Consider the following 57304-nt stretch of genomic DNA (forward strand, 5'->3'; position numbering starts at 1 on the left):
ATCGCAGCTTGTCCAGCATCTCCGCCCGCGCCACGTCACCGAACAGAATGGGATAGCCCAGCCGCCGCGCCTCTGCGACGACGTCCGGATCAGACTCGACCACGATGAAGCGCTGCTTATGGGTCTTGAGCAGGTCGCACACCATGCGCCCCACCCGACCGAAACCGATGACCACAGCGGCGGCCTCCGTCTGATCCTGCTCGGCTTCTACCCGTTCTTCGCCAATCGCCATTTCCAGCCGCCGGGCAATATCATGGCCGATGCGCGCCAGCAGCGGCGTGATGGTCAGGCCGATGGCGGTCACGATCTGCCAGAAGGCGGCCGTCGAAGGTAGGATCAATTGCGCCGCCGCCGCCGCCGACAGCACGATCAGCGTGGTTTCCGACGGGCTGGACATCAGCACGCCGACTTCCAGCGCTACACCCTTGCGCACGCCCGACAGATAAAGGAGGCCGGATGTCACCAGCGTCTTGGCCACCACCACGCCCATGACTGCCAGCAGCAGGCTGGGCCAGTTGGCCAGGATGACGCGAATGTCCAGGCTCATGCCCACGGTGATCAGGAACACGCCCAGCGCCAGCCCCTTGAACGGGGCGGTCATCACCTCGACCTCGCCATGATAATCCGTTTCGGCGATCAGCAGGCCGGCCAGCAGCGCGCCCACGATCGGTGAAAGACCCGCGATCGATGTGGCAAGGCTGGAGACGATCACGACCAGCAGACTTGCTGCGAGGAACACTTCAGGGCTTTTGGTTCGTGCCGCCTGACTGAACATCTGGGGCAGGGCCAGGCGCCCCAGCACCAGCATCACGGCAATGGTGATGCCGCCCTTCATCAACGTGTTGGCCAGTTCGTTCCAGGCGCCTTCCGGGCTGGCCGCGACCGATGGCGCCAGCGCGCCGAGCATGAAGATGATCGGGACGAGGGCAAGATCCTCGAACAGCAGCATGGAAAAGGCGGATCGCCCGACTGCGCTCTGTGTCCCCACCATCGGCAGCACGACCGCCGTGGAAGACAGGGCAAGGGCAAGGCCAAGGCCAATGGCGCCGGCCGTCGGCTGGCCCAGCAGATAGAGGCCCAGCGCGATCAGCAACCCGCTGCCGATCAGTTCCGCCGCACCTACGCCGAATACCTGGGCTCGCATCGTCCACAATCGTCGGAAACTCAGTTCCAGTCCGATCGAGAAGAGCAATAATATGACGCCCAGTTCCGCGAATGGTTCTATCGCTTCGCGATTGGATATCGTCACATGATAAAGCCAGGGATATTGGCCGACCAGCGCGCCAAGCCCCGCCGGGCCAACGGCCAGACCCACCAGAATGAAACCGATCACAGGACTGATGCGGAAACGGGCAAATCCCGGGATCACCAACCCGGCAGCGCCGAGGATGACGAGGGAGTCGCTGAAGCTTTGTGTATTGATTGTGCCGGCCATGCCCCATCATTGCGGCTGCGGGCGCAAATGGCCAGAGTTTGTCGTAAAAAATCCTCTATTCGTCGGCTTTATCTGTTCTCGCTGGCCTTCAGTCGCTGCAACAGTGAGCGATTGCGGAAGATCAGGTTGGCGATCGTGGCGCCGACACATTCATATTCCGCGTCGAACGCCGGAACCAATGGCAGGATGCCGGGGCTATACGGCGTTTCCAGGCCGGCTTCGACGATTATCCAGTTTGGGCGGTAGGGGGATGTTGTGATGAGGTGGTTGAGCACCTTGATATCTTCCCCTTCGATATCGATCGACAACAGGTCGAAGCGCAGCGGAATATCCTCCCGCGCCAATATCGCCGGCAGAGGTTCGACCTTTACGCTGATCTGACCAGCCGTTGGTCCGAATTTCGCCGAATGGGCCTGGGTCAGGGACGATACGCCATTGTTGGTACCGATGTGGAGCGTGGCTTCCCCTTCATGATTGGAAACCGCCACATTGACGATCTTATAGTTTAGTGGACCGAATTCATGCCTGATCCGGTCGATCAACCGGTCGTTCGCCTCGATCAGCAGGCCGCGCCAGCCGAACCAGCGCATCAGATCATAGCTGTTTGAATCATGGACACCAAGCACGCCAACGTCCACGACAATGCGGTTGGTGCAGACCATGTCCATCATGGCGCGGACCAACGTCGGGATTTCGCCAAATTGCGACATGTCCATGAAGAACTGGTCATGCCGTTCGGGATGATGATGGGTCAGTAACCGCCCGCGCTTGTGGAAGAATTCTTCCGAACCTAGTATCGAATTGAAAGCGTCGCCGATGGAGAGGCGGCCTTTGGTCAGGGCATTGATATGTTGTGCGCGGCCTACCGGATCGGGCGTGCGCAACAGCAACGTGCGATATAGCGCATCTACCAGATCGGGTATCAGGTTTCGATTATATCGGAAGGATCGGATCGCGCGACCGATCCGCCTCACTGCTTTCTCCACCCCATTTCCCCTTGCCACGCGATGCCTTGCGACCCGAAATACAGGTGGCCTGTGGTACAGTGTGGGTCAAGCATTGCGCCGCACGCGGCCTGCAACGGCGTTGCGGAAATGTCCAGTCGGCTGTCAGGGTGGTGCGGACGGCGGGACTTGAACCCGCAATTCCAGGGGAAGGCGGATTTTAAGTCCGCTGCGTCTACCGATTTCGCCACGTCCGCTTATATGCTCAAGGCTCGCCACCCCTGAAGGCTGGCGAGCGAGAGGTCAAGCGACAGATGGCGTTATCAGGCCTCGCCCTTAACGTTCAGCCGCTCGCGCATTTCCTTGCCCGGCTTGAAATAGGGCACGCGCTTGGCATCCACCGGCACTTGTTCGCCAGTTCGGGGATTGCGGCCCGTGCGGGCATCGCGCGATCGGGTGGTGAAGGCGCCAAAGCCGCGCAGTTCGACTCGCCCCCCCGATGATAATCGGTCGACAATCTCCTTGAAGAAAAGATCGACGATCTTCTCCACTTCCTGGAGGTTGAGACCGGGGTTTTCCTCGGCCAGTTTCTGGATCAATTCCGAACGGATCATTGGATCTCCAGCGCCCCTCTGCTGTGCCCCACATGCACAATAGAGATTCGGCAAGCCTTTGACAATCGGGCAACAAGAAGATCGTTTCACTTTCATAAGGACAGGGGCGAGAGACAAAGAAAAAGCCCGCCGAACCTTGGTTCGGCGGGCTTCTTTTTCATGCCGGATGGCAGAAAAGGCGATTAGCCTTCGCTCTTGGCCTTGAGCGCTTCGCCCAGGATGTCGCCCAGCGACGCGCCGCTGTCGGACGAGCCATACTGCGCAACAGCCTGCTTCTCTTCGGCGATCTGCATCGCCTTGACCGAGAAGGTCGGCTTCTTGGCGCGGTCGAAACCGGTCACCATGGCGTCGAACTTCTGGCCGAGCTGGAAGCGTTCCGAACGCTGTTCGTCGCGGTCGCGGCCCAGGTCGCTGCGCTTGATGAAGCCGGTGGCGCCATCTTCGCCAGCCTGGACTTCCAGGCCGCCGTCGCGAACTTCCAGAACGGTCACGGTGACGATCGCGTTCTTGTTCAGGCCAGCCGCCGCAGCAGTGGTGCCGCCAGCGGCCGGGCCGCCACGCTCAAGCTGCTTCATGCCGAGGCTGATGCGTTCCTTCTCGACGTCGATGTCGAGAACGACGGCCTGAACAGCTTCACCCTTGCGGTGCAGCGCCAGCGCGTCTTCGCCCGAAATGCCCCATGCGATGTCCGACATGTGGACCATGCCGTCCACGTCGCCGTCGAGGCCAATGAACAGACCGAATTCGGTCGCGTTCTTGACTTCGCCTTCGACGGTCGAACCGATCGGGTGACGTTCGGCGAACGAATCCCACGGGTTCGACTGGGCCTGCTTGAGGCCGAGCGAGATGCGGCGCTTTTCGGGATCGACTTCCAGAACCAGAACTTCGACTTCCTGGCTGGTCGAAACGATCTTGCCGGGGTGGACGTTCTTCTTGGTCCAGGACATTTCCGAAACGTGGACCAGACCTTCGATGCCGGCTTCCAGCTCAACGAACGCACCATATTCGGTGATGTTCGTGACGCGGCCCGACAGCTTGGCGCCGACCGGGTACTTGGCGCTGGCGCCTTCCCACGGATCGCTTTCCAGCTGCTTCATGCCGAGGCTGATGCGCTGCGTGTCGCGGTTGATGCGGATGATCTGGACACGGACGGTGTCGCCGATGTTGATCATCTCGTTGGGGTGGTTGATGCGCTTGTACGACAGGTCGGTGACGTGCAGCAGGCCATCGATGCCGCCCAGGTCAACGAACGCACCATAATCGGTGATGTTCTTGACGACGCCTTCGATGATCTGACCTTCGGCCAGCGTCTGGATGAGGCCCGAACGCTGTTCTGCGCGGGTTTCTTCCAGAATGGCGCGACGCGACACGACGATGTTGCCGCGGCGGCGATCCATCTTCAGGATCTGGAAAGGCTGCGGAATGTCCATCAGCGGGGTGACGTCGCGAACCGGGCGAATGTCGACCTGCGAACCGGGCAGGAACGCCACGGCGCCGTCGAGATCGACGGTGAAGCCACCCTTGACGCGGCCGAAGATGACGCCTTCGACGCGGGCGCTCTCGGTGAACTCGCTTTCCAGCTTGTCCCAGGCGGCTTCGCGGCGGGCGCGGTCACGCGACAGCATGGCTTCGCCATGGGCGTTTTCGACGCGATCGACATAGACTTCGACTTCGTCGCCGACCTTCAGGTCAGCCTTCTGGCCCGGCGCAGCGAATTCGCGCAGCGGCACGCGGCCTTCCGACTTCAGACCTACGTCGATGACGGCCAGGTCGTTTTCGATGGCGGTAACGGTGCCCTTGACGACGCGGCCTTCAAAGCCGCCGTCTTCACCACCGAGAGAATCATTGAGAAGCGCGGCGAAATCGTCGCGCGAGGGGAATGCCACAGAGGCCATAAAAGGTCCTTCGTTCATCATTGCTGGCCAATCGGTTGTGTCCGATGGTCTTTGGCCAAACCACGCGCAGGACCGAATATCCGGCGCGTATCCAATGGGTTGCCGGTTCAGGGACGCGCAGGCTGGATAAGCGAAAAGGGCGCCCGGAATATCCGCGCGCCTTATCGGGTCATCCCTCAGGGGTGACCTTCAAGCTGGGCGTCCACAAGCGCGATCGCCCGCTGGACGGCCGCGTCTATAGTCAAATCGCTGGTATCTAGCAAGTCCGCGCCTTCGGCCTGCTTCAGGGGGGCATGGTCGCGGCTCATGTCGCGCGTGTCGCGGGCCTGAATGTCGGCGACCAGACTGTCCATGTCAGGATGGCCGCCATGGTTGAGGGCGTCCTGAAAGCGGCGCTCGGCGCGCACCTTGACACTGGCTGTCACGAATATCTTGGCATCCGCGTCGGGCGCGATGACCGTGCCGATATCGCGCCCGTCCAGGATCGCGCCGCCCGGCTGGGTGGCGAAATCGCGCTGCCGCTGGATCAGCGCGTCGCGCACATTCTGATGCACCGACACGCGCGAGGCGAGGCTGCCGACGGCTTCGCTGCGCAGCGCCGGATCGCTCAGGATCGCATCGGCAAAACTGCAGGCGGAGAGGGCGTCCGCCTCATGGTCCGGATCGCCACCGGCCTTCAGCACGGACAGGCCGACTGCGCGATAGAGCAGGCCGGTATCCAGCACGGGCAGATCATAATGGCGCCCCAGCGCCTTGGCGATGGTGCCCTTGCCCGATGCTGCGGGGCCGTCGACGGCGATGATCATGATGGCTTTCTCTTCAATGTTTTTACCAGGCCCAGCAGCGCGATCAGCGTCCAGACGATTTCCAGCGTCATCGACGCCAGGTTGAAATATACGGTCAGCGACCAGATCAGCAACAGCGATCCGACCAGGTTCAGCAGGTTGAACAGCAGGAAATTCATCTGCTTGGCGATGTTGCTGTAAGCGTAGGCCACCACCATGATGGCGCTGCCGATCAGGCCGATGATATTGGCCCAGTCCCAGTCGAAGGCGTCAGCGGTCATGTGACCGCGCCGAGCGTCTGCAACAGCGGAACGAAGGTCGGGAAGCTGGTCGCCACCGGGCGCATATCGTCGATGGTGACGCCGTCCTTCGACACCAGCCCCGCCACGGCAAAGCTCATGGCGATACGGTGGTCAAGTTTCGTCGCGATCGGTCCGCCACCGGCCAGCGGCGCGCCGCCGCTGCCATCGATGATGATGCCGTCTTCCAGTTCCTCGACCTGCACGCCAATCGCACGCAGCCCGTCCGCCATTGTGGCGATGCGGTCCGATTCCTTGACGCGCAATTCCTCAAGGCCACGGAAGACGCTGCGCCCTTCCGCCAGTGCGGCGGCGATGAAGGTGACGGGATATTCGTCGATCATGCTCGGCGCGCGCGCGGGATCGGGCTCCACGCCCTTGAGCGCGGAGGCGGTGACGATCAGGTCGCCGACCGGCTCGCCGCCGACTTCGCGCGCGTTCACGACCTCGATCGATCCGCCCATCTCGCGCAGCAGGTCGATCAGGCCGGCGCGCGTCGTGTTGAGGCCGACATTGGCGATCGATATTTTGGAGCCTGGCACCAGCAGCGCAGCCACCATCGGGAAGGCCGCGGAGGAGGGGTCGCCCGGCACGACGATATTTTGTGGCTTCAGTTCGGCTTCGCCTGCCAGCGTGACGATGCGGGTGCCATCGGCCTGCACTTCGACCTTCAGGTCTGCGCCGAAGCCCTTGAGCATCCGCTCGCTATGGTCGCGGGTCGGGATTGGTTCGACGACGCGGGTGATGCCCGGTGTGTTGAGGCCTGCGAGCAGGATTGCCGACTTCACCTGTGCCGAAGCGACGGGCAGGGTGTAATCCAGCGGCACGGCCGGGCAGGCGCCCTTCATGGTCAGCGGCAGGCGATCGCCGGGGCTGGTCGTGAAGCTGGCGCCAATGCGCGACAGCGGTTCGGTTACGCGCGCCATCGGTCGCTTGCTCAAGGAAGCGTCGCCCACGAAAGTCGCGGTCAGGTCATGGCTGGCCAGCAGGCCCATCAACAGCCGCGTCGACGTACCGCTATTGCCCATGTCGAGCGCCGTTTCGGGCTGGAGCAGCCCGCCGACGCCCACGCCATGGATATGCCATACGCCGTCTGCATCGCGCTGAATGTCTGCGCCCATGGCGCGCATCGCAGCGGCCGTGGCCAGCACATCCTCGCCCTCCAGCAGACCCTCGACCCGGCTTTCGCCCACCGCAAGGGCGGACAGCATCAGCGACCGGTGGGAAATGCTCTTGTCGCCCGGCACGGTGACGCTGCCCGAAAGCGCAGGCGCGGCGGTGAAGGTCTTGGGGGCGGGAATATCGCTATGCTGGGTCACGGGCTATCCGTTGTCATGGAACCGAAAAAATGCGCCCGGCTTTTGACAGCGCGATCCTGCTATGGCAAGGCGCCGCACGTTTCGCGGGCAACATGCGTTGTGCCGTGTGATTTCTGTTTGAGCATCGAAGAAGGAACAGGCCGGACATGGTGAAGGCTGAATGGGGCACGAAGCGGACCTGCCCGAAATGCGCGACTCGCTTCTACGACCTGGGCAAGGATGATCCGGTCACCTGCATCAATTGCAACAGTGCCTGGGAACCGGAACCGGTGCTGAAATCGAAGCAGCCGCTGCCTTATGAGGAAGCGGCGCCCAAGAAGGTGATCGAAACCGCCGATGGCGAGCTGGAAACGGCTGATGACGATCTGGACATCGACGTCGATGACGACGGTGATTCGCCGGATAATGACGTCGATCTGGGTGGTGATGACGACCTGGGCGTCGATGCCGCCGGTGACGACGACAACGACGACAATTAAGTGAAATTTATGCTTGCCAACGGGGTCACCTGACCCTAGAGGCAGCGACCTCCGAAGCGCCGGACCCAAGCGGCGCTTCACTGGTACGGGGCCTTAGCTCAGCTGGGAGAGCGCCTGCATGGCATGCAGGAGGTCAGCGGTTCGATCCCGCTAGGCTCCACCAAATTTCGCCTCTGGCGGAATGCACATATGACCGACGGCATTGCCGGACATGGTCTGATCCATTGGGATGCAGCCTATGCTGCAAATGATGGGGCCTTAGCTCAGCTGGGAGAGCGCCTGCATGGCATGCAGGAGGTCAGCGGTTCGATCCCGCTAGGCTCCACCAATTTTGCCGATAAGCGAATGTCCGGGGGACATTCGTTGGCAAAATTCCCCGAGCAAAGCGAGGGTGGCACAGCATCGATCGCTGATGCCAATCAGTCCGAACATTTCAGAAAAACGCGCAGCCGCTGGGCTGATTCCGCCGTGCATCCCGCACCGCTTTTCCCTCCGCCCGCATAAAGGGGCTGGCGTCCCCTTTGCACGCCTGCCACGCACGGTAATAATCGGCGCGCGACGTCGAATGGAGAGGGTATTTCCGTTCGAACAAGGGGGCGGTCTTCGGACTGACAGGAGCCATCGTGATAGATCCTGCTTCGCTGACCGTCACGAAACTGTTCCCGACGCCGCTCGTCAGTGTCGTCCATCCCGATGCCGAGCGACTCAGTCCAGCTTTGAAAGCTGCCATCCTCGCTCGCGAATCCAGCCATCCCGGTGTCAGCCACAGTAATGAAGGCGGCTGGCAGTCCAGCGACGACCTTCTCGGCTGGACCGGCGAAGCGGGGCAGGCGTTGATCGATTTCGCGACTGAGCTTGCCAACATGCTGTCCGCCGTCTGGCATCCCCAGCGGGGCCTGCTGGAGGCCGATCTGAGCTGGGCCTTCAATGCATGGGCCAATGTCAACCGAACGGGGCATGGCAACGCCCAGCACGCCCATCCGGGGGCCTATTGGTCGGCCGTCTACTGGGTGGACGATGGCATGGCCGGTCAGGAGGATGATCTGGGCGGAGAACTGGAATTTGCCGATCCGCGCGGCCCGGTGGCGACGATGCTGTCGTCGGAACTCAAGATGAAGATCGAAGGCTGTCTTGACGCGGGCCTAGCCCATCGCATCAGGCCGCGCACGGGAACATTGGTCATGTTCCCGTCCTGGCTGCTGCATTCGGTGCGTCGATTCACCGGGGTGGGTCCGCGAATCTCGATCGCGATCAATTTCGTCCCGCCGGGGCGGTAAAGATACCTGCCCGTCAGGCCAGCGACACGAAACTGTCCATCACCCGCTTGCGCCCGGCCGTCTCGAAATCGATCTCCAGCTTGTTGCCTTCTATCTCTGCGACGGTGCCGTAACCGAATTTCTGATGGAACACGCGCTGGCCGATACTCATGTCGCTGCGTCCCTTATTGCCCAGCGATACCGCCGATGTCCGCGCTTCGACGATTCGCACCGGTTCGCGGCTGAACTGGCCCGACGATTGCGCCCGTTGCCAGCCCGGTCCCCGGCCTGATCCGCGCGCGACATTGGCGAAGGGATCGTCTCGCTCGGACCAGTTGGCCCGCCACAGCGACGCGCCGCCGCTCATGCTGCTTTCCTCCTCGACATGTTCGGGCGGCAATTCGCCCACGAAGCGCGACGGGATGCTGCTGGTCCACTGGCCATAGATGCGGCGATTGGCGGCATGCAGGATGGTGCAGCGCCTGCGCGCCCGCGTGATCGCCACATAAGCGAGCCGCCGTTCCTCCTCCAGGCTGTTCTGCCCGCCTTCGTCCAGTGCGCGTTGCGAAGGGAAGACGCCTTCTTCCCAGCCGACAAGGAAGGTCGTGTCGAACTCCAGCCCCTTGGCGGCGTGGATGGTCATGATCGTGACCTTGCGCTCGTCCGCCTGCGCCTCATTGTCCATGACGAGGCTGACATGCTCCAGAAACGCGCCCAGCGTCTCATATTCCTCCATCGCACGGGCGAGTTCGGACAGATTCTCCAGCCGCCCGGCGCTCTCTGTGGTGCGCTCGGCCTGCAACATCGCGGTATAGCCGCTTTCGTCCAATATCTGCCGTGCCAGTTCGGCATGGGGCAGTTGGGCCGCCCGGTCGCGCCAGCGCGCCAGATCGCCGACGAAACTGCCTAGCGACCGGCGCGCCTGCGGCGTCAGTTCGTCGGTGTCGAGGATGCGCGCCGCCGCCAGTGCCAGCGGAATGCCTTCCGCGCGGGCCAGCCGGTGCAACTTCTCCACCGCCTTGTCGCCCAGGCCGCGCTTGGGCACGTTGACGATCCGTTCGAACGCCAGATCGTCCGCCGGCTGGTTCACCAGCCGCAGATAGGCCAGTGCATCGCGGATTTCGGCGCGCTCATAGAAGCGGAAACCACCGACGATGCGATAGGGCAGGCCTATCTGGATGAAGCGGTCTTCGAACTCGCGGGTCTGGTGCTGGGCGCGGACGAGGATCGCCACTTCGTCCAGCGATCCGCCGCTCCGTTCGATCCCCTCAATCTCCTCGCCGACGCGCCGGGCCTCCTCCGGCCCGTCCCACACGCCGACGACCTTCACCTTCTCGCCGACGTCGATATCGGTCCACAATGTCTTGCCCAGCCGATTGCCATTTTCGGCGATCACGCCCGATGCCGCGCCCAAAATATGCGGCGTGGAGCGATAATTCTGCTCCAGCCGGATGATCGTGGCGCCCGGGAAATCCTTCTCGAAGCGCAGGATGTTCGCCACCTCCGCGCCGCGCCAGCTATAGATGGACTGGTCGTCATCGCCCACGCAGCAGATATTCTTGCGCGTCTGGGCCAGCAGCCGCAGCCACAGATATTGGCTGGAGTTGGTGTCCTGATATTCGTCCACCATGATATAGCGGAATTTCTGCTGATATTGCTCCAGCACGTCGCGATGCTTCTTCAGGATCGTCAGCACATGCAGCAGCAGGTCGCCAAAATCGCAGGCATTCACATCGCGCAGCCGCGCCTGATAGGCGGCATAGAGCTTCTGTCCCTTGCCATGGGCATAGCCTTTGCTTTCTCCCGCGCCGACATCCTCGGGCGTCCAGCCCTTATTCTTCCACTGGTCGATCAGTCCGCCCAGTTGCCGCGCGGGCCAGCGCTTTTCATCGATCCCCTCGGCCTGGATCAACTGCTTCATCAGCCGCAACTGGTCGTCGGTGTCCAGAATGGTGAAATTGGATTGCAGCCCCACCAGTTCGGCATGGCGGCGCAGCATCTTGGCCGCGATGGCGTGGAAGGTGCCCAGCCACGGCATCCCCTCGACCGCGTCGCCGATCATGCTGCCGACACGCGCGCGCATTTCCCGCGCCGCCTTGTTGGTGAAGGTCACGGCCAATATTTCCGAGGGCCAGGCGCGGCGCGTGCCGATCAAATGGGCGAGTCGCGCGGTCAGCGCCGCCGTCTTGCCCGTGCCCGCGCCGGCCAGCACCAGCACCGGTCCTTCGGTCGTCAGCACGGCCTCCCGCTGCGGTTCGTTCAGGCCCTTGAGGTAGGGCGGATCATTGGGGGAGGGGGCTGGCAGGGTCATCGGGGTCAACTAGGGATGGCAGGCAAGGGGAGCAAGGGGCGAGCGTTGGCCCGGCCCCTTGCGGCGACCGGCTTTCTATGAGAACAAAAGGCGAATCATGCAAGGGAGATGCGCCATGGTGACAGGCAAATGCCAATGCGGGGCGATCCGCTACGAAGCGGAGGGAGAGCCGGCTTATAGCGCGCTGTGCCATTGCGCTGATTGCCGCGCGAGTGCCGGCGCACCGATGGTCGGCTGGGCGCTGTTTCCGGAAGACAAGGTGACGATCAGCGGCGATCCTGTGCGTTACCAGTCGTCGGAAAATGCCACCCGCCATTTTTGCGGTACCTGTGGGACGGGGCTGTTCTACACCAATCCGGTCATTTTTCCCGGTGCGATCGATATTCAGACGGCGACTTTGGACGATTCCGCCGCTCTGCCGCCACAGGCGCAGATCCAGATGGCCGAAGCCGCACCATGGATGGCGCATTTGCAGAATCTGCCGAGCTTCGAACGCTATCCCGAGGGACCGTGATATCCGGTCTGGCGCGGCTGCGGCACGTCTGGTCGCCAGCGTAAGGAACGACGGGATGATGCTTCCGGTTTTCTCCTGAGCCCGAGCGGGCAAACGGGGCGAGAACATAGGAAGGAAATCCCGATGAAGAATGTCATGCTGGCCGGTGCCGCCATGCTGGGTATCACCGCCATGTCCGGTATCGCGATCGCGCAGGAGGTGCCGACCAGTCAGGCGCCTGCCGACGCGGCAACCCCGCCACCGCCTGCCGACCCAGCCGTTGCCGATCCCAATGCTGGCCAGCCGACCGGCGCTGTGCCCGCCGAAACGGGGATGGTGCCCGCCCCAGCCAACGTTCCGGAAGATCCGAGCGCGCCGGTCGGTTCCTCCGCCAATCCGGTGACGGTGGGCGGCAACATGACCCCGCCGCCGACCGAGGCAAAAGACTATCCGCGCTGCTCGCGCACCGTGCAGGATAGTTGTGTCAATCCGGGCGAGGCGGGGAAGGCCCGCAAGCCGCGCTGACACTACCCATCGGCGCGGGCAGAGCGGCGATCAGCGCCGCCAGCCCGCGCCGGTCGCGCGCTGCATCAGCCAGGCTGTAGCGGTCGAGAACCGCAAGAAAGGCGCCCGTCGCCTCGGCCAATATCCCTGACAGGCCGCACGCCGACCGGATTGCGCAGGATGCGCAGTCCGCCATTTTCATATCAGGTTCGCTATAGCGCACTACCGCGCCGATACCGATCTCCGTGGGCGGGCGTGCCAGAGTGAAGCCGCCGCCTCGACCTCGTTGCGTGGCGACGAAATCGCCAAGCGCCAGATGGTGAACCACCTTCATCAGATGATTGCGCGACAGGTCATAACCCTCGGCAATTTCCGCGATCGTCGCGCGCTCTGACGGTGCCGCGGCCAGATGGATCAATATGCGTAGCGCATAGTCGGTGTGGCGGGTCAATTGCATCGACATAGACGATAGAGGTGGAGCGGGCAGCTTTCAAACATATATTCTGTTTACATGTTATAAGATGCAAATTAAATGCATCTTATCGACTCCGCTGAAAGGTCAAACAAGTGTCTCACTCGCTGTCTCAGGAAACCGTCGCCATCGTGAAATCCACCGGCCCCGCTTTGCGTCGGCACGGTGTGGAGATCACCACGGCCATGTATGCCCGCCTGTTTCAGGATACGGAGGTGAAGGCGATGTTCGATGCTGCGGCGCAGGACAGCGGGGAACAGCCCCGGCGGCTGGCGGCGGCGATCCTGGGCTATGCCGAGAATATCGACAAGCTGGAGGCGCTGGGCGGCGCGATCGCCCGCATGGTTGCGCGCCATGTCGATACGGGTGTGAAACCCGAACATTATCCCAAGGTCGCCGCCGCCCTGCTGCCCGCCATCCGCGACGTGCTGGGCGAGGAGGTCGCGACCGACGCCGTACTGGCCGCCTGGGCCGAAGCCTATCAGTTCCTGGCGGACATTCTTATCGCGGAAGAGGCGAAGGCTTACGCCGTAGCGGCCTGATCAAACATCCGTTCGGTTCGCACTTGTCCAGAACCGAGCGGGAAATCACAGTGTCCCCGCCCGCACGCTGATCGGCCAGCTTATGGGGCGGGTCTGTTCGGGGTCGCCCCACAGGTCGATCAGGTCGGCGGCGAAATCCGTCAGCTTCCGTTCCTGCCCGGCCTCCCGCGCGCGGCGGACGGCGGACCATGTGCCGACATAGCCGAGCAATTGATGGGTGTTCCAGTTCCGACGGATCGCCATCGTGGGCACCGCCAGCGGCGGGAAAGGAAAGGCTATGTCTGCATAGCCATTTTCGACCATATGGCGCTCGGCGGGCCAGAAGGGGCCTACGTCCAGATCATGGAAGCGGGCCAGCCGATCATTGATCGGTCCCGGATCGAGCCGCGCCACGCCATAGCTGACCAGTGCGATCATTGCCCCCGGCGCGGCGATCCGCCGCGTCTCCGCATAAAAGGCAGGCAGGTCGAACCAGTGCGCCGCCTGCGCCGCCGTGATCAGGCTGGCCGCGCCATCCTCGACAGCCAGCGCTTCGGCTGGCGCGCAGCGATAAGTGATCCGCGCATCCGGTGCGGCATGGGCGATCTGGTCCGCACTGGGATCAAGGCCGATTACCGCTTCGAAATGCGCCGCCAGCAACCCTGTGAACTGGCCGTTGCCGCAACCGACATCGACCGCCAGCCGACGGTTGGGCGCCAGTTCCGCCAGCGCCTGCGCCAGGACATCGGGATAGTCGGGGCGATAGCGGGCATAGTTGGCGCCGCCCTGATCGAACCAGTTGGTCGCCCCGCCCATCGTCAATCTTCCGCCCGCAGCAGGGTGATCCGTGCTTTGCCGACATCGCGTACCGCGTCGACGGTAAAGCCCTTCACCACCACATCCTCGCGCCGGTCTGTCTCGATGCTGACCCAAGTCGCACTGTTGGTCCATCCCAGCCGCGCCAGCTTGTCGAGCGCCACCTGGCCCGCACCCGTTTCATAGGGCGGGTCCATGAAGATCAGGTCGAGCGGCTTGGGTGCCGGCCCAAGCGACAGGACGCTGCTGGCACGGATATCGGGGCGAATGCCCAGCCGGTCGCCATTGGCCCGGATCACGTCCAGCGCCGCCTTGTCCTGTTCCACGAACAGGCAGGACGCTGCGCCGCGTGACAGCGATTCAAAGCCCAGTGCGCCTGACCCGGCGAAGAAATCGCCCACGGCCAGCCCTTCGAACGATCCGATCCGGCTGGTCAGCATGGAAAACAGCGTTTCGCGCGTGCGGTCTGCGGTCGGGCGGGTCGCATCGCCCTTGGGCGCGGTCAGCGGGCGTCCGCGCCATTGGCCTGAAATGATCCTCATTGCGGGGCCGCCTTCAGGCTGGCGCGGAAGTAATCCAGATCATGCTGGCGCACTTCCTCGACCGCGCCGACCGGCAGTTCGCCCAGATGGAAGGGGCCGTAACTGGTGCGGATCAGGCGGTTCACCTTCAGGTCCAGATGCTCCAGAACCCGGCGCACTTCGCGGTTCTTGCCTTCGGTCAGGGTCATTTCGATCCACTGGTTGCGGCCGGTGCGCCGTTCCAGATTGGCCTCGATCGGGCCATAGCGGATACCGTCAATTTCCACCCCGTCGAACAGGTCTTCCAGTTGTTGCTGACTCACCTCGCCAAAGGCGCGGGCGCGATAGGTGCGCGGCACGCCGGACGATGGCAATTCCATCTGCCGCTTGAAGCCGCCATCGCTGGTCATCAGCAGCAGCCCTTCGGTATTCATGTCCAGACGGCCGATCGGCATCAGACGGGGCAGGTCGGCGGGCAGGCGATCATAGATGGTCGGCCGCCCGGCCGGATCACGCTCGGTGGTCAGATAGCCGGTGGGCTTGTGGAACAGGAACAGGCGCGTGGGTTCCGGTGCGGCGACAGCAATGCCATCGACCGTCACGCCACGCAGCGACGTCAGCAGGGTCGCGGGCGTATCCAGCGCCACGCCGTCCTTCGCCACCCGGCCTTCCTCGATCATCCGCTCGATTTCGCGGCGGGAAGCTACACCTGCACGGGCCAGCAGTTTGGCGATGCGCTGCGGTTCACCCGTGCCTTCCGCCGCGGCATGGGCGGGATGCGGGTTGGCCGGACCTGCGGGGGCGGGCTTCTTTCCACCCGGCTTGCGGGGCGGATAGCTTTTCGGAGCTTCTGCCTGTCCCCGATCGAAGCGAGGCCGTTCGGCGCGATCGCCTTCGGCGCGGCCCCTTGGTGCGCCGAAGCGCGATCCTTCCGGCCGAGCCCTTTCCGGTCGGCCGCGATCGAAGCGGGGCCGTTCTGCCCGTTCGTCTTCGCCCCGGTTGCCGCGTGCGTCTTTGGGGGCGCCAAAGCGCGATCCTTCTGTGCGTGCCCGATCGGACCGACCACGGTCGAAACGTGGACGGTCTGAACGCTCGCCGTCGCTGCGATTGCCGCGCGCGTCTTTCGGTGCGCCGAAACGCGATCCTTCCGTCCGCGCCCGATCGGGGCGGCCACGGTCAGTGCGGGGGCGTTCCGCTCGCTCACCTTCACCCCGGCTGCTGCGTGCATCCTTCGGCGCGCCAAAGCGCGGTCCGTCAGACCTGGTCCGGTCACGGGGGCGCTCGCTACGTTCGCCTTCATTGCGGCCGAAGCGTGATTTGCCATCCCCATCCCGGCCTCCACCGGGGCGCTTGCCGCCGGGACCAGCGGGGCCGGTCGGACGTCTTGGGCCGCCAGGTCCTGCCCGACGGGGCGGTCCGGATTTTTTCGGCGGTTGCACGGGCAGTTCCTTTATTAACGCACTGGTCCTTCCCATATCGACGGAAAGCCAGCAACAGGCTGAAATGTGCCGCTTGGGCGCTTGGGTGAGTGGGACAGCCATTGTCCTCTGGCAACCCGATGCACGAGCATGGCGTTTCTAAAAGTGCATGGCGGACTCAGGGCGGACTTGGCAAATGTTTTTCGGTTTCGTGAAAGAAGGCGGCGTCCATAATGCCCGGCGCAAAACCGTCCGCACCATATTGGTGGTGGAGGATGAGGCGCTGGTCGCGTTCGACAATGAACATGCGCTGGTCCATGCCGGCTATCGGGTCGCGGCCACCGTGGACGACCATGATCATGCGGTGCGGGTAATCGATGCCGGCGGGGTCGATCTGGTGATTGCCGACGTCACGTTGCATGGCGACAGAAGCGGTATCGACGTCGCCCGCCATGCCACGGCGCAGGGATTGCCGGTCCTCTTCGTGACCGGTAGCTGCCCTGTGGACGCCCGTGCTTTGGCGATCGGCTGCCTTGCCAAGCCCTATGCCCCGCGCGATCTGGTCGCGGCGATCAATGTGGTCGACGCTGTCCTGCGCGGCGTGCGCCGTCCGAAGCTGCCGCCCGGCCTCAGCCTGTTCGATATCGCGGCCTGATCGCCGCAAAGGGCGCTTGCCTGTCTGAAATCAGGCCATATGCTGGCGCCTGAATAGACGGTGCCGGGGGATTTAAGTGACGAATATTGACGAAGGCCGCAAAAGCTGGGGCGCGGTCATGCGCCCCTATGTCCGGCCGATGCCATTCGTTTCATTGCTTATAGGTATTTCCAGCGGTTTTCCGTTGATGTTGCTGCTTGGGACCATGGGATATTGGCTGTCAAAGGTCGGTATCCAGAAATCGACTATCGGCTTCGCCATTGGCTTGACCACCCCCTACACGCTTAAATGGCTGTGGGCCCCTCTGGTGGACAAGTTGCCCTTGCCGTTGCTGACTCGGCTTTTCGGTCAGCGTCGTGCTTGGTTGTTCTTCGTACAGGGCCTGCTGTTTTGCGCCATCTGGATGCTGGGAAGCAGCGATCCCGCCAATCATCTGGGCTATTTCGCCTTTTGTGCGATCCTTGTTTCCTTCCTTGGCGCGACACAAGATATCGTCATCGACGCCTATCGCATCGAAATATTGAGCGATGAGGAAATGCCTTACGGTACGGCGACCAATCAGTTTGGCTACCGCTTGGGCGCTTTCTTTTCTGGCGTTGGCACAATATTCCTTTACTCGCCTGAGACCGGTCTCGGCCTTGGGTGGGCCATGGCTTATGGCTTGACCGGATTTTTGGTGTTGCCCGGCGCGATTGGCGCGTTGATCGCCGGCCCTGGCATATATGTCGATCGGCATTCAGAAATGGCCGGTAAGAGCATTGGGGCATGGCTCAAGGAGACCGTGCTAAATCCGTTCATCGAATTTCTGGGACGGCGGGGGTCGGTCCTGATCCTTTTGTTCGTATTACTCTACAAGATCGGCGATGCGATGGGGCAGGGAATGCTCAATCCCATGATCGTCGATTTGGGTTTCACCGATGCCGAATTCATTGCGATCAATAAGGTCGTCGGATTCTGGGGGTTGATCGTGGGAACAGCGCTCGCCGCCCCGTTCATCGCCTGGCTGGGTATGGGGCGTGCACTGTTCTGGTCCGGCCTTATGATGATGCTTAGTAATCTGACTTTTGTTGGCGTTGCGATGCATGGGCATTCCAACTTGTGGCTTACCATTGCGGTTGCGACTGAACAGGTGACAAGTGGCATAGGATTGACCGTGTTCGTGACTTACCTGTCCGGCTTGTCGAGTCTTGCCTACACAGCCACGCAATTCGCGCTTCTGTCATCTTTTGCTGCTGTAGGACGAACTTGGCTCGCCGCGCCAGCGGGCATCATTGCCGACCAAGCTGGATGGGTAGGATTTTGGTTGATGACCATCGTTGCTGCTGTGCCGGGCATGATATTGTTGTGGATCATTTGGTACAAAGGCTTCGTGATCGACAGCGTCCGTCAATCCAGCACGCAAGACGATTGAGCAGGGACGCGTTATGATCTACTTCATCGCCTCGATCTGTCTTCAGATCGTCTGCGCCCTGCATGTCATCCGGTCGGGCCGAAACCAGATCTGGCTGCTGTTTATCTTCCTCTTCTCGCTGCTGGGCTGCTTTGCCTATGTGATGCTGGAGGTGTTGCCGCAGCATTGGAACAACCGCCATGTCCGCACTGCGCGGTCGCAGGTGGTGGGGAAGGTCGATCCCGAACGCGCCGTGCGCGAAGCAGAACGGGCACTGGATATGGCCGATACCGCAGCCAATCATATCGCGCTGGGTGACGCGCAGGCAGCGCGCCATCGCTATGCCGAGGCGGAAGCTGCCTATCGCAAGGCATTGTCGCTTGGGCCGGGCAATGACTGGGGGACGCAGGTCAAGCTGGCCGCCGTGTTGTTCGAACGGGGCGTCAGCGCCGAAGCGCTCCGCCTGCTGGACGCCGCGCCCGAACTGTCCCGCGGTAGCGAGTGGGATCGCAGGGCGCTGTTGCGAGCCCGCATCCTCGCCGACCTCAACCGCAGCGCGGAAGCACGAACCTTGTTCGAGGATGTGGTCGAGCGGGTCGCGGGAGAAGAAGCCCGCTGTCACTATGCGGCTTTCCTGCTCCAACAGGGCGATAGCCGCCGTGCGCAGGCGATATTGGAAGAGGTGGAGCGCCGCGCGAAGCGGATGGACCGGACTCAGCGGGCTTCGCAGGCGGACATGTATCGCTGGGCCGGCGAGCAACTGGCCGAACTGCGCAAGACCTGATCCGGGCGGGGCGGATGCAGCTATCCGCCCTGCACCCCAATTACGGCTTCAGCCAGCCGCGTAGATATCCAGTGGCCGACCAAGGTCATTATGCGCCTGCGCCACCGCCTGAAGGCAGGTCAGCGCGCCGAGCGCATGATCATTGCCCAGCAATTCACTGACCCGGTCATAGGCGGCATTGGGATCACGCAGGGCTTCCCCCGTCGCCTGCATCATCAGTGCCTCGTCAGCGGTCATCCGGGCGCAGCAGCAGGGCGCGACCAGTATCTTGCGGCTCGACGCGCGCGCCAGTTCCAGCATCATCGCGCGCATCAGCACCAGCGGCCGGCGATAGCTGCGGCCGAAAGCGCCCAGCATCGCATTGGCAGCATGGGCGTCATTGACGCCTGCCGTCGCCATTCGCCGCATCACGAACAGGAAGAGACGGTTGCCATAGCCACCGGGAATGGGACGGGGCAGGTCGAGGGGGGAAGTCTCTCCATAAGCCATAGAATCGCGCCTTCTGCGTTAGTCGGTGCACGCATAGTACGCTATTGCAAGTCATTCGCAACTGTTATTCAGTCGGGCAATTGCTCGTTCAGTCGCAAAATTTCGCCCGCCAGATAGAGCGATCCGCCGATCAGCAATTTGGGCGGCACGTTGCCCGCCACTGCTGCAACGGCGTCGATCGCTTCGGCCGGACTTGCGTGGGCGGTGCAGCCGATGCCCCATTGCGCCGCGACGGCGGCAAAGCGTTCGGCCGGATGGTGATCATGGCCGGGCACGGGCAGCGCATGGATATGGGCGATCTTGCCGACGAAGGGCGCGAGGAAAGCGTCCACTTCCTTGTTCGCCAGCATGCCGATGATGAGGTGCAGTTTCTGCCCTTCCAGACGGTCGGCATTGAAATAGGCGCCGATCGCTTCGCCCGCACCGGCATTATGGCCACCATCGAGCCAGGCGGTGGTGCCTTCGGGTAGCGGGGCGAGCAGCGGCCCCTGTTCCAGTCGCTGGAGCCGGGCGGGCCAATGCGCCCAGAGCGGCGCGGCCTTCAGCGCGGCTTCGGGCAGCGGCACAGCATGTTGATGGCGCAGCATGGCGAAGGCGAGCGCGGCATTCTGTACTTGATGCGCCCCGGCCAGACGCGGCAGCGGCGTATCCAGCCGACCCAGATCGTCCCGATAATGGAGCCGGTCGCGATAGACGGCGGCGTCCCAGCCTTCGCCCTGACCGAACCACAGGGTTCCGGCGCGGTCGGCCGCCTCCTGCATGATCGGATGAAGCGCTTCGGGGTAACGCTGCGTCACCAGCGCGGCGCCAGCTTTGGCGATGCCCGCCTTCTCAGCGGCGATCTTGTCCAGCGTGTCGCCCAAAAAGGCCTGATGGTCGATGCCCAGTTGCGCGATGCCGCACACCGCCGGATCGGTGATCACATTGGTCGCGTCGAGACGTCCGCCCAGCCCGACTTCGATGATGCAGGCGTCGGCCGGATGTTCGGCAAAGGCGAGGAAGGCAGCGGCGGTCGTGACTTCAAAGAAACTGGCGTTTACGCCTTCGGCAATATCCAGTACCCGTTCCAGATAGCGCGCCAGTTGATCATCGCTGATCAACTGGCCGGCAATGCGGATACGCTCGTTGAAGCGGACCAGATGGGGCGAGGTGAAGACATGGACGCTCTTGCCGTCCGCTTCCATCGCGGCGCGCAGGAAGGCGCAGGTCGACCCCTTGCCATTGGTGCCGGCGACATGGAACACCGGCGGCAGGCTGCGATGCGGATCGCCCAGCCGCTCCAGCAACCGGGTGATGCGTTCCAGCCCCAGTATGTCCGCGCCGGGGGAGAGCGACCAGAGGCGGTCCAGTTGCGCCTGCACCTGCGGATCGTCCGAAACGGCGTGGTCGGCCATGGCGCCTCAATTCCCCTGCTATGGTCGTATAACGTCATTGCGAGCGAAGCGAAGCAATCCACATGGTGCTAGATGGATTGCTTCGCTTCGTTCGCAATGACGAAGTCTATAGTTTAGGCAGTCGCGCGCGGCGTCAGATAGCCGATTACGCGGGCCAGCGTATCGCGCAATTCGCTGCGATGGACCACCATGTCGAGCATGCCATGATCGAGCAGATACTCGGCGCGCTGGAAGCCTTCGGGCAGCTTTTCGCGGATCGTGCTTTCGATCACGCGCTGGCCGGCGAAGCCGATCAGGGCATTGGGCTCGGAAATCTGGATATCGCCCAGCATCGCATAGCTCGCCGTGACGCCGCCGGTGGTGGGGTCGGTCAGCACGACGATATAGGGCAGGCCCGCCGCATGCAGCTTCTGGATCGCCACGGTCGAACGCGGCATCTGCATCAGCGAGAGGATGCCTTCCTGCATGCGGGCGCCACCAGCGGCGGTGAAGATGACATAGGGGCATTTATGGGCGATCGCGTCATTGACGCCCTGAATGAAGGCCGCGCCCACGCCCATGCCCATGGAACCGCCCATGAAGGCGAAATTCTGTACGCCCATGACGAGCGGCACATCGTCGATCGCGCCGCGCGCGTTGATCAGCGCATCCTGATCGCCGGTCGAGGCGCGGGCGGCCTTGATACGGTCCGGGTAACGCTTGGAGTCGCGGAATTTGAGCGGGTCTTCGGGCACATGCGGGGTCGGCAGCAGGATGAAGCCGGCGTCGAGAATCTGTTCGAAACGGGCATCCGGGCCGATGCGGCCATGATGGTCGCAGCGCGGGCAGACGGAGAGATTTTCCTCCCATTCCTTGATGAAGACCATTTCCTTGCACGACGGGCACTGGTGCCAGAGCGTTTCGGCGGTGGTTTCCTTCTTGGTGAAGGGCAGGGCGTTACGAACGCGGTTGATCCAGCTCATGCTGCGGTCTCCCGGATGGAAGTGGTGAGGGCGCCGCTGAGCGACGCAACGAAGTCTTGAACGAAGGGCGCGGCGGCATCGCCATGGCTGCCGATGATATCGACAATGGCAGAGCCGACGACCACGCCGTCCGCGACCCGACCGATGGCGGCCGCCTGTTCGGGCGTGCGCACGCCGAAGCCGACCGCGATCGGCAGGTCGGTGGCGGCCTTCAGCTTGCCGACGGCGATTTCGATATTGGCCTGCGCCGCCTGCTGCTTGCCGGTGATACCTGCGACGGCGACATGGTAGAGGAAACCGCTGGCGCCGTTCAGGACTGCGGGCAGGCGCGCCGCGTCCGTGGTCGGGGTGGCGAGGCGGACGAGGTGCACGCCGGCCGCGCGCAGGGCGGGGCCGAGTTCGGCATCTTCCTCCGGCGGGATATCGACGCAGATTACCCCATCGACGCCGGCGGTCTGGCACTGATCGGCGAACCAGTCGGAACCGCGCACCAGCATCGGATTGGCATAGCCCATCAGGATCAGCGGCGTTTCGGGGTGACGGGCGCGGAAATCGGTGGCGAGGGCGAAGACGTCCTTCGTCTTCGTGCCCGAACCGAGGCTGCGAAGGTTCGCCAGTTCGATCGCAGGGCCATCGGCCATCGGATCGGTGAAGGGCATGCCGAGTTCGATGATATCCGCGCCGCCCGCGACCAGCGCATCGAGGATGGCTGGGGTCGAGGCGACGTCCGGATCGCCGGCGGTCACGAAGGTGATGAGGGCGGCGCGGCCCTGTGCCTTGCAGGCGGCGAAGCGGGTGGCGAGACGATCCATGCTCACATCTCCACTCCCAGCGCGTCGGCGACGGTGAAGATATCCTTGTCCCCCCGGCCCGACAGATTGACGACGATGATCTTGTCCGCGTCCAGCGTCGGCGCGACCTGCTCGGCTGCGGCGACGGCATGGGCGGATTCCAGCGCGGGGATGATGCCTTCGAGGCGCGAGAGAGTCTGGAAGCTGGTCAACGCCTCGTCATCCTTGATCGGCATATACTTCACCCGGCCGATTTCGTGCAGCCAGCTATGTTCCGGGCCGATGCCGGGATAGTCCAGGCCCGCCGAAATGCTGTGCGCTTCGGTGATCTGGCCATCCTCATCCTGAAGCAGATAGGTGCGGTTGCCGTGCAGGATGCCGGACTTGCCGCCCGCCAACGATGCGGCATGCTTCTTGTCGAGGCCCTCGCCGGCCGCTTCCACGCCGATCATCGCGACCTCGGGGTCGTCGAGGAAGGGATGGAACATGCCGATGGCGTTGGAGCCGCCGCCGACGGGGGCGATCAGCATGTCGGGCAGGCGGCCTTCAGCCTCCATGATCTGCGCGCGGATTTCCTTGCCGATGATCGACTGGAAGTCGCGCACCAGTTCGGGATAGGGGTGCGGGCCGGCGGCTGTGCCGATGATGTAGAAGGTGTCATGTACGTTCGACACCCAGTAGCGCAGGGCGTCGTTCATCGAATCCTTGAGCGTCGAGGAGCCGGAATGGACCGGGATCACCTCTGCGCCGAGCAGCTTCATGCGGAAGACGTTCGGCTTCTGCCGCTCGACATCCTTGGCGCCCATGAAGATCTTGCATTCCATGCCGAACAGGGCGGCGACGGTCGCGGTGGCGACGCCATGCTGGCCAGCGCCGGTTTCGGCGATGACCTTCTTCTTGCCCATGCGGCGGGCGAGCAGAGCCTGGCCGATGCAATTGTTGATCTTGTGCGCGCCGGTGTGGTTGAGCTCCTCGCGCTTCAGGTAGATCTTGGCACCCTTGCCGGGCTCCGCCTTGGCGCGCAGAGCTTCGGTCAGCCGTTCCGCATAATAAAGCGGGTTGGGGCGGCCGACATAGGAGCGCAGCAATTCGGCGAACTCGGCGTCGAAGGCGGGATCAGCCTTGGCGGCCTTGTACACCTTCTCCAGCTCCAGGATCAGCGGCATCAGCGTTTCGGCGACATAGCGGCCGCCAAAGGCGCCGAAATGGCCGTTGGCGTCGGGCTGGCTGCGAAGGCTGTTGGGCAGGGTTACGGTATCGATCATGACTATCTTTCCAAGGACAATATGGGGCGTTCGCTTTCAGTTCAGGAAGCGATCAGCGCCATCGTCCTTCGATGCGCAGGGCAGGGGCGTTCAGCGTCAACATGGCTGAACCGCTTTGCAGAAGGCCATGATCTTGTCCACACTCTTGATGCCCGGCGCGCTTTCGACGCCCGACGAAACGTCGATCAGCGGTGCGCCGGTAATGCGCAGCGCCTCCACCACATTATCGATGCCAAGGCCGCCCGAGAGGCCCCAGGGTGCGGGGATGGCAAGGCCGCGCAGCAGCGTCCAGTCGAAGCGCAGGCCCATGCCGCCGGGCAGCGCCGCGCCGTCAGGCGTCTTGGCATCGAACAGCAGCCGGTCGACGGCACTGGCATAGACGTTGGCAGCGTCGATATCGGCGCGGGTCTTGACCGAAATCGCCTTCCACACCGGCAGGCCGAAGCGCTGGCGGATGGCGGCGACCCGCTCCGGGCTTTCCTTGCCATGGAGTTGCAGGGTCGTGATCGCGCCGGTGCCGGTCAGGCGGGCCAGTTGATCGTCATCGGCATCGACCACCACCGCGACCCGATCGACATGGTCGGGGATGGCGGACGCCAGCGCCGCAATCTGGTCCGGTTCGACATGGCGGGGGCTTTTGGGGAAATGGACGAAGCCGACATGGCTGGCGCCCGCTTGCACGGCTGCGCCTAGGGTATCGGGCGTGGACAGGCCGCAAATCTTGATCGCGAGTCGGGACATGGGGGCGCTTTACCGGCGATAGGGACGGAAGTCACATGCCTCTGGATGGCAGGTGGCCCGGCTGTGCCAGATCCATGTCATGCAGCGCCAGCCACTGGTCGGCATGGGTAACGCAGGCCTTGCCCAGAAAATCGTCCAGCGCCGCGATGATGTCCGCATCGCTCATCGTCGCCGGGTCGAGCGGCGGGCGCCAGTGGAGTTCGAAATGTGGGCCGCTTGTGCGGATGAGGTAGAAGGGCAGGAAGGTCGCCCCGACCTTGCGCGCGAGCCGCAGCGCGATCGACAGGTTGCCCGACGGCTCCAGCGGGCGGCCGAAGGTCGGGAACCAGACCTGCCGGTCGCGCCGTTCGTCGGCAAGGATATAGAGGGTGGCGCGATCCTTCTGGGTCAGATGCTTGAGTACGCCGCGCGCCGCGCCTTCGCCACCGATCGCTTCGCCCATATAACTGGAGCGGGCTTTCTTGAGCTGGGCCGCCGTTTTCGGATCGTCCGGCGCTTCATAGACGCCAAGGCCGGGGCGATCGGTCGACCATTTGATATGGGCGGCGAGCAAGTCCCAATTGCCCAGATGCGCGGTGAAGGCGATCATCGGGCCGGGGCCGTCGAGGACCGCCTGATAGGCCGCCTTGTCGATCACGGTTACATGGGCGTCGTTCACCAACCGGTCGATATTGGCGAGTTCCGCCATGGTGCGACCGATATTGACCCAGCGCCGGGTCAGGATCGCTTCTTGCTCCGCTTGCGACAGGTCGGTGCGCAACAGGGCCAGATTGGCGCGGGCGCGGGCATCACGCAGCTTCATGCGGGGGCGGGCGATGCGCGCAGATAGCCAGCCGCCCAGCCAGCTTGCGACGGGCGCAGGCAGCCAGCGCATCAGGAAGAAGAGAAAGGGGTTGGAGAGCATCGCCCAAGCGTCATACAGCAGCGGGTGAGGCGGTAAAGGGGCGCAGGTGACGGCGATGCTATGGATCTGGATCGGCCTTCAGGCGCTGACCGTGCTGGGCGTGGCCCATTATTGGCGGCATGTGCCGCGCGACCGGAAGATCGAGACACCGGACGGCGCGGTGGTGATCCTGAGCGTGCGGGATGACTGGGATGGCGGACCGGAGCTGATCGCTCGACTGAAGACGCAGAGTGCGCCGTTTCGCCTGTTGATCGCGACGTCGGGGGCTTGTCCGGCGGCGGAGGCGCTGGCGGCGCGGGAAGGCGACTGGGTGCAGATCGTCGCGGCCGGTGTGGCGCTGGATGAGGGGCAGAAGGTTCATAAATTGCGGGCGGCGCTGCGGGCGTTGCGGCCGGATGACCAATGGCTGGTCTTTATCGATGCGGACATAGCGCCGCCCGAGCGGCTGGTCGGGCGGCTGTTGTTTCCGCTGGTGCGCGGGAAGGCGGATATCGTCACTGGCTATCGGCTGTTGTTGCCAGAGGGCGGCCCGATGGCGGCGCTGGTTGGGGCGGTGGAGATGCAACTGGCGACGCTGCCGCGCTCCGCCAGCGCGACCATGCCCTGGGGTGGGGCAATGGCGCTGACGCGAGAGGTGGCGGATCGGCTGGATCTGGATGCGGTGCTGGCGGGGCGCCTGTCCGACGATATGAGCATTGGCCTTGCGGGATGGCGTGCGAAGCTGCGGTTGCGGCCGGTGCGCGACCTGCTGGTGGCCAGTCCGCTGGAAGGCAAGACGAGTGATCTGCTGGGCTTTGGCGTGCGGCAATATCGGCATATTGCGACCAACAGCTTTGGCATGTGGGGGCTGGCGACCGGGGTGGTTGCGATTCAGTCGGTGGCGTGGGGCTGGGCGCTGCTGGCGGGTGGATGGTTGGCGGTGGCTGTCGGCTATGGTGCGGCCTGGGGGCGGGCTTTTGTGCGCGGGCGCATCATTGCCGGCGTGCTGGAGCCGGAGCAGGCGGGGAAGGCGCGGCGATCGCTGGTCTGGGATATGGTGGCGCCCTTTGCCGTGACCTGGGCGCATCTGGTGGTGCAACTGCTGGCGGCGATCTCTAACCGGATCGTCTGGGGCGGATGGGTCTATCGGGTCAAAGGCGGCCGGGTGTTGGACATGGAACGCAGCGCTTAACTTCGCACATTTCCCGCAAGTTTTGACATATTGGTGCGGGTGTTGGAAATTTAATGTCTTATTTAGAGGCGGGCGATGGGCCGGTGCGCTCCTCGGCTGCGATCGAAGCAAAGGGTGGCATGAAGGGACGGGATAGGACAGAGAAGGTGGAACCGGTCGCTTTGGGTGGGAAGCGGGCTCGCGGCTTTAGGATAAGGGCGGATGGTGTAACGACAGGCACTTATCCTTGTCGTGATTGGCGGACCAAACTCAAATCCAAATCAGGGAACCCTAAAATCCGTTTCCTAATTTCGGTGCGCATATCCATCCAAGCAGTGACCAACGCCATGTGCGAAGTAACATCTACCTTTGATTGAAGAAATTTGAATACGATTCCCTGAATTTCCGATAGCTCACCAATCTCTATGTCGCGACCCTTTCGCTCTATCTCCAGCCATTCATTAAATGTGCTTTCGTTAGCATTTTTAAACTCGACAACCATATCGTGGATTTCGTCAGAAGAGTGCGATCTTGGATATGTTAGTCTCATTGCAATATCCGTTAACGCGGCGCTGATGGTTAGAATATTGGTATAGCGACATTATTAGTTAATGGTTATCGCGCCAATGAAGGTCGGCTTTCGAGCAAGGCAATCGACCATGGGAATGGCAAAAAATGGTCGAGGCTGTGTAAAAACATCTCGTCACAAACGAAATGAGCACCATCTGAATGCAGTTGGTTGCGTTGCTGCACGAAAAGAATCCGGTGCAGGCAATCACTGAATTAATCGTGCGCCGTTCGGCCGCGCGTTCGCGTTTTTACACAGCCTCGGGCGTTAGCCGTCATGCCAGCGGAAGCTGGCATCTGAGGCGGCGGCGCGATACGGTCGAACGTGGCGCTCGTTCAAGCCTATCTCGCCACCACCTGAGACCCCAGCCTTCGCTGGGGTGACGGCTATTGAGGGGAGCGAAATTAACCCCGCGTGGCAATGTTGGCCGTCATTGCCTCGTTCGTTATGCCGGGCCTGACCCGGCATCCCGCTTTTCTGTGCAAATGCGAGAGAAGAAGCGGGACCCCGGATCAGGTCCGGGGTGACGAAGGTGGGAGATGTCCCGTCGCCTTTAAAAGCCCGCCGGGAACTGGTGCGCGCCATCGTCGCCAATGCGCAGGACGACCTTGCCGGCGACCGCGCTCATGGGCAGGTCGCCGTAAAGGTGGGGGAAGAGCGCGCCGCCGCGCGAGACTTCCCATTTGATCGCGTCGCCGAAGGGGGCGAGGTCGATCATCAGCATGACGAGGCGATCCTGACCCGCGAAATGCTTGGTGACCGTTTCGGCCGCCTGATCGCGGGTGGACATGTGAATATAGCCATCGGTCAGGTCGATCGGCGCGCCCTTGAACAGGCCGTCGGTCTTGAACTGGACATATTGATCGGCCGTCAGCACCTTATAGGCGAAGAGGTCGCTCACGCTTCGGTCGCTTCCGATGCATCGGGGGTTTCGCCCTCTTCGCTTTCCTCGATCTTCGCGGCGCTGACGACATGTTCATTGTCGGCGACGTTGAAGAGGCGGACACCAGCCGAGTTGCGGCCGATGACGCGCAGGCTGTCGAGGCCCATGCGGATCAGCTTCGCCTGATCGGTGACGAGCATCAACTGATCGCCCTGCGTGGCGGAGAAGCTGGCGACGACGCGGCCGTTGCGGGCGATATTGTCGATATTGGTGATGCCCTGACCACCGCGCCCGGTGCGGCGATAGTCATAGGCCGAGGACAGCTTGCCATAGCCATTGGTGCAGACGGTCAGGATGAACTGTTCCGCCGCCGCAAATTCGGCTGCGCGTTCGGCGGGCAGGGTGGATTCGGCTTCATTGCCCTTCCAAGCAGCGGCACGCAGATAGGCTTCGCGTTCGTCCGGGGTCGCATCGAAGCCCTTGAGGATGGAGAGCGAGATGACCTGATCGTCATCCTTGAGCGTCATGCCGCGCACGCCGGTGGCGGTGCGGCTCTGGAATTCGCGCACGTCGGTTGCGGCGAAGCGGATCGCCTTGCCCTGACGGGTGGCGAGCAGCACATCATCTTCCTCGGTCAGCAGGGCGACGCCGATCAGGCGATCCTCGCTGCCTTCGTCGAAGCGCATGGCGAGCTTGCCGTTGCTGGGGACATTGGCGAAGGCGTCCATGCTGTTGCGGCGCACGGTGCCGGTCGCCGTGGCGAACATGACGTGCAGATCCTTCCAGCTATCCTCATCTTCGGGCAGCGGCAGGACGGTCTGGATGGTTTCACCCGGACCCAGCGGCAGCAGGTTGACCATCGGACGACCACGGGTGGCCGGACCACCTTCGGGCAGGCGCCACACCTTCATGCGGTACACCTTGCCGGCGGTCGAGAAGAAGAGGACCGGCGTATGGGTCGACGTCACGAACAGTTCTGTGACGGCATCCTCATCCTTGGTCGCCATGCCCGAACGGCCCTTGCCGCCGCGCGCCTGCGCGCGGAAGCTCTCCAGCGGCGTGCGCTTGATATAGCCCTGCACCGTGACGGTGACGACCATCTCTTCGCGTTCGATCAGGTCTTCGTCATCGATGCCATCGGCGGCGGCGGCGATTTCCGACAGGCGCGGGGTGGCGAATTCGCGTTCGATCGCTTCAAACTCTTCGCGCATCACGGCGTAGAGTTTCACCCGGTCGCCCAGGATGGCGAGATATTCGGCGATCGCTTCGGCCAGTTCGGCCAGTTCCTTGCCGATTTCGTCGCGGCCCAGCGCCGTCAGGCGATGCAGGCGCAGATCGAGAATGGCGCGGACCTGAATGTCCGACAGCTTGTAGATGTCGCCGCTGATTTCCGTCTCGATCGCTTCGACCAGACGTAGATAGGGGGCGACCTCACCGATCGGCCATTCGCGCGCGAGCAGCTTTTCGCGGGCTTCGGCAGGGCTGGACGAACCGCGGATGATCTTGACCATCTCGTCCAGATTGCTGACCGCGACGACGAGGCCCAGCAAGATATGCGCACGATCGCGCGCCTTGTTCAGTTCGAACTTGGTGCGGCGGGTGATGACCTCTTCGCGGAACTTGACGAAGGCTTCGATGATGTCGCGCAGGCCCAGCAGTTCGGGGCGGCCGCCACGAATGGCCAGCATATTGGCCGGGAAGCTCGACTGGGCGGGGGTGTTGCGCCACAACTGGTTGAGGACGACTTCGGGCGTGGCGTCGCGCTTCAGGTCCATGACGATGCGCACGCCTTCACGGCTCGATTCGTCGCGAATGTCGCTGATGCCTTCGATCCGCTTGTCCTTGGCGGCTTCCGCGATCTTTTCGACCAGGCCGTTCTTGCCGACCTGATAGGGGATGGCGGTCAGGACGATGGACTGGCGATCGCCACGGCCTTCCTCGACCACATGGCGCGAACGCATCATGATCGAGCCACGGCCGGTGTGATAGGCGCTGCGCGCGCCCGACTGGCCCAGAATCAGCGGGGCGGTCGGGAAATCGGGGCCGGGGACGATCTGGATCAGTTCGTCCGTCGTGATGCCGGGATTGTCGATATAGGCAAGGCAGGCGCGCAGTACTTCGCCGAGGTTATGCGGCGGGATGTTGGTCGCCATGCCGACCGCGATGCCGCCCGCGCCGTTGACCAGCAAATTGGGGAAGCGGGCAGGCAGAACCTGCGGTTCGCTTTCCGAGGCGTCATAGTTGGGCGTGAAATCGACGGTATCTTTGTCGAGATCGTCCAGCAGCGCGGTCGCCACCTTGGCAAGGCGCGCTTCGGTGTACCGCATGGCCGCTGGCGGATCGGGGTCCATCGAGCCGAAATTGCCCTGACCATCGATCAGCGGCACGCGCATCGACCAGTCCTGGGTCATGCGGGCCAACGCATCGTAGATCGAGCTGTCGCCATGGGGGTGATATTTACCCATCACTTCACCGACCAGGCGGGCGGATTTGCGATAGGAGCGGTTATAGACGAAGCCCGATTCCTGGGCGGAGAAGAGAATGCGGCGATGGACTGGCTTCAACCCGTCACGCACGTCCGGCAGGGCGCGGGCGACGATGACCGACATGGCGTAATCGAGATAGCTGGTCTTCATCTCCTCGACGATGGAGATGGGGCTGATATCCGAAGGGTCGGCGAGGGCAGTCTCGTCGGTCAATGCGATTCTCTTTTTGGATGGATGCGTACGTTGCTGATGCACTAGCCCAGCGAAACAAATCTGTCACCCCTCGCGCGCGCTCGCGCGCCCGCGTGTGCAGCCAAGAGGGTATATGGTGGCCCGGGGAACGAAGGGGCCGCATAACGGTTGCAAATCCCATCGATTTAGGCTTGTTCAATGCCCATTCACGCGCCGCCCCCTAATCGGCGCTTAACCCCCGAAAGGTCGCCTGAATCCCTATTCAGGCGCGCAAAGGAGATGAGGATCATGCGTTTTGTTACCCCGGTGGCGCTCGCGCTGGCTTTGGCGCTGACGAGCGGTGCCGTTTCGGCGCCTGCCTTTGCCGCGAAGAAGGAAGAGAAGAAGGCTGGTCCTCAGCTCAAGGTTTCGCCTGACGTGATCAAGGCGCTTCAGACGGCGCAGAAGGCGGCCGAAGCGCAGGATTTCGCCGGTGCCAAGGCGGCTCTGGCCGAAGCCGACAGCAAGGCGACGTCGAACGACGACAAATATCAGATCGGCGCGATCAAGCTGAACACCTCGATCGCGAGCAAGGATGCCGCGCTTCAGGGTGAAGCGCTGAACCAGATGCTGGACAGCGGCCTGACGCCGCCCGAACAGGCTGCCCAGTTCAACTCGATCGCCGCCAATTCGGCGCTGGAAGCGAAGAATTTCGACGTGGCGATCCAGCGTGGCCAGGCGGCTGTTGCGGCCGGTGCCAAGGCGGAATCGGTGCAGCCGACGATCGCGCAGGCCTATTTTGGCAAGGCGGGCACCACCAACACCTCGGTCGAGCCGGCACGCGGCTTCACCCTGCAGGGCCTGACCGCGCTGAAGGCCGCCGCCGACAGCATGAAGGCATCGGGCCAGCAGGTGCCGGCGCAATGGTATCAGATCGGCGTTGGCCGCGCGGAAGCCGCCAAGCTGCCCGACGTGACCGAATGGGCGAAGATGGCCTATCAGGCTGACCCCAGCGGCCAGAATCTGCGCACGCTCGTCCGTCTGTTCCAGCGCGCCAACCCGAACATCACCAATCGCGAAAATCTGGACGTTCTGCGCCTGCTCGGTGCCTCGGACGGTCTGGTGATCGCCGCCGACTTCACCGAATATGCCGAAATGGCGTCGAAGACCGGCATCTATGGCGAAGTGAAGTCGGTGATCGACAAGGGCCGTTCGAAGGGTGTGTTGAACGCCAGCGGCGGCGCCGATCTCTATTCGACTGCTGTGCCCAAGATTGCGGGCGACAAGGCATCGCTCGGTTCGGCCGAAGCCGACGCGCAGAAGGCGGCCAATGGCAAGATCGCTGCGGCGACCGCCGACGCCTATCTGGGCTATGGCGACTATGCCAAGGCGGTTTCGATGTTCGAACTGGCCAAGCAGAAGGGCGGCGTGGACGCCGACGAAGTCAACACCCGTCTGGGCATCGCCAAGACGCTGGCGGGCGACACGGCCGGTGCCAAGGGCGCTTTCGAGGCGGTGCAGGGCGGATCGCGCAAGCCGATCGCGGGCCTGTGGCTGGCCTATCTGGGCACCAAGGGCGCCTGAGGTCGAGAGGGGCGTCGCCTTCGGGTGATGCCCCCGACCATTTGAAATGATCCATTCGAGAATGAAAAATTCGGGGGAGGCCGGGGCGGCCATGCGTAGATATTCCATCCTTTCCTCCCTCGCGATCGCAGCGGTCCTGCTGACGACGCCGGCCATCGCGAAAAAGAAGAAGATCGTCGTGGCCGGGCCGCCGATCATCATGTCCGACGTCTTCCGCGCCAATGCGCAGGCGGCGGATGCGGCGATCAAGGCGCGCGATGCCGCGGCGGCGGGCACGCAGGTTTCTGCGCTGATGCCGACGACCGATTTCGAGGCTTATGTCGCTGCGGGGTTGCGCTTTGAAGTGGCGACATTGCGCCGCGATGTGCAGGCGCAGCGAATTGCGCTGACCGACATGTTCAAGACCAGCGCGCTGCCGCGTGGCGATGCGCCGCGTTTGCGCTACATCGCTGGCTATCTGTCCTATGTCGTCGGCAATTATGACGATGCGATCGCCCAGCTCGATTACGCCAAGGCGCTGGGATATGACGAGGTCGACGCCACCATGTTGCGCGCGGATATCGCGCTGCGCCGGAACAAGCCCAAGGAAGCCCGGCCCTTTGTGACTGCCGCGATCGCGGCGCAGAAGGCGGCGGGCAAGCCGGTTCCGCTCGCCTGGACCGATCGGGCTATCTCGATGGCCTATCAGGCGGGCGACTGGCCAGAGGTGGTGCAACTCTATCGCGAGCGGCTGGACCTGGAGGATGATAAGGCGGATTGGCGCGCGGCGCTGGTCAATTATCAGGCGAAGAAGGATATCGACCCGCAACTGCGCCTCGACCTCTATCGCCTTCAGGCGGCCAATGGCGCCATGGCGAGCGAGCGCGATTATCAGGCCTATGCCCAGATGGCGGAAAAAGCCGGCTATTATGCGGAAACCCGCACCATCATCGAGGCGGGCCGGGCGGCGGGCAAGCTGACCCCGTCACAGGCAGTCACCAGCCAGTTGCTGAAGTCCGTCGCGCCCAAGGCTACGAAGGAAATCGCCAGCTTGCCCGTGCAGGCGAAGAAGGCGGCGGCGGCGAGCAACGGCAAGGATGCCCTGGCGCTGGCCGACAGCTATTTCTCGCTCAGCCAATATCCGCAGGCGGTGGAGCAGTATCACGCCGCGCTGACCAAGGGCGGCGTGGATGCCGACCGCGTCAATGCGCGGCTGGGCGTGGCGCTGGCGCGGTCAGGCGATCTGGCTGGCGCTCAGACAGCGCTGGCGCAGGTTAGCGGAGACTGGGCGCCGGTGGCCCAGTTCTGGTCCGCATGGGTGGAGCATAGGAACCGCAAGGCGGCCTGAGCCGGATTTTCGACGCAGGCCTGTGCCTGCGTCTCAGACCGGGAGCGGGACGCCCGGCACATTCTTCGATGTGCGGATCGTCAGCGACGTCTTGACGCTGACGACATTGGGCGCGGGCGTCAGCTTCGACGTCAGAAATTGCTGGAAGCTCTGCAAATCCTTGGCCACGACCTTCAGGATGAAGTCGATTTCGCCGTTCAGCATATGGCATTCGCGCACTTCGGGCAGTTCCGCGACATGATCCTGGAAGGCCTTAAGATCGGCTTCGGCCTGACTCTTCAGGCTGACCATCGCGAACACGGTGATGGTATAGCCCAGCATCGCGGGGGCGACCACGGCATGATAGGATGTGATGGCGCCGGCTTCTTCCAGTGCGCGCACGCGCCGCAGGCAGGGCGGTGCGGTCAGGCCCACCTTCCGCGCCAGCTCCACATTGGTCATCCTGCCATCCTGCTGCAATTCGCCCAAAATTTGCAGGTCGATGTCGTCGATATTGGGGCCGGCCATTATTCTGCTTATTTCCTGTCCTGTTAGTGCGCCCCATCATAATAATGTTTCAGAGCATTGCAATTGTCCCACTATGCGACGATCATATTCGTTCGCAGGATCAGCCCCTTTCCCTTTTTCCGCCAAGCGCCTATCCAGCATGAAAGCCGTATTGGCGGGCTGGGACGATGGCCTGCCCGTCGGCGCGATTTTGGGGATTTTTCGTGCGTTTCAACGATCTCATGCAGACGGTTCTGGCGGCTGATGATCGCAGCGGGCTGGGCAGCGTGACATTGTGGCGCCAGTGCGTCGACCTGTTGGCGCAGGGCGACGTGGCGGGGCGTTCGGCGATGCCCGAGGCGCAGAAGGCGGCCCTGATCGATCGCATCATCAGCTTTCAGCCCAAGCTGAGCGAAACGCAGCGAATCGCGACCGTGGTCGAACTGGGCCGGCGGTTGCGTTCACCCAGTCTGGTGCGGTTGTTCGCCAATGATAGGCCCGCGATTGCGGCGGCGGCGATGGCGCGGGCGCAATTGCCGGATGCGCATTGGGTCGAACTGTTGCCGCAGTTGACCCCCACGGCGCGGGGCGTGCTGCGTGGGCGGCGCGATATAGGCGCAACGACGCGGCAGGCGCTGGAGGCATTCGGCGCGCATGATCTGGTCCTGACGACCGAGCGGCAGGACATGATCGGGCAAAGCGACATGCTGCTGACCGCCGACATGGAGACGGAGGCGCCGGAGGAGCGGCCGAGCGCGACGGTCACGCCGCTACGGGCACCGCCGGGCGATGAAGGGCAGATCCGCAATCTGGTCGACCGGATCGCTCAGTTCACCAGCACCCGCAAGGCGCCCGAGGCGTCCCCTTCGCAGCCGGATGAGGCCGAGGAAGCCGTTGCCGCGCCGCGCGATTTCGCGTTCGAGACGGATGCGGAGGGCATCATCCTGTGGATCGACCAGGGGCCGCGCGCGGCGCTGATCGGGCTTTCATTGGGCGATATCGCGCTGGAAGGCGGCAGCGGGCCGGATGGCCATGTCGCGGGCGCCTTTGCCCGGCGCAGCGGGTTCCAGAATGGCCGCTTCACTATCGTCGGCGGCGCCATGGCGGGGGAGTGGCGGCTGACGGCGACGCCCTTCTTCGACAATCGCTCCGGCCGCTTTCAGGGCTATCGCGGGCAGGCGCGCCGCCCCTATCTGCATGAGGTCGCGAGCGAACCGCAGCCTTCGGCGATGGCGATCGCAGGGTTGTCGGCCGATTCCCTGCGGCAACTGGTGCATGAATTGCGCACGCCGCTGAACGCCATATTGGGCTTTGCCGAGATTATCGAACAGGAATTGTTCGGCCCGGCGGGTGTCGAATATCGCGAAATGGCGGGCAAGATCGCGGTGGACGCGCATCATCTGCTGGCGGCGTTCGACGATCTGGATCTGGCCGCGCGGGTTTCGCGCGGGGATGGCACCAGCGCGTCGCAACTGATCGACCCAGCCTTGCTGGTGACTCAGGTCGCGTCGCGTTTTCGCGAACAGGCACGGGCGGGGATCGATATCGCAATGGCGCCCGGCCTGCCGCAGGTGCGGATCGACCCGGTACAGGGCGAACGTATGGTGCAGCATCTGTTGCGCACGCTGCTGTCGGTGGCGCCCGCGACCGAGGCGCTGGTCGGCGCCTGCTGGTTCCAGCCCGACGCCGGGGCCGGGCAGGTGGTGCTGGCCATCGATCGGCCGGCGGCGCTGGCGGGGCTGGAAGAATCGCAATTGCTGGACCCCGGCTATAGCGGGGAGGGCGACTGGGCCGACGGGCCGTTGCTGGGGCTTGGCTTCTCGCTTCGGCTGATCCGGGGACTGGCGGCGACCTGTGGCGGCAGCCTGACGGTCGAGCCGGGGCGGCTGAAGCTGGCCATTCCGGCGGTCGCGGCTTTGGCGGGGGTGGCGGATCAGGCGTGATCCTGCAAGAAACCCTATCGCAACCATTATGCGATAGCGCTGCCTTATGACCGCTTCTTTCCATGACGGCTCCCTGCTCCAGCCTCCGCTGGCGCAGGACATGATCGCCCTAAACCCCGCCTTTGGCACCCGCTTCATGCTGTTCGTCGATACCGAGGAAGAGTTTGACTGGAATGCGCCCTTCAGCCGGATCGGCCATGGCGTGACCGCGCTGGACGGCATGGCGCGGGGGCAGGCCTATTTCGCGGCTGCCGGGGTGAAGCCCGTCTATGTCACCGATTATCCGGTGGTCGAGAGTGATAGCGCCGCAGCAATGATGGGGCAGTGGCTGAGCGATGGCGCGGCCGATATCGGTGCGCATCTCCATCCCTGGGTCAATCCGCCCCATGTCGAGGATGTGAACGCACCCAACAGCTATGTGGGCTTCCTGCCCGAAGAGGTGGAGCGGGCGAAGCTGGAAGCATTATGCGCGCGGATCGAGGCGCGATTTGGTCAGCGGCCTGTTGCCTATCGCGCCGGTCGCTATGGTGTCGGCCCGAACAGCGCGCGCCTGCTGGAGGTGGCAGGCTTTCGCCTCGACAGTTCGGTGCGCAGCCGGTTCGATTATAGTCATCAGCATGGGCCGGATTTTTCCGGATTGCCGCAAAATCCCTATTGGGCCGGGCCGACACGGTCGCTGGTCGAACTGCCGCTGTCTACGGCCTTTACCGGCCTGTTGCGGGGTGGTGGCGAGCGACTATATCGCGCGGCGCAGACCATGGGGCCGCTGGCGGGCGCCTTGTCGCGGGCACGCATGCTGAGCCGCGTGCCGCTGACGCCCGAAGGCGTTCCCGCGCAGGAGGCGATCGCCGCGATCGACGCGCTGATCGAGGAAGGCGTGCGGGTGCTCAATTTCAGTTTCCATTCGCCGACGCTGGCGCCGGGCCACACGCCCTATGTCCGCAACGAGCGCGACCGCGCGGACTTTTATGGCTGGTGGGACCGGGTATTGAATCATCTGGCTTTACGCGGCGTGGCGGCGGCTAGCCTGAATGAATTGCTGGCCGCCGTTCCGATGCGCGTGGAGGCTTGCCAAGCGGCCTGATGCTGCCTATTCGGCGGCTTCCAACAGGTGGGGCCTGTAGCTCAATTGGTTAGAGCTGTCCGCTCATAACGGATAGGTTGCGGGTTCAAGTCCTGCCGGGCCCACCAAATATTCTTTTCAAGACGGATCTGATGCGCTAATAACTCCTTGGAAAACAAGGGTTTGTTAGGTATTTAGCTGATCAGGACAGGTCGTAGCAGACCAAGATAGTTCAGCGAATCTGCGGGCATATTTGCGGGCATGGCGGGCCGATTTGAGGGCATAATCTCATGTCGCTTACCATCATCGAAATTAAGAATGCCAAGCCCCGAACGAGCGATTATCGGCTCGCTGATTCTCAGGGGCTTTTTCTTTACGTCACCAGCGCCGGCGGGAAAATCTGGCGCTACAGATATCGGGTAGGTCCCAAAGAGAAGACCCTTACTCTGGGACAATATCCTGAATTGGGTCTCGTTGCTGCGCGCGATGCGCATCACGAGGCGCGAAAGCTGGTGGCCGAAGGCAAGGATCCGGCGCTCGAAAAGCAGATAGCCAAGATATCGAGGCAAGAGGCTGCCAAAGTGACCTTCCGGAAAGTTGCGGAGGAGTGGCTGGCGGACCAGGAGCCCATTTGGTCGATCTCGAATGCCAAGCGTGTGCGGAACCGGTTTGAGCGCGACCTCTATCCATTGTTTGGTCATCATCCGATCGGCCAGATCGAAAGCACGTCGATTCTTCGAGCGCTCCGCAAAATCGAGGGCAGAGGTTCTGTCGAAACGGCCAAGCGCGTCCGCGGCTATGTAAGGGGCGTCTTCCGGCGCGCAAAGGCGGAGCGGCTTGTCGATCCTGCTATCCTGCTCGAAATCGATGAAATCAGGGACGCGCTCAAGCCGACGCGTCGCGGATCGAAGCAGCCGGCGTTGACCGAAGTGCCTGAGCTGCTCGAATTTCAGAAGGTCGTGGATCGCTCAACGTCCAGTCTGATCGTCAAGCTTGCCTCCCGGCTCTTGGCGCTCACTCTGGTCCGGGTGGGTGTACTTCGAACGGCTCTCTGGAGCGAGTTCGAGGGTATCGACTGGGAAAATCCGGATGCGGTGCCAAACGCACCGATCTGGCGAGTTCCCGCGAGCCGGATGAAGCTCGACGTCGAGGACAAAGGCAACTCGGCGTTTGGCCATGACGTCCCCCTTTCACACCAAGCAGTCGAAACGCTTCGCGCGCTCCGGCCATTGACTGGTGGGTTCGACCTGCTTTTCCCGAGCACGAAATCTTGGCGCGAACCTATTTCTGACGCTGCCTTGAGCACAATGTACAAGCGGATGGGGGGAGGGCGCTACAAGAACGTGATGGTGCCCCATGGATGGCGCTCATCATTCTCAACCATCATGAATGAGCGCGCCGCCGAACTTGAGCGCGACGGGGATCGGATGGTTATCGATATGGTACTGGCTCATGTCCCGCAGGGAGTTTCCGCCTCGGAATGGGCGTACAACCGATCGCGTTACCGCAAACCTCGGGGTACGCTCATTCAGATTTGGGCTGACCTCATCACCAGAGGGCTCGATCCGGCACATGAAGTGGTCAGCCGGTATCTGAACGGTAGGCTGAAGGATCAGCAATGAATTCGTCGATATCGCTTTCGTACCAGGCGACAGAGCGCAATCCGATACGGCGACGGCGAGGGAAGCGACCGGCTGTTTCTAACCTATAGATAGCTGAGACGGACATCCCGGTTCTTGCGGTGACATCAGGTTTCCGCAAGAGCCGGTCTGTCCGGCGATCCTTCGGGTAGATGCGATCTGCATCCACAGCGCTCGCCGCGCCTACCGAATATTGAGATATGTCAGACTTCATGGCCAACCCTCGTTCAGAAGGTCTGCCCGCCAAGACTGACTATGCCCCAATCACGGTAGAACGGCAATGACATTTGGTCGGCTGAGCGACGGGTCAAAAAGGACGGAAGTGCGCCGCCACAGCAGTGCCCTGCCCAGTGGCGTTTCCTTTGGAGGCAAAGGTCGACAAAATTGCCGATCGAGGATTGTTAGTGACGCCAAAGAAAAGCGGCGTGGTCTGCCAACCTTGAGAATTTCAACCCTCATTCGTACAGAATGGACAGCGCTGACGAACAGGGGGATTAAGTTGTTAGAGGCGGTAAGTAAGCGCGACCGTCCCAAAGGGCTGAGTGGCGCGGCGAACCAAGGGGCTTTCGCTTACTTTGTTGAGCAAGGTGGTCACACCGCTGGTTGCGCTCAATGCGATCCGATCGGTCAATCGATAGGTCGCTGTGAGCGTGCCCGAAATGTCCTTGAACCCCGCCCCCGTAGAGAAAGGGGAAAGCCCCGAAGCAGATGCTTCGACTTTGTCTACGCCAAAATACTGGTCGTTATGCGCCCGATCTGCCCACGTCGCTCCGACGGTCGGCGTGAGGGAAAATTTCGAAGAGATGAGGATTGTATAGGAGACGCTGGCATCGGCGATGATCCCGCCTGTGCCGCCCGATATGACTTTTGTTACGCCCAAGGTGCCAGTCAGACCACTGGAGCGCAGATTGATATGTGCTCGAGCACCCAGACCACCCGAAAGTTTCGAAATTCCCGTCGGAATGTCGCGACGCCGATACCCCTGGACAAAGACGGCACTCACACCTGCCGATATCACCCCGGTGCCAATTGGCTCGATCCCAATGCCATTACGTAGGTTCGCGAAGAACCACCCCTTCTTTATATCGATCGCGGGCAACGGCAGCACCCTGTAGTCGTCAGACCCTTGATAGGTTGGCGTCACCGCAACTCCTGCCCCAAGTACGACATGATCCTGCGCCTGTGCGGGTGCGCCGAACCAGATCACTCCAATAACGCAGAGCGGTGGAGCACTTACCTTTACACGTTTTTTCATCGAGCCGGTCGCTCCATCGAATGAAATGTCAGCGGCCTCGATCTTGGGTGCGTGCCCTCAATCCCGCATCGCACATATCGCCGATGTCATGCTTCAACGTCAATAAGAAACATTTTGTATCTTAAATCATCTTTGTGCGATGCATTGCTCAGGGCAGGGGCACGGTTAAAGGCATGAAAATCTGATCGATTATTGCCGATATGGTCTGATCCGAAATCGGCTGCGCGGTCACGACGATCTCGTGCATCACAAGGCTGGGTAGCACGCGCATGACGCGAGCGTTCAGGCGCTGGGGATCTATCTCTCCGCGCGCTACGCCACGTGCTATGACATCACCGATCGGGTTCTCGCTGAAACGCGCATCAGTGAAATTTACCTCTTCTAAAGCCATATCCTCGTGCATTTCGAACACAAGCTTCATGAGACTGGGAGGTGCCCGATCAGCAAATTTGCGCATTGCGCACTGGAGTTCATCTCTCAGGTTGCCAAGGTCGGGTACAATTATGGGATTGCGCTTCAGGTGCCGAACGATGGCGGACGAAGCGAGACTCGCGCGCGTTGACCAACGTCGATAAAGGACCGGACGGCTCGTCCCGGCCATGCGCGCGACGGTTTCGAAGGTAAACCTGGCATAGCCGTTGGTAGACAAGTCTGACCATGCCGCATCCAGTATGGCTTCTTCTAGTGCAAGCCCGCGACGCCTTCGGTTTGGTTTGTTACCCTCGTCACTGGTCAAAGTGTTCTTGTTCCTGTTGGTCTATGGCGGTCACGCGATGCCGACGGTGGCCCAGAAAAGACCTCTAGACTAATAGGATGAAAAGCCAACTGAAAGGCGGGATATTGCGTGGCGCAGCACATAGCTGGTCAGGTCACGACAAGGGCAAGGAGCTGAGGGGGAGGACAGGCAGGCGATCGAGATGATTGCGACGTCGTCAATGCTTTGGCTGAGCGTCGATGCCTTTCAATTACCCACAAATGTTGCGGCTGACGTTAGCACCGATTTTGATGTCCATCAGGCGAGACCATCCTCTCCAGATGACGATGTTGCCAGGCGGCGGATCATGGGCTCGCGCAAGATAGCCTCCGAGCCGGGCGATTTGGGTTAGATAGTCGGAAAGGGTTCTGCCTGGCGGTTCATTCTTTCGGGAAGCTGCGAGGCGGTCGATCAGGGTAATTTCGACATCGGTCAGGATCAGCCGAGGCGATGCGTCAGGAGCAGCGCGATTGATCATGGTCATCCAAAACAGGCGCCATGACAGAATGCAGAATATGGCGATCAGATTGGCGAGGCGTTCGGCGGTCCGCAGCCGCGCATCTTCGGCTCGGCAGCCAGATTTGAGTATCTTGTGGAAGAGTTCGATCTTCCAACGCTGAGCATACCAGTCGAGCTTTTCGATGGCTTCGTCAGGCGTCGTTACCGGCAGATCGGTGATGAGCCGCCAGTCGATTGGGGGGCGCCCTTCAGGCGTTCCACTCTCACGGGCATGCAAGATGGTCAGGCTGAGGGAAGGATAGCGCTTTTGCTTTCCGATCGGCGGCAAAACTTGGATGCGCCTATAGCGCAGTTCGATGTCGGCATGATCGTCTTTGCCAATGGTGATCCGATGCGTGCCTTGCACGGTGGTTTCGCTCATTTCGTCGGCGATCGTATGGCCACCGTCGCCAGCCAGACGATCGACACAGGTGCGGACCAAAAAATGCGTGCCGAGCATCTGTGTTTCGCAGAAAAACTCGTAAATGTCGTTCTCCCGATCGCCAATATGAACCAGTCGCTCTGGATCGCCCAGCAGGGTGGTCGATTGACGCATATTCTCGAGCCAGCGGTAGCTCTCCTTCTCCTCGATCGGTACGCGCGTGGGATTGATCCGCCGCTTCAACGCGTTGGCACCCTTGAACTTGGTACGGGTCCAGAATTTCGCCGCTGTCAGACCCAGTGGCAATCCCTCAGTCGTGATCGCAAGGCTGGAGTGCATGAGCAGGCCGCAGACCGTATGAAGCCGAAGCCGACCATTCTCATCACGCCGGCTCGGCGCAAGCCCGATGGCGCCAATCGTTTCAGGATTGCGCCTTTGATAGGAGAATTCGGTGGTGTCCTGTAAAACTAGGATGAACCCCTCAAGCGCCGTCGCTCGTGCCCGTGTCGCCTGGAAATGCCCGGCAAGTATGTCTCCCTCGTTTACCGAGCCATTAGACAAAAAACGGTAGGCCGCCTTGGTATTGGCCCAGTCTTGGCACGCCATCGGTATCGGTGCGCCAATCGCTCCTGACATCTGCTTAAGCATCGTTCGAAGCCGTTCGCCCAATCGCTTATCACGAAAGGCGGCGGGATCGACTTCCCCGTCAGCCCATCCTGCCGCATCGAAAACGGATGTCTCCACGTTGCACCCCGCCAACCGCTTCAGGTGCCAGGGAATGAATCATGCTTGATTCCAGGCGAGCAATGCTCATGCGGCCAACGGAATCACGCTCGCGACCACTTGTGGGTAATTGAAAGCGTCGATGCAGGATTACTAAACATGGACATCGTCAGTGGCGACGATGATTATGTTCAAGTTCAGCGGATTTCTGTAACTTGGAGTGAGCTCCAAACGTAGCCGGGCACGCCCGGATTGAGTTCTATGTGGTAAGGTCGCACGGCCGCGCCCGGCAAGAAAGGTCGCAAACCTGCTCGACTCGCGGTCGAGCGCGGCCACATGCCCATGACAATTGCGAAACCCGACCAATGCGTCACCGATATGTTATCGACTGAAGCCTGCAAACGAGGAGAAATAGAGCGCGTCGAACCGATCGAGCCGGGTTCTGATCTCCGGCGTTGTCTCTCCATAGACGTACAACTTCTCTATGCGGACGAGCGAGAGAAACTCCTCTGCGAACGGTGCGAACGTTGTATCGCTATGGGGTACGATACCGGCAGGACGGTAACGCTCGATGATGTGGACTGCTGTGCGATCTCTATTGACCACATATTCATATGTCAGCGTATCTGATTCTTTACTCGTAGCGTCGACGATTTTGGAAATAAGGGTCTCAAACGCGGGAAAATCGGTCGGCTCGATCGCCAGATGGTAGATCGTGTAAACTTCGTTCTTCATCTGAATTTTCTCTATTCGGATAGTGACTGTCGCAGTGGCTGATATATTTTCGTGCTACTGGCCGGCGGCTGACATTGTGTGCGTGATCTTGAGATTGCGAAAATGGGCTATCGTTCCGGATTCGAGCCATATTCCAACGCCGCCACATTGCCTGGCGCCCAGTTTGAGATCTTGAACCACCAACGCAGGCGTAGGCTTGTTGTCGAGATAGAGGATCGCTTGGAGCCCGCTGACCACGAGTTTCATCCTGATCCATCTTCCGGTCGCGATATCGGCGTAGGTCTCGTATTTTTCCGGGGTTTCTCGGCGCAGACGATCGAATAGATGATCCGGATAGGCCGCATATTGCACAGAATGATTGCGGCGAACCTGATCGTCCGAGACACTATTGGTCGGCCGAAGATAAATATTTTCAAATCGGCCTGCCGCATCGATCCTGAAAGCCAGGCCGATGAAACCACGCGCATAGCCAGGGGCATCTGTGGCCAGGTCGCTCGCAACGTCGACCTCGATCGTCCCGTCCTGGAAGTCCAGCGGAAGCCATGCCATGAAGTTGCGGTCGCTCAGTTGTTCCTTCGCGGGATCCTGGTACGCGCTCGACGGCATGCGCATCTCGAACGCCGTGCTACCAAGATGGCGGACCCCTGATAAAGAAACGCCCGACAGCCTGTAGTCAGCGACGTTGCCACCATCGTGTGCTAGAACCAGGGGAGCGGAGAAGCATAAGCCCATCGCCGCACAACGTCCTAGAGTGTACCGCGATAGACCTTTCATTTCGCGTCCTTAAGAAAGGCTTCTAGGTCTGCAGCGAACTTTACGGGATTCTTGAACATCAAGAAGTGATCCCCTTGTTCTGCTTTGCTGTAGATGTGCAGTTGGGAACCCGGAATGACCGATTGCGCCCATTGTTGACTCGGCACATTCGCGCTCCATTCCCCGGTGAAGATCGCTGTCGGACGGTCAATTTTGGTCCGCACGACGTCTCTCCAGTCATTTCCGGCATGGTCGTACATGATCAGCCCGAGCGATTTGGGATCATCCTTTATGACAGCACGCGCGAAGCTCTCCGAGTTGGCGAAATATGGGGAATCCATCAGCATCAGTCGCGCAAGCAAGCTTGGATCTTTCGGATCGGGATTGGCTGGGGGGGCTGCTCCCAATGCTGCAAGCAACGGTTCGGGCGAGGGGGCTATGGAGCCGGCCTCTTTGCGCTCCCGGGCCGACCAGTCGGCGTGGGATACAATGGAAATCGGTTCGTCGACCAAAGCAAGTTTGCGGATGCTCGAGGTACCAAACAGATCTATATATCCCCACAGGACCGAGGCGCCCATCGACCAGCCGCAAAAATCGGCTTGAGTAATGCCGAGATGGTCGACCAGTTGTTTAAGGTCCATCGAATAGCGCGAAATGCGCGTGCCATAATCGATGCGTTGCGAGAGACCCTGATTGCGAGGGTCCAGCACGATCACCCGATGGCGCTTTGCCAGGAGATACATAAGGTTTACATATTCGGCGCCATTCGCAGACCAGCCGGGAATGAAGATCAGCGGCGGTCCGTTGCCCGCTTCCCAATAGCTGAGCGTCACGCCGTCATTGGTGACGAAGCGATTGATCGTCAGCCCCTTGAAATCGGACAGGCGGGCAGGAAGGCCATCTATCTTGTTGGGAAAGGTGAAGTCGCGGCCCAGTACTGTGACAGCCGGGTCCGCAAGAACGTGCGCCGGCGTTGCAGCCAGCGCACCAGCGAAGAGGCAAAGGGCGAGGCGAACGCCGGCGCGCATGATCAGGCTTCTCCGCCGCTGTCGGGACTGCCGAAAAGCTTGCCGGCACCGGCCCAGTCACTTGCTTTTATGTCTTCGAAAATGACGTAGATATATTTCGGATCGGTATCTGTGTTGCGGACGATGCTTTCCGTGATCTCCGCTGCGACCTTTTCCTTTTGGCCGTGATCTTTACCTTCGAACCAACTGACGCGCACGACTGGCATGGTTTTCTCCTGCATTATTAAAAAAGGCAATTGGAGCCGACAGCTCCGCCGCTTACCCGATATAATTGTAGTTCGAGCGGCATTAAATATGATAGATTTCGCTTCTAAGTAGAAATGAGAGAAACAATGCTGGATCGAGATCCTTTTTCTGGCGTCACCGTTTTTGTGACGGCAGCACGAGCGGGCAGCTTCACGCTCGCCGCAGAGCGGCTAGGGCTGACCAAATCCTCGGTGGGAAAGACGATCGCGCGTCTTGAGGACCGGCTTGGCTTCAGGCTGTTCAATCGTACGACCAGGCTCATGCGGCTGACGGCCGATGGAGAGGCATATCTGGCGGCGTGTTCGGTTGCCATCGACGAGGTTACATCTGTTCAGTCGGCATTGTCCTCCAGCAACCGCATATTGAGCGGCCGCGTCCATATCGACATGCCGATCGTGTTCGGTCGCAAGGTTCTACTGCCGATCCTGATGGCGATCACGCGACCCCATCCGGATCTAAGCCTTAGCCTCACATTCACGGACGCTACAAGCGACCTCCTACGGGACGATGTCGACCTCGCCATTCGGTTCGGAACTCTCTCCGACAACAGTAATCTCATCGCGCGGCGGCTGACGTCGCAGCGACGCGTCATCTGCGCATCGCCCGATTATCTTAAGATGTGGGGAAAGCCCAAGGCGCTGGATGATATTCGGTCGCACCGCTGCATCGTCGGCGCACATAGGGGCCCTCCGCTTACATGGCTCGTCCGGGAAGGGAGCGTGGAAAGGCGACTGGTTCCACCTGCGACGCATCAGATTAGCGACGGGGAGGCGATGGTGGACGCGACCGTAGGCGGGCTCGGTCTTGCTCAGGTGCCGATATCCATGGTTCGTGCGGATATCGACGCTGGACGTTTGCAGACCGTGCTTGATGAATTCTCGTCCGTGGACGTCGACATCCATGCAGTATGGCCTCGGCAGGCCCAGTTGAGCCCGCGTGTGCGTTTTATCGTTGATCAGTTGGTAAACTTCGCGGCGGACGGCCAACTGGATTGAGCCTGGTGCAATGCATGCTGGCACCGGCATGTGCGGATATTCAATGATAGACGAGGCGAGGGCGGTGTATGTAGGATAGCCGCAGCGCCTTGCTCAGATCATCATTTTAGAGGGAGGAGCCCCCAGGCGCGATGCCGTTCCAACCTACGGCTGATGTCGTGCATGGTGCGCAGGCTGCGTTCCAGCTTCAGATAGACGTCGCCGCCATAATCCCATCCCAGCACGCCGATGCTGCCGGTGTAGCCCAGGCGATCGAGAGCCGCCACGAGCGCAAAATTGTCCAGTTCTCCGCGATCTGGCGGTTCCATCGTGGCAATACCGCCCCAGCCCAGCCGGGAAAGCGCGCTGCCCGATGTTACGACTTGCATGAGCCAGGGCTTCATTGCCTTCAGGCGCCGTTCCAGCCGCCCCTCCTGCGTTCCATACCAATGATAGGCATTGAAGGATGCGCCCAGAAACGGATGGCGAAACCGCTCGCAGATCTGGACGACCTGACTCGTCGTCTGGGTGACGTGATGCAGATGCGGATAGAGTGCGACGCGCAATCCGCGTTGTTCGACGACAGGCAAGATCCTCTCGATAAACCGCAGGATGCCGGGCGCGCCGTTTACGCTGGTCTGTACAGCCAGTTCCAGCAGTCCGACGCCCTCCACTTGCTCGATGATTGCTTCCAACGCTCGATCATTCCGCCCCTCGTGGAGGACCAGATAGAGTGCGCTGACGTCGATGCCATGGCTTGCCTTCACCTGTGGCAACAGGCTGAGGTCGGTATGGGGAGTGCCGCCCCAGGCTGAAACGGTGATCCCGTCATAGCCCAAGTCCGATAGCATTTCGCATTGTGACTGGAATTCATAGATGCCCATCGACGTGTAGAAGAAGGAATCCAGTGCATGAATCCGATGACGCATGGTGCCGTCCTCCATGTTCAATATGATGCAGGCTGGATTTCGGCCCAGTGGGGGTGGGTACGCAGCCGCGTCTCCATCGAACGGAACGCGGCTTCCGATCGCTGCAGATTGCCATAGACATCGCCGCCCATGCTTTCCCAGCCCAGAACGCCGTAGGTTCCGGCATAGCCACGGCGCGTCAACACGCCGAGCAGCACGAAATTGTCCATTTCGCCTTCGTCGAGAGGCTCGATCGTAGCTGCTCCGCCCCAACCAAGCGGGGACAGGCGGCATCCAGCCAGATTGACCCGCCGAAGCCAGGGCCAGAGCGCATCGAGCCGGGCCTCCAGCGACCCCTCCTGATTGGCAAACCAGTGATAGCCATTGAAGACGATGCCGAGCCGAGGGTGGTTAAATTCCTGACACAGGGCGACCGCTTCGGTCGTGGTCTGCATCCCGTATCTGATGTGGGGATAGAGTATGATGTCCAGCCCCCGACGCTCAGCAATAGGGAGCAATCGCTCGATCATGCGGCGATCCGCGTCCTGCACGCTTTCTCCGGAATGAAGCGCAAGTTCGATGGTCGAGCATCCCTCCACCGTCTCGAAGATGTTGAGGACATGACGTTCAAGACCGGGACGATAGATGAGGTAGATGGCGCCGACGTCCAGCCCCCATCTCTTCCTGACGGTCGGTAACAAAGCCAGTTCCTGGCTCCACGCCGATACGGTCAGTCCCTGGTAGCCGGTCTCGGCGAGCATTTCGCACTGGGTTGCAAGCGTATAGGTGCCTATCTTGGTCTGGAAGATGAAATCCATGTGGTGCAGTGGGGCGTTCATGCGGCGTCCACTAGCGCGGATGACGTCAAGGCAGGGGCAGGCCCCACCGGGAAGTGCGGCAACACATATTCCGCCAGTTCGTCGATGACCTCTGAGGCCGGGCGGCGTTGCGGCTTGAAGTGCAGGCCGACATGGGAAACGCCGTCACCTTCCTGGCGCTTGAACAGTTCGATCAAAGCCTTCCGACCGGCCCGCAATATCCGTCCGGGTATGAAGGGCGCGTCCGGGTCCGCGTCCAGATCGAACATCGTTCCGTAGCCATAGGGTTTGAAGATGTCTGGGCTGAGGCTGCGCCATTCGGCGACGATCCCGGCCACGCGGCTCGGATCGGCGGTATAGGACAAGATGCCATCGGTATTTTGCGCCGTCCACGCCATGCTCTGCCCCGCATGTCCGATGACGATGGCTGGAATTTTTTGGGCGGCAGGCTTTGGGACCAGATCCAGATTTCCCCTGAGTTCGCCATAATATTTCGATTGGTGGACCGGCCAGTCCTGCCCAAGGGTGGTGCGGATAAGATCCAAAGCGTCGCGAAAACGATCTGCGCGATCTTCATAGTTTTTGCCGAAGGCAGGATATTCGGTCGGCCGGTCACCCGTTGCCACACCTATGATGAAGCGGCCGCCTGAAAGCTGGTCGACGGTCGCCACCTGCTTGGCAATGATCAGGGGATCGCGAAGAGGTAGCAGCAGCCCTGCCGTTCCGATCGCGATGTTCCGCGTGACCGCAGTCAGAAACGAGGCGTAGGCCAGCGGGTCAAACACCTGCCCGATATCGCCAAATTGCGGATCGTAGAATGGCACGTCGCGTAACCAGATTGCGGCAAATCCCGCATCATCGACTTTGCGCGCCATCGCCGCATGGCCCGCCATATAGGGACCGACGGTTTGCGGATAGCTTTCCAGCGGCGCGATAAACCCGAAAGTCAGCCGTCCTGGCTGGAACACGCGTGAATAGCCGACATGCTGTTGTAGCTCGGCAGGAAGAAGTGGAGGGTTTGCAGGTGCTAGCATGTTCTGATCCCTTTCGAAGGAATGTTCTGCCTTCAAATAATGCATCTACTAGCTTTGAAAATAAGGCTCGAAATCCAAACTTATCGGAAAAAATTTCTAAAATGCGGGCGGCATATGTAAGGGGAGGTCATGGATCATTTCGGTGCGATAAACGCGTTCATGCAAACGGCTGCGACGGGCAGCTTTACGCACGCGGGTAGAAAATTGGGGCTGTCGTCTTCCGCCGTCGGCAAAGCGGTCAGTCGACTCGAAGAGAGCCTTGGCGTTGGCCTTTTACATCGATCGACGCGCGCGATGACACTGACCCCTGAAGGGCTGCTCTTTCTTGAACGGTGTCGAGCGATCGTGAATGATCTGGAGAGCGCCCAACGAGAAATGACCGAAATCGCGGGCAAGCCTCGCGGTCAGTTGCGAGTAGGGCTGCCGCAACTGGGGCAACATTTGATGGTGTCGATCACCGCATTCCAATTGGCCCATCCCGACATAGAGCTGGATCTCGACATTTCCGATCGTCTGGTTGACATCATCGGCGAAGGTTTCGACGCGGTGATCCGGATCGGTAGCCTTGATGACTCTCGGCTTCGCGGACGTATGCTCGGATCCTACCGGCACCGACTTGTCGCGTCGCCAGCCTACCTTGAGACCCGCCCGGCACCGCGCTCGATCATGGACTTGAAGGGGCATGTTTGCCTTCACTACCGATACCCGACCAGCGGAAAGATCGATCCTTGGCCATTTGCAGCGCTGCACTTGCCGGTGCGCGACATTCCTCGGAGCGCAGCCGCCAATTCGATCGATGCGTTGCAGGATATGGCTCTGGCGGGATTGGGCATCGCGTGCCTTCCAGATTTTTGCGTCGAGGCGCCGATCGAGGCCGGCCTGCTATCTCCAGTTCTTGAGGGGTATCTCGACGATAGTCGGCACCTGCACGTCGTTTGGCCAGCTAGTCGTCAACCGCTTCCCCGCATAAAAGCATTTGTCGAATTCATGGCGGGCCGAGCGGAAACGGGTGCACTGTGGCGTCGCGTCTCTTTGTAAAATCAAGCGAAATCCAGATCTGCTCCTAGTGGTCTCCAGGGCGGCGGAAGTCTGGACCATCGCCTTGGGCTACTTCTCCTGGATCAAATGCCGCTCAATCCGATGGTCGGTGTGTAGAGTTGGGCCTAATTCCAGTTTCAAAGCGTCTATGGCTGCATGGATCTTCGGAAGCAGGTGCCTGCGGCGCGGGTAGACCGCCCAGATCGGTTCATCTTTCGGGCGGACGTCCTCAAGCAGGAGTTTGACCATGCCGTGACGAAGATAGGGGAGGACATAGAATTCCGGCAGCTGGCAAATCCCCAAGCCGGCGACGCAGGCCTCGATCACCGCTTGACCGCTATTGCAGCGGAATCGTCCACTGGGCCGATGATGGGCGTCCTTGCCCGCGACAAGATAATGCCAGCTGGCGCTCGTTCCCCTTATGCATTGATGCTCCATAAGATCCTGCACGGTCCTTGGTTCTCCCTGACGTGCGAGATAGTCCGGCGCCGCGCATGTGTAGAAGCGCCGCTCCGCCACCAATGTGCCCAGCAAGCGACCGTCTGTCAGTTCGCCAGTCCGGATTGCGAGGTCGAAACCGTCCCCGACTAGATCGACGAGGTTGTTGCTAAGCTCGATCGACACATTCAGCTTGGTATGCTGCACTGCTAGGCGACGAATAATCGGTGCTACGAACCGTTCTCCCATCGTCGTCGAGCAGCTTATCTTAAGCTCGCCCTGCGGCTCGCCTTGTTCTCCGATGAGGGCGATCGCTTCATCTCGCTCGAGCACCAAGCGCTGGCAGTGCTCGAAGAACACTCGTCCGGCATCGGTCAGGCTGACCGTCCGGGTCGTCCGGTTGAACAGCGGGTTTTGAACGCGGCGCTCGAGCTCGCCGATAGACCGGCTCACATGCGTAGGCGACTTCCCTATCGCACGCGCAGCCTTGGTGAAGGAGTTTGTCGTAGCCACCGCGACAAACTCATCGATGCCATCCCACTCAGACATTATTATACCCTATATGGCATAGTGTTTTGAGCAATGACCATATTATCGCACATATGGCAAGGTGGTAGATCGGGGCATCAACAAGGAGGAGCAGCATCATGAAAACGCGTGCAGCAGTAGCGTTCGAGGCAAAAAAGCCTCTCGAAATAGTCGAGCTCGACCTGGAAGGCCCGCGTCCGGGCGAGGTACTCGTCGAGATCATGGCGACCGGCCTGTGCCACACGGACGCTTACACCCTTGGCGGTTTGGACAGCGAAGGAATTTTTCCCGTCGTCCTGGGTCATGAAGGGGCGGGCATCGTGCGCGAAGTAGGCCCGGGCGTCACATCGGTAAAGCCTGGGGATCACGTCATCCCGCTCTATACGCCTGAATGCCGCCAGTGCAAAAGCTGCCTAAGCGGCAAGACCAATCTGTGTACCGCTATCCGCGCGACGCAGGGCCAGGGCCTTATGCCAGATGGCACGTCGCGCTTCAGCTATAAAGGCCAGTCGATCTTTCATTATATGGGGTGTTCGACCTTCTCGAACTTCACCGTTCTGCCCGAGATCGCCGTCGCGAAAATCCGGGAGGACGCTCCGTTCGACAAGAGCTGCTATATCGGTTGCGGCGTGACCACCGGCGTCGGTGCGGCGATCAATACCGCCAAGGTGCAGGTTGGCGATGTCGTCATCGTCTTTGGCCTGGGCGGCATCGGTCTCAATGTGCTTCAGGGCGCGCGCATGGCCGGTGCTACCATGATCGTGGGCGTTGATCTGAACGACAGCAAGGAGGAGTGGGGCCGTCGTTTCGGCATGACCCACTTCGTCAACCCGTCGAAGATCGATGGCGACATCGTCGCACACTTGGTGGCTCTCACCGATGGCGGTGCAGATCATACGTTCGATTGCACCGGCAATGTCAACGTGATGCGGCAGGCACTCGAAGCATGCCATCGCGGCTGGGGCGTTTCCACCGTCATCGGCGTCGCCGAAGCAGGCAAGGAGATTTCCACTCGCCCGTTCCAGCTGGTGACCGGCCGCGTGTGGCAGGGCAGCGCCTTTGGCGGTGCCAAGGGCCGGACCGACGTTCCAAAGATCGTCGACTGGTACATGAACGGCAAGATCGAGATCGATCCCATGATCACGCACGTGCTGAAGCTTGAGGAGATCAACAAGGGCTTCGAACTCATGCATTCGGGCGAAAGCATTCGTTCCGTCGTCGTATTCTAATCTAAATTTGTAGAAGGATAAGAAAAATGGCAGTTATCTCTGGTAACGACGTGTTTTCCCACGTCATGATGGGCGCAGCCGATCTGGAAGCGTCGGTCAACTTCTATGACGCGGCACTGGGCGCGCTCGGCATCGACAATCTCGGCCCGTTCGGCAACGGTTGGGTGCTTTATGGCCGTGACAAGCCCGCCTTCATCGTCGCACGTCCCGGTAACGGCGAGGCACCGACCAGCAATGGCATGACCATCGGCTTTGCTGGCGCCACCACTGCCGAAGTCGATGCGTTTCACGCAGCCGGTCTTGCCGCCGGCGGCACGGACGAAGGCGCTCCTGGTGCGCGTAGCCATCTGCCGGGCGCCTATGCCGCCTATCTGCGTGATCCCGCAGGCAACAAGATCTGCTCGTACACCTTCACCGACGGTAACTAGCATTACAGTTGCATTTTAGTTTTGATGTGAGCTCGCCTGGCGGTGGCCTGATGCGCGCGCCGCCAACATGACCATGCGATGATATAGGCTGGTTTGATACGGCGCTGAGCCAGTTTGTTTGCGATGCGCCTGACTTCTTGGATGGACCAGCGGATCAGGTCCGGCTGAGCGGTATCCGCGGTCTTTTTGGGGGCGTTTCGAGATTGGCTCGGTATCGGATGGCGGCCATCATGGCGAAGGCGAGCATGACGAGCGAGACATGGCGATGCCAGCCATGCCATGATCGGGTTTCGTTGTGGTCGAGTCCGAGTTCGTTCTTGGCTGTTTCAAAGCTGTCCTCAATCGCCCAGCGATGGCCTTCGATGGAAACGAGCGTCTCAATGCCAGTCCCCGCTGGGCACCATGTCGTGAAGAAGGCGAGATCACCGTCGCTGATATTGCGGCGGATGAGGAGACCGCGGGTCCAAAGCCCAGACTTCGTTTCGTCATATTCGTCGGCACCGAGGTCGGCGAGTTCGCAATAGGCCCAGTCGTGAAGTCGTGCGCCCTTTGTGCCCTCGCCAGCAGAGAGGCGCTGCCAGGCGTCAGGGGCAAGATCGCAAGCGATCTTCTCCGCTTTTCCGGCCACCATGGGCTTGCCAGCCCAAGAGCCAAAGTGGTGATCGGATTTGACCCCAAGGACATAGCCTTTGCAGGCGCGACGTAGCGCGCCTTCGACGTCGCCCACGCCATATACCGCATCTGCCGCCACCCATGAAAAGGGCACGTCCGCTGCCAGCGCGCGCCGTATCATCTCGACAGCCAATGCGGGCTTCGTGGCGAACCCAACCGTCTCTGGGACATGGGTGGCGGCAAGTTTTTCCGGATCGCCGACCCAACTCTTGGGCAAGTAGAGGGCTCGATCGATGAAGGCATGGCCACGGGCCGATACATAGGCGGCAAATACGCCGATCTGACAGTTCGTAATCTTGCCCGCCGAGCCGGTGTACTGACGCGCGACACCGCAGGATGCCTTGCCCTGCTTGAGGAAGCCGGTCTCATCTATAACCAGGACAGCATCCGGGGTAGCGAGGTTCTCCACGACATAGTCGCGCACGATCTCGCAAAGAGCATCCGCATCCCACCGTCCGCGGCCCAAAATAGCCTGCTGCCGCCAAGGCCCCGGATCTCCGGCAGCTTCCGCACGCATCCAACCTGTCTTGCGCCGTTCCTCACCCAACAGGCCGTCCAGAAAAAGGTTAGCCGACGCCGCTACTCGCTCCTGAGTGAAAAGCCCACGCATGCGAACCTTCACGTCCCGTAGTGAAAATGCCCAAAGCTCCAGTGTCGTTTCGATCGATGCACCCGTCATCCACGGCCTCCTTACCATGGAGATCCATAGATTCAGAGTTTCAATCAATATGCAACTGTAATGCTAGGCCGTAAACTCATAAAAACTGGCGACTGATTTTGCGTGTGATATGGATGGGTATGCACATCACATGGAAGCGGGTAGCTCTGGCGTTGGGCCTTGCGATTGTCGCCCTTGCAGCGTTCATACGGTTTTCGCCTTGGGTGGCCCAAGATGCCTGCCTCGATAGCAGTGGTGCTTGGAGAAACGGCCAATGCCAGCATTAGGCCGTAAATTTCCGAGCAGGCTTGAGATTATCTGGCTCGCATGATTCAGGCTTTCCATTGCGATGGAGGCTTGATGGTACGGCGGCGATACGAACTGACGGATGGGGAATGGTCGATCATCGCCCCGCTATTGCCGAACAAGCCGCGCGGCGTTGCCCGCGTCGACGATCGGCGCGTGCTGAACGGCATTCTTTGGCGATTTCGAACGGGCTCACCGTGGGCGGAAATACCTGAGCGCTACGGACCCTCAACGACCTGCTACAACCGGTTCGTCCGCTGGCGCAAAGCCGGGGTGTGGGACCGGCTGCTTGCAGCAGTTTCTGCTGCTTTCGAAGGCGAGATCGTGATGATCGACTCCACCTGCGTTCGCGTCCACCAACACGGTGCGACGGGCAAAAAGGGGGAGCCGGAGATCGCGGCATGGGACGTTCCCGAGGCGGCCTCACGAGCAAAATCCATGCACTCGTTGACGCTGACGGTCGTCCCGTTGCGCTGCGCCTGACTGGCGGTCAGGTCCACGACAGCCAGGAAGCCGAAGCTCTGCTAGAGGCCATGCCCGAAGGCGCGACGCTGCTGGCCGACAAGGGCTACGACAGTAACGCCATCCGCGAGGCCGCCGCCAGCAAGAATGCCTGGGCGAACATCCCGCCGCGCTCCAATCGCAAGCAGCGTTTCCCCTTCTCGGGCTGGCTCTACCGCCAGCGCAATCTGGTCGAACGCTTCTTCAACCGCATCAAGCACTTCCGGGGCATTGCCACTCGATATGACAAATGCCCCGACAACTCCCTCGCCGCCGTGAAACTCATCTGCGCCCGCATCTGGTGTGCTGCGTAATGAGTCTACGGCCTAACACTACTTTGGCAGTTTTGTATTTTTGCGATTGAACTAACCCGCTGACGCGGGAGCGAGGTGGGTATTGGCCGGAATGGCCTCCTGATGAGAAGGTTTGGTTGCTGAACCAACCCTCAACCAGGAGACCATCTCATGACAGATGCCACGACAGCGGTAAGTCCGCTGCGTCGTCGTATGATCGACGATATGAGCCTACGCAACCTATCGCCCGCCACGCAGCGATCGTACATCCATGCGGTCAAGCGGTTCAGTCGGTTTCACAAGCGATCACCCGATCAGCTTGGCCTCGAGGACGTTCGTGCTTTCCAAGTCTACCTCGTATCGCAGGGCGTTTCCTGGGGCGCTCTCAACCAGACGGTGTGTGCGCTTCGCTTCTTCTATGGCGTCACGCTCGATCGTGCGGAGATTCCGGAACGCATCGCCTACGCCCGTACGCCGCGCAAGCTGCCGGACATTCTGAGCGCTGACGAGGTCGTCCGGTTTCTCGAGGCGGTCCCCTCGCTCAAAGCCCGTGCCGCGTTAACGACAGCCTATGCCGCCGGGCTTCGAGCGTCCGAGACGATCGGCTTGAAGATCGCTGATATCGATAGCGACCGGATGCTGATCCAGGTCCGTCACGGCAAGGGTGGCAAGGATCGCGCAGTCATGCTGTCGCCTCAGCTTCTCGGGATACTGCGGACGTACTGGCAGCTTGCACGTCCAGAGATATGGCTGTTCCCTGGACGGGGCGACAAGCCGATCGACGTCCAGGTGCTCCATGCTGCCTGCCGATCCGCGACAAAGGCAGCAGGCCTCGTCAAGCGCGTCAGCGTCCATACTCTCAGGCACAGCTTCGCGACGCATCTGCTGGAAAGCGGCGTCGATATCCGGATTATCCAGGTGCTTTTGGGCCATAGCCACCTTTCGACGACGGCTCGCTATACCCATGTCGCGGCAACGACGATCTCGAAGACGCAAAGTCCGTTCGACCGACTAACGCTTGAGGTAGTGCCGCCCGCCTGATTAGTGGCAGTGCGTGCCGAACTGGAGGTGGCGGATATATTCCGGCGCCATGGTCAAGCTTATCGTCTCGCCCACGATGGCCATATTGGCCGCGTGGAACGCCGGGTCATGTCGGCTATCGAGCTCTGCCGGACGGCGGCACTTGGGGGACATCTTGAGGCGTGCGAAGACTGCAGTCATAGCCGCGCCGCGTATAATAGCTGTCGCAACCGACATTGCCCCAAGTGCCAGACCGCAACCCGCGAGCGGTGGCTAGCAGATCGCCAGGCCGATCTGCTGCCGGTGCCGTACTTCCACGTCGTGTTCACGGTGCCGTCGGAGGTGGCAGAGATCGCGTTCCACAACAAAGCTGTTGTCTATGCGATCCTGTTCGATGCGGTCGCGGCAACGCTGAAGACCATTGCTGCAGATTCACGGCACCTTGGCGGCGAGATCGGCTTCCTGGCCATTCTTCATACCTGGGGTCAGGCGCTCACCCATCATCCCCATATTCACTGTCTCGTTCCCGGCGGCGCACTGGTCGATGGCGAGCGCTGGCTCGCCTGTCGGCCTCGCTTCTTCCTGCCCGTCCACGTGCTCTCTCGCCTGTTTCGGCGGCTATTTCTCGAACGGCTTCGGACCGCTCACGTTGCAGGCAGGCTCCGCTTCTCGGGCACGCTCACCGGGCTCGAAGATGCCGACACGTTCGCAATGTTAGTCCGTCAGCTTGGTCGCAAGGACTGGATCGTCTTCTCCAAGCCGCCATTCGGATCGCCCGAGCATGTCCTTGCCTATCTCGGCCGCTACACGCACCGCGTCGCCATCGCCAACAGTCGTTTAGTCCGCGTCGACAATACCGGCGTCTCTTTCCGCTGGCGTGATTATCGGCACGGCAACGCGTCAAAGGTGATGTCGCTTACTCCAGACGAGTTTATTCGGCGCTTTCTGATCCACAGCCTGCCCGACGGCTTTCACCGTATCCGACATTATGGGTTTCTCGCTAACGGTTGCCGCAAGGCCCGGCTCGCGATGATCCGTCGGCTCCTGCCACCGCCGCAAGCCACCAACGCCGAGCCGACAGTTATCGCCGCGATCAAGAGTCGAGCACGTTTCGACCCGACCATCTGTCCCTGCTGCGGTGGTGCGCTACGCATTGTCGCTGCCCTGCCACGGGTCAGGTACCGGTACGCTCAACCCTGTCCGGATACATCTTGAACCCTCAGCGCATCCTCAGAGCCTGATTCATAATTATCCGATGAGATTTCATAGCCTTGCGATGCGACGGGCGAATAGCTGTATAGAAGCTATGAACAGCCACGCGGTTGCT

General features: G+C 61.4%; 55 protein-coding genes, 4 tRNA genes and 1 pseudogene (1 of these 60 only partly in view). 24 read left to right on the top strand and 36 right to left on the bottom strand.

The window, feature by feature from the left end; genetic code table 11:
• The 8 genes from BMY84_RS14855 to aroA all read right to left on the bottom strand — a co-directional run.
• Positions 1-1435, bottom strand: the 5' portion of a protein-coding gene (locus tag BMY84_RS14855) for a cation:proton antiporter domain-containing protein (protein WP_093084855.1). 350 nt of this gene lie to the left of the window's left edge; the window shows 1435 of its 1785 coding nt (coding positions 1-1435); it begins with the start codon at positions 1433-1435; its stop codon lies off the left edge, out of view.
• Positions 1436-1503: 68 nt separating this feature from the next.
• On the bottom strand, positions 1504-2421 hold the full coding sequence (locus BMY84_RS14860; protein WP_143075054.1) for an FkbM family methyltransferase: 918 nt from the start codon (positions 2419-2421) through the stop codon (positions 1504-1506).
• A 129-nt stretch (positions 2422-2550) separates the two neighbouring features.
• Positions 2551-2636 (bottom strand) — tRNA-Leu (locus BMY84_RS14865).
• Positions 2637-2702: 66 nt separating this feature from the next.
• Entirely contained in the window at positions 2703-2993 is a 291-nt protein-coding gene (locus BMY84_RS14870; RefSeq protein WP_093019768.1) for an integration host factor subunit beta, read from the bottom strand.
• Between the two features lie 182 nt (positions 2994-3175).
• Complete coding sequence (gene rpsA / locus BMY84_RS14875) at positions 3176-4888, bottom strand: 30S ribosomal protein S1 (protein ID WP_093084858.1); 1713 nt, start codon at positions 4886-4888, stop codon at positions 3176-3178.
• A 176-nt stretch (positions 4889-5064) separates the two neighbouring features.
• On the bottom strand, positions 5065-5694 hold the full coding sequence (gene cmk, locus BMY84_RS14880) for a (d)CMP kinase (RefSeq protein ID WP_093084860.1): 630 nt from the start codon (positions 5692-5694) through the stop codon (positions 5065-5067).
• Positions 5691-5954, bottom strand: a complete 264-nt coding sequence (locus BMY84_RS14885; protein WP_093084861.1) for a CBU_0592 family membrane protein — start codon at positions 5952-5954, stop codon at positions 5691-5693. Before BMY84_RS14885 ends, cmk begins: the two co-directional genes overlap by 4 nt.
• Complete coding sequence (gene aroA / locus BMY84_RS14890) at positions 5951-7291, bottom strand: 3-phosphoshikimate 1-carboxyvinyltransferase (RefSeq protein WP_093084863.1); 1341 nt, start codon at positions 7289-7291, stop codon at positions 5951-5953. The genes BMY84_RS14885 and aroA overlap by 4 nt, the downstream gene beginning before the upstream one ends.
• A 146-nt stretch (positions 7292-7437) precedes the next feature.
• Between aroA and BMY84_RS14895 the strand changes: the two genes are divergently transcribed.
• The 4 genes from BMY84_RS14895 (at position 7438) to BMY84_RS14915 (ending at position 9047) form a co-directional block, all read left to right on the top strand.
• On the top strand, positions 7438-7770 hold the full coding sequence (locus tag BMY84_RS14895; RefSeq protein WP_093084864.1) for a TIGR02300 family protein: 333 nt from the start codon (positions 7438-7440) through the stop codon (positions 7768-7770).
• A gap of 87 nt (positions 7771-7857) precedes the next feature.
• Positions 7858-7933: transfer RNA gene (locus BMY84_RS14900), tRNA-Ala, on the top strand.
• A gap of 89 nt (positions 7934-8022) precedes the next feature.
• Positions 8023-8098 (top strand) — tRNA-Ala (locus tag BMY84_RS14905).
• Positions 8099-8393: 295 nt separating this feature from the next.
• The gene (locus tag BMY84_RS14915) at positions 8394-9047 is read left to right on the top strand and encodes a TIGR02466 family protein (protein WP_218146967.1); all 654 of its coding nucleotides are present in this window, start codon (positions 8394-8396) and stop codon (positions 9045-9047) included.
• A gap of 13 nt (positions 9048-9060) precedes the next feature.
• Here the strand turns inward: BMY84_RS14915 and BMY84_RS14920 are convergent, their stop codons facing one another.
• Positions 9061-11337, bottom strand: a complete 2277-nt coding sequence (locus tag BMY84_RS14920) for an ATP-dependent helicase (RefSeq protein WP_093084867.1) — start codon at positions 11335-11337, stop codon at positions 9061-9063.
• A gap of 115 nt (positions 11338-11452) precedes the next feature.
• Between BMY84_RS14920 and BMY84_RS14925 the strand changes: the two genes are divergently transcribed.
• Both BMY84_RS14925 and BMY84_RS14930 read left to right on the top strand, forming a co-directional pair.
• Positions 11453-11851 (top strand): GFA family protein, encoded by a 399-nt coding sequence (locus BMY84_RS14925; protein ID WP_093084869.1) that lies wholly within the window; start codon positions 11453-11455, stop codon positions 11849-11851.
• Positions 11852-11974: 123 nt separating this feature from the next.
• Positions 11975-12355, top strand: a complete 381-nt coding sequence (locus tag BMY84_RS14930) for a Fe-S oxidoreductase (protein ID WP_093084870.1) — start codon at positions 11975-11977, stop codon at positions 12353-12355.
• On the opposite strand, the gene BMY84_RS14935 is transcribed toward BMY84_RS14930, so the two are convergent.
• The gene (locus BMY84_RS14935) at positions 12315-12791 is read right to left on the bottom strand and encodes an RrF2 family transcriptional regulator (protein ID WP_093084947.1); all 477 of its coding nucleotides are present in this window, start codon (positions 12789-12791) and stop codon (positions 12315-12317) included. The two genes, BMY84_RS14930 and BMY84_RS14935, sit on opposite strands and share 41 nt — an antisense overlap.
• Before the next feature lie 110 nt (positions 12792-12901).
• On the opposite strand from BMY84_RS14935, the gene BMY84_RS14940 reads away from it, so the two are divergent.
• Complete coding sequence (locus BMY84_RS14940; protein ID WP_093084872.1) at positions 12902-13348, top strand: globin domain-containing protein; 447 nt, start codon at positions 12902-12904, stop codon at positions 13346-13348.
• A gap of 45 nt (positions 13349-13393) precedes the next feature.
• On the opposite strand, the gene BMY84_RS14945 is transcribed toward BMY84_RS14940, so the two are convergent.
• From BMY84_RS14945 to BMY84_RS14955, 3 genes are read right to left on the bottom strand one after another with little or no spacing between them, the layout of a single operon-like run.
• Entirely contained in the window at positions 13394-14143 is a 750-nt protein-coding gene (locus tag BMY84_RS14945; RefSeq protein ID WP_093084873.1) for a class I SAM-dependent methyltransferase, read from the bottom strand.
• 2 nt (positions 14144-14145) lie between these two features.
• On the bottom strand, positions 14146-14685 hold the full coding sequence (gene rsmD, locus BMY84_RS14950) for a 16S rRNA (guanine(966)-N(2))-methyltransferase RsmD (RefSeq protein WP_093084875.1): 540 nt from the start codon (positions 14683-14685) through the stop codon (positions 14146-14148).
• Entirely contained in the window at positions 14682-16103 is a 1422-nt protein-coding gene (locus tag BMY84_RS14955) for a pseudouridine synthase (protein ID WP_093084876.1), read from the bottom strand. The genes rsmD and BMY84_RS14955 overlap by 4 nt, the downstream gene beginning before the upstream one ends.
• Before the next feature lie 175 nt (positions 16104-16278).
• Here BMY84_RS14955 and BMY84_RS14960 point away from each other — a divergent pair, with 175 nt between their 5' ends.
• The 3 genes from BMY84_RS14960 (at position 16279) to BMY84_RS14970 (ending at position 18911) form a co-directional block, all read left to right on the top strand.
• Positions 16279-16737, top strand: coding sequence for a response regulator (locus BMY84_RS14960; RefSeq protein ID WP_093084878.1), 459 nt, complete (start codon positions 16279-16281; stop codon positions 16735-16737).
• A 76-nt stretch (positions 16738-16813) separates the two neighbouring features.
• Positions 16814-18148, top strand: a complete 1335-nt coding sequence (locus tag BMY84_RS14965) for an AmpG family muropeptide MFS transporter (RefSeq protein WP_256215262.1) — start codon at positions 16814-16816, stop codon at positions 18146-18148.
• 13 nt (positions 18149-18161) lie between these two features.
• The gene (locus BMY84_RS14970; RefSeq protein ID WP_093084880.1) at positions 18162-18911 is read left to right on the top strand and encodes a tetratricopeptide repeat protein; all 750 of its coding nucleotides are present in this window, start codon (positions 18162-18164) and stop codon (positions 18909-18911) included.
• Positions 18912-18959: 48 nt separating this feature from the next.
• Here BMY84_RS14970 and BMY84_RS14975 read toward each other — a convergent pair whose 3' ends face one another.
• From BMY84_RS14975 to BMY84_RS15005, 7 genes are all read right to left on the bottom strand, one after another.
• On the bottom strand, positions 18960-19400 hold the full coding sequence (locus BMY84_RS14975) for a DUF6628 family protein (RefSeq protein ID WP_093084881.1): 441 nt from the start codon (positions 19398-19400) through the stop codon (positions 18960-18962).
• A gap of 68 nt (positions 19401-19468) precedes the next feature.
• The gene (locus tag BMY84_RS14980) at positions 19469-20794 is read right to left on the bottom strand and encodes a bifunctional folylpolyglutamate synthase/dihydrofolate synthase (RefSeq protein WP_093084883.1); all 1326 of its coding nucleotides are present in this window, start codon (positions 20792-20794) and stop codon (positions 19469-19471) included.
• Positions 20795-20907: 113 nt separating this feature from the next.
• Complete coding sequence (gene accD / locus BMY84_RS14985) at positions 20908-21756, bottom strand: acetyl-CoA carboxylase, carboxyltransferase subunit beta (protein ID WP_093019802.1); 849 nt, start codon at positions 21754-21756, stop codon at positions 20908-20910.
• Complete coding sequence (gene trpA / locus BMY84_RS14990) at positions 21753-22568, bottom strand: tryptophan synthase subunit alpha (protein WP_093084885.1); 816 nt, start codon at positions 22566-22568, stop codon at positions 21753-21755. The genes accD and trpA overlap by 4 nt, the downstream gene beginning before the upstream one ends.
• A gap of 2 nt (positions 22569-22570) precedes the next feature.
• Complete coding sequence (gene trpB / locus BMY84_RS14995) at positions 22571-23812, bottom strand: tryptophan synthase subunit beta (protein ID WP_093084886.1); 1242 nt, start codon at positions 23810-23812, stop codon at positions 22571-22573.
• A gap of 96 nt (positions 23813-23908) precedes the next feature.
• Positions 23909-24553 (bottom strand): phosphoribosylanthranilate isomerase, encoded by a 645-nt coding sequence (locus BMY84_RS15000; protein ID WP_093084888.1) that lies wholly within the window; start codon positions 24551-24553, stop codon positions 23909-23911.
• A 31-nt stretch (positions 24554-24584) separates the two neighbouring features.
• Complete coding sequence (locus tag BMY84_RS15005) at positions 24585-25457, bottom strand: lysophospholipid acyltransferase family protein (protein ID WP_093084889.1); 873 nt, start codon at positions 25455-25457, stop codon at positions 24585-24587.
• A gap of 55 nt (positions 25458-25512) precedes the next feature.
• On the opposite strand from BMY84_RS15005, the gene BMY84_RS15010 reads away from it, so the two are divergent.
• Positions 25513-26628 carry a glycosyltransferase gene (locus BMY84_RS15010; RefSeq protein ID WP_093084950.1) on the top strand — a complete coding sequence of 372 codons (1116 nt, stop codon included), beginning with the start codon at positions 25513-25515 and terminating at the stop codon, positions 26626-26628.
• A gap of 1100 nt (positions 26629-27728) precedes the next feature.
• Here BMY84_RS15010 and BMY84_RS15020 read toward each other — a convergent pair.
• Both BMY84_RS15020 and gyrA read right to left on the bottom strand, forming a co-directional pair.
• On the bottom strand, positions 27729-28076 hold the full coding sequence (locus BMY84_RS15020) for a DUF952 domain-containing protein (protein ID WP_093084892.1): 348 nt from the start codon (positions 28074-28076) through the stop codon (positions 27729-27731).
• Positions 28073-30757, bottom strand: a complete 2685-nt coding sequence (gene gyrA, locus BMY84_RS15025) for a DNA gyrase subunit A (protein ID WP_093084894.1) — start codon at positions 30755-30757, stop codon at positions 28073-28075. The genes BMY84_RS15020 and gyrA overlap by 4 nt, the downstream gene beginning before the upstream one ends.
• Before the next feature lie 267 nt (positions 30758-31024).
• Between gyrA and BMY84_RS15030 the strand changes: the two genes are divergently transcribed.
• Together BMY84_RS15030 and BMY84_RS15035 are read left to right on the top strand one after the other, a co-directional pair.
• Positions 31025-32299: a hypothetical protein gene (locus BMY84_RS15030; protein WP_093084951.1), complete on the top strand. Its 1275-nt coding sequence runs from the start codon at positions 31025-31027 to the stop codon at positions 32297-32299.
• A gap of 91 nt (positions 32300-32390) precedes the next feature.
• The gene (locus tag BMY84_RS15035; protein WP_093084953.1) at positions 32391-33626 is read left to right on the top strand and encodes a tetratricopeptide repeat protein; all 1236 of its coding nucleotides are present in this window, start codon (positions 32391-32393) and stop codon (positions 33624-33626) included.
• A gap of 33 nt (positions 33627-33659) precedes the next feature.
• On the opposite strand, the gene BMY84_RS15040 is transcribed toward BMY84_RS15035, so the two are convergent.
• A complete protein-coding gene (locus tag BMY84_RS15040) occupies positions 33660-34133 on the bottom strand; it encodes an Lrp/AsnC family transcriptional regulator (RefSeq protein ID WP_093019818.1) in 474 nt (157 codons plus the stop codon).
• 203 nt (positions 34134-34336) lie between these two features.
• On the opposite strand from BMY84_RS15040, the gene BMY84_RS15045 reads away from it, so the two are divergent.
• From BMY84_RS15045 to BMY84_RS15060, 4 genes are all read left to right on the top strand, one after another.
• Positions 34337-36055, top strand: coding sequence for a sensor histidine kinase (locus BMY84_RS15045; protein WP_256215263.1), 1719 nt, complete (start codon positions 34337-34339; stop codon positions 36053-36055).
• Positions 36056-36101: 46 nt separating this feature from the next.
• Positions 36102-37139, top strand: a complete 1038-nt coding sequence (locus BMY84_RS15050; protein WP_093084897.1) for a polysaccharide deacetylase family protein — start codon at positions 36102-36104, stop codon at positions 37137-37139.
• 30 nt (positions 37140-37169) lie between these two features.
• Positions 37170-37246: transfer RNA gene (locus tag BMY84_RS15055), tRNA-Ile, on the top strand.
• Between the two features lie 162 nt (positions 37247-37408).
• Complete coding sequence (locus BMY84_RS15060; RefSeq protein ID WP_093084898.1) at positions 37409-38740, top strand: tyrosine-type recombinase/integrase; 1332 nt, start codon at positions 37409-37411, stop codon at positions 38738-38740.
• Here the strand turns inward: BMY84_RS15060 and BMY84_RS15065 are convergent.
• From BMY84_RS15065 to BMY84_RS15100, 8 genes are all read right to left on the bottom strand, one after another.
• Positions 38700-38972 (bottom strand): helix-turn-helix transcriptional regulator, encoded by a 273-nt coding sequence (locus BMY84_RS15065; RefSeq protein WP_093084900.1) that lies wholly within the window; start codon positions 38970-38972, stop codon positions 38700-38702. The genes BMY84_RS15060 and BMY84_RS15065 overlap by 41 nt on opposite strands.
• Before the next feature lie 288 nt (positions 38973-39260).
• Positions 39261-40013: a MipA/OmpV family protein gene (locus BMY84_RS15070; RefSeq protein WP_093084902.1), complete on the bottom strand. Its 753-nt coding sequence runs from the start codon at positions 40011-40013 to the stop codon at positions 39261-39263.
• 148 nt (positions 40014-40161) lie between these two features.
• On the bottom strand, positions 40162-40749 hold the full coding sequence (locus BMY84_RS15075) for a TetR/AcrR family transcriptional regulator (protein WP_093084903.1): 588 nt from the start codon (positions 40747-40749) through the stop codon (positions 40162-40164).
• Between the two features lie 229 nt (positions 40750-40978).
• Positions 40979-42391 carry an IS4 family transposase gene (locus tag BMY84_RS15080; protein WP_093084954.1) on the bottom strand — a complete coding sequence of 471 codons (1413 nt, stop codon included), beginning with the start codon at positions 42389-42391 and terminating at the stop codon, positions 40979-40981.
• Positions 42392-42751: 360 nt separating this feature from the next.
• Entirely contained in the window at positions 42752-43105 is a 354-nt protein-coding gene (locus BMY84_RS15085) for a hypothetical protein (protein WP_093084905.1), read from the bottom strand.
• 54 nt (positions 43106-43159) lie between these two features.
• Complete coding sequence (locus BMY84_RS15090; protein ID WP_218146968.1) at positions 43160-43717, bottom strand: hypothetical protein; 558 nt, start codon at positions 43715-43717, stop codon at positions 43160-43162.
• Positions 43718-43875: 158 nt separating this feature from the next.
• Entirely contained in the window at positions 43876-44886 is a 1011-nt protein-coding gene (locus BMY84_RS15095; RefSeq protein WP_093084908.1) for an alpha/beta fold hydrolase, read from the bottom strand.
• A gap of 2 nt (positions 44887-44888) precedes the next feature.
• The gene (locus BMY84_RS15100) at positions 44889-45092 is read right to left on the bottom strand and encodes a tautomerase family protein (protein ID WP_093084909.1); all 204 of its coding nucleotides are present in this window, start codon (positions 45090-45092) and stop codon (positions 44889-44891) included.
• A 126-nt stretch (positions 45093-45218) separates the two neighbouring features.
• On the opposite strand from BMY84_RS15100, the gene BMY84_RS15105 reads away from it, so the two are divergent.
• Positions 45219-46127, top strand: a complete 909-nt coding sequence (locus BMY84_RS15105; protein ID WP_093084911.1) for a LysR family transcriptional regulator — start codon at positions 45219-45221, stop codon at positions 46125-46127.
• 101 nt (positions 46128-46228) lie between these two features.
• Here BMY84_RS15105 and BMY84_RS15110 read toward each other — a convergent pair whose 3' ends face one another.
• From BMY84_RS15110 to BMY84_RS15120, 3 genes are read right to left on the bottom strand one after another with little or no spacing between them, the layout of a single operon-like run.
• Entirely contained in the window at positions 46229-47035 is an 807-nt protein-coding gene (locus BMY84_RS15110) for a sugar phosphate isomerase/epimerase family protein (protein ID WP_093084956.1), read from the bottom strand.
• A 17-nt stretch (positions 47036-47052) separates the two neighbouring features.
• Positions 47053-47853 (bottom strand): sugar phosphate isomerase/epimerase family protein, encoded by an 801-nt coding sequence (locus BMY84_RS15115; protein WP_093084912.1) that lies wholly within the window; start codon positions 47851-47853, stop codon positions 47053-47055.
• Positions 47850-48866, bottom strand: coding sequence for an LLM class oxidoreductase (locus tag BMY84_RS15120; protein WP_093084957.1), 1017 nt, complete (start codon positions 48864-48866; stop codon positions 47850-47852). Before BMY84_RS15120 ends, BMY84_RS15115 begins: the two co-directional genes overlap by 4 nt.
• A gap of 129 nt (positions 48867-48995) precedes the next feature.
• Here BMY84_RS15120 and BMY84_RS15125 point away from each other — a divergent pair, with 129 nt between their 5' ends.
• Positions 48996-49904: a LysR family transcriptional regulator gene (locus BMY84_RS15125; protein ID WP_093084914.1), complete on the top strand. Its 909-nt coding sequence runs from the start codon at positions 48996-48998 to the stop codon at positions 49902-49904.
• 69 nt (positions 49905-49973) lie between these two features.
• Here the strand turns inward: BMY84_RS15125 and BMY84_RS15130 are convergent, their stop codons facing one another.
• On the bottom strand, positions 49974-50891 hold the full coding sequence (locus tag BMY84_RS15130) for a LysR family transcriptional regulator (protein WP_093084915.1): 918 nt from the start codon (positions 50889-50891) through the stop codon (positions 49974-49976).
• Between the two features lie 98 nt (positions 50892-50989).
• On the opposite strand from BMY84_RS15130, the gene BMY84_RS15135 reads away from it, so the two are divergent.
• Both BMY84_RS15135 and BMY84_RS15140 read left to right on the top strand, forming a co-directional pair.
• Complete coding sequence (locus tag BMY84_RS15135) at positions 50990-52099, top strand: S-(hydroxymethyl)glutathione dehydrogenase/class III alcohol dehydrogenase (RefSeq protein ID WP_072895019.1); 1110 nt, start codon at positions 50990-50992, stop codon at positions 52097-52099.
• A 26-nt stretch (positions 52100-52125) separates the two neighbouring features.
• Positions 52126-52527: a VOC family protein gene (locus tag BMY84_RS15140; protein WP_093084917.1), complete on the top strand. Its 402-nt coding sequence runs from the start codon at positions 52126-52128 to the stop codon at positions 52525-52527.
• 154 nt (positions 52528-52681) lie between these two features.
• Here BMY84_RS15140 and BMY84_RS15145 read toward each other — a convergent pair whose 3' ends face one another.
• Entirely contained in the window at positions 52682-53896 is a 1215-nt protein-coding gene (locus BMY84_RS15145; protein WP_093084959.1) for an IS701 family transposase, read from the bottom strand.
• A gap of 321 nt (positions 53897-54217) precedes the next feature.
• Between BMY84_RS15145 and BMY84_RS15150 the strand changes: the two are divergent.
• From BMY84_RS15150 to BMY84_RS15160, 3 genes and pseudogenes are all read left to right on the top strand, one after another.
• Positions 54218-54978, top strand: a pseudogene (locus BMY84_RS15150) (IS5 family transposase).
• 150 nt (positions 54979-55128) lie between these two features.
• Positions 55129-55998 carry a tyrosine-type recombinase/integrase gene (locus BMY84_RS15155; RefSeq protein ID WP_093084920.1) on the top strand — a complete coding sequence of 290 codons (870 nt, stop codon included), beginning with the start codon at positions 55129-55131 and terminating at the stop codon, positions 55996-55998.
• A 9-nt stretch (positions 55999-56007) separates the two neighbouring features.
• Positions 56008-57192: an IS91 family transposase gene (locus BMY84_RS15160; RefSeq protein WP_093084922.1), complete on the top strand. Its 1185-nt coding sequence runs from the start codon at positions 56008-56010 to the stop codon at positions 57190-57192.
• The last annotated feature ends 112 nt before the right edge of the window (positions 57193-57304 follow it).

The sequence above is a fragment of the Sphingobium sp. AP50 genome, assembly GCF_900109095.1.
GTDB lineage: Bacteria > Pseudomonadota > Alphaproteobacteria > Sphingomonadales > Sphingomonadaceae > Sphingobium.

Coding starts and splice junctions, on each gene's coding strand:
- BMY84_RS14870 (WP_093019768.1), bottom strand. CDS start 2,993: ATGATCCGTTCGGAATTGATCCAGAAACTGGCCGAGGAAAACCCCGGT.
- rpsA (WP_093084858.1), bottom strand. CDS start 4,888: ATGGCCTCTGTGGCATTCCCCTCGCGCGACGATTTCGCCGCGCTTCTC.
- cmk (WP_093084860.1), bottom strand. CDS start 5,694: ATGATCATCGCCGTCGACGGCCCCGCAGCATCGGGCAAGGGCACCATC.
- BMY84_RS14885 (WP_093084861.1), bottom strand. CDS start 5,954: ATGACCGCTGACGCCTTCGACTGGGACTGGGCCAATATCATCGGCCTG.
- BMY84_RS14895 (WP_093084864.1), top strand. CDS start 7,438: ATGGTGAAGGCTGAATGGGGCACGAAGCGGACCTGCCCGAAATGCGCG.
- BMY84_RS14920 (WP_093084867.1), bottom strand. CDS start 11,337: ATGACCCTGCCAGCCCCCTCCCCCAATGATCCGCCCTACCTCAAGGGC.
- BMY84_RS14925 (WP_093084869.1), top strand. CDS start 11,453: ATGGTGACAGGCAAATGCCAATGCGGGGCGATCCGCTACGAAGCGGAG.
- BMY84_RS14930 (WP_093084870.1), top strand. CDS start 11,975: ATGAAGAATGTCATGCTGGCCGGTGCCGCCATGCTGGGTATCACCGCC.
- BMY84_RS14935 (WP_093084947.1), bottom strand. CDS start 12,791: ATGCAATTGACCCGCCACACCGACTATGCGCTACGCATATTGATCCAT.
- BMY84_RS14945 (WP_093084873.1), bottom strand. CDS start 14,143: ATGGGCGGGGCGACCAACTGGTTCGATCAGGGCGGCGCCAACTATGCC.
- rsmD (WP_093084875.1), bottom strand. CDS start 14,685: ATGAGGATCATTTCAGGCCAATGGCGCGGACGCCCGCTGACCGCGCCC.
- BMY84_RS14960 (WP_093084878.1), top strand. CDS start 16,279: ATGTTTTTCGGTTTCGTGAAAGAAGGCGGCGTCCATAATGCCCGGCGC.
- BMY84_RS14970 (WP_093084880.1), top strand. CDS start 18,162: ATGATCTACTTCATCGCCTCGATCTGTCTTCAGATCGTCTGCGCCCTG.
- BMY84_RS14975 (WP_093084881.1), bottom strand. CDS start 19,400: ATGGCTTATGGAGAGACTTCCCCCCTCGACCTGCCCCGTCCCATTCCC.
- BMY84_RS14980 (WP_093084883.1), bottom strand. CDS start 20,794: ATGGCCGACCACGCCGTTTCGGACGATCCGCAGGTGCAGGCGCAACTG.
- accD (WP_093019802.1), bottom strand. CDS start 21,756: ATGAGCTGGATCAACCGCGTTCGTAACGCCCTGCCCTTCACCAAGAAG.
- trpA (WP_093084885.1), bottom strand. CDS start 22,568: ATGGATCGTCTCGCCACCCGCTTCGCCGCCTGCAAGGCACAGGGCCGC.
- trpB (WP_093084886.1), bottom strand. CDS start 23,812: ATGATCGATACCGTAACCCTGCCCAACAGCCTTCGCAGCCAGCCCGAC.
- BMY84_RS15000 (WP_093084888.1), bottom strand. CDS start 24,553: ATGTCCCGACTCGCGATCAAGATTTGCGGCCTGTCCACGCCCGATACC.
- BMY84_RS15005 (WP_093084889.1), bottom strand. CDS start 25,457: ATGCTCTCCAACCCCTTTCTCTTCTTCCTGATGCGCTGGCTGCCTGCG.
- BMY84_RS15010 (WP_093084950.1), top strand. CDS start 25,513: ATGCTATGGATCTGGATCGGCCTTCAGGCGCTGACCGTGCTGGGCGTG.
- BMY84_RS15030 (WP_093084951.1), top strand. CDS start 31,025: ATGCGTTTTGTTACCCCGGTGGCGCTCGCGCTGGCTTTGGCGCTGACG.
- BMY84_RS15035 (WP_093084953.1), top strand. CDS start 32,391: ATGCGTAGATATTCCATCCTTTCCTCCCTCGCGATCGCAGCGGTCCTG.
- BMY84_RS15040 (WP_093019818.1), bottom strand. CDS start 34,133: ATGGCCGGCCCCAATATCGACGACATCGACCTGCAAATTTTGGGCGAA.
- BMY84_RS15050 (WP_093084897.1), top strand. CDS start 36,102: ATGACCGCTTCTTTCCATGACGGCTCCCTGCTCCAGCCTCCGCTGGCG.
- BMY84_RS15060 (WP_093084898.1), top strand. CDS start 37,409: ATGTCGCTTACCATCATCGAAATTAAGAATGCCAAGCCCCGAACGAGC.
- BMY84_RS15065 (WP_093084900.1), bottom strand. CDS start 38,972: ATGAAGTCTGACATATCTCAATATTCGGTAGGCGCGGCGAGCGCTGTG.
- BMY84_RS15070 (WP_093084902.1), bottom strand. CDS start 40,013: ATGAAAAAACGTGTAAAGGTAAGTGCTCCACCGCTCTGCGTTATTGGA.
- BMY84_RS15085 (WP_093084905.1), bottom strand. CDS start 43,105: ATGAAGAACGAAGTTTACACGATCTACCATCTGGCGATCGAGCCGACC.
- BMY84_RS15090 (WP_218146968.1), bottom strand. CDS start 43,717: ATGCGCATGCCGTCGAGCGCGTACCAGGATCCCGCGAAGGAACAACTG.
- BMY84_RS15095 (WP_093084908.1), bottom strand. CDS start 44,886: ATGCGCGCCGGCGTTCGCCTCGCCCTTTGCCTCTTCGCTGGTGCGCTG.
- BMY84_RS15100 (WP_093084909.1), bottom strand. CDS start 45,092: ATGCCAGTCGTGCGCGTCAGTTGGTTCGAAGGTAAAGATCACGGCCAA.
- BMY84_RS15105 (WP_093084911.1), top strand. CDS start 45,219: ATGCTGGATCGAGATCCTTTTTCTGGCGTCACCGTTTTTGTGACGGCA.
- BMY84_RS15110 (WP_093084956.1), bottom strand. CDS start 47,035: ATGCGTCATCGGATTCATGCACTGGATTCCTTCTTCTACACGTCGATG.
- BMY84_RS15115 (WP_093084912.1), bottom strand. CDS start 47,853: ATGAACGCCCCACTGCACCACATGGATTTCATCTTCCAGACCAAGATA.
- BMY84_RS15120 (WP_093084957.1), bottom strand. CDS start 48,866: ATGCTAGCACCTGCAAACCCTCCACTTCTTCCTGCCGAGCTACAACAG.
- BMY84_RS15125 (WP_093084914.1), top strand. CDS start 48,996: ATGGATCATTTCGGTGCGATAAACGCGTTCATGCAAACGGCTGCGACG.
- BMY84_RS15130 (WP_093084915.1), bottom strand. CDS start 50,891: ATGTCTGAGTGGGATGGCATCGATGAGTTTGTCGCGGTGGCTACGACA.
- BMY84_RS15135 (WP_072895019.1), top strand. CDS start 50,990: ATGAAAACGCGTGCAGCAGTAGCGTTCGAGGCAAAAAAGCCTCTCGAA.
- BMY84_RS15140 (WP_093084917.1), top strand. CDS start 52,126: ATGGCAGTTATCTCTGGTAACGACGTGTTTTCCCACGTCATGATGGGC.
- BMY84_RS15145 (WP_093084959.1), bottom strand. CDS start 53,896: ATGGTAAGGAGGCCGTGGATGACGGGTGCATCGATCGAAACGACACTG.
- BMY84_RS15155 (WP_093084920.1), top strand. CDS start 55,129: ATGACAGATGCCACGACAGCGGTAAGTCCGCTGCGTCGTCGTATGATC.